The organism is Phenylobacterium sp., assembly GCF_028290885.1.
In the GTDB taxonomy this organism is placed as follows: Bacteria; Pseudomonadota; Alphaproteobacteria; order Caulobacterales; family Caulobacteraceae; genus Phenylobacterium.
The window spans coordinates 1-41458 of the sequence record NZ_JAQGIZ010000250.1; the positions used below are offsets into that span (position 1 = coordinate 1).

Below are 41458 nucleotides of genomic sequence, written 5' to 3' on the forward strand. Positions count from 1 at the left end.
TGGGCGGGCCGCCACGGCTGCCGCCGCGGCCGCCGCGTTCGGCGCCGCGCGCACGGGGCTCGTCCTTGATGTTCGCCCAGTCGAGGTCGAGCGTGATCTCCTCGGGCGCCTTGCCGATCAGCTTCAGCACCTTGTCGAGGTTGCGGCTGTCGGCCGGGGTGGCGATCATGAACGCTTGGCCGCTGAGGCCGGCGCGGCCGGTGCGGCCGATGCGGTGGACGTAGTCGTCGGCGTGGTGCGGCACGTCGAAATTGAAGACGTGGCTGACCGCCGGGATGTCGAGCCCGCGCGCGGCGACGTCGGAGGCCACCAGCAGCTTCAGCGAGCCGTTGCGGAAGCTCTCCAGGGTCCGCGTGCGGGTGGACTGGTCAAGGTCGCCGTGGATCGGGGCGGCGTCGAGGCCGTGGGTCTTGAGGGACTTGGCGACGATGTCGACTTCGGACTTGCGGTTGCAGAAGACGATGCCGTTCTTCACGTCGTCGCGGGCGATCAGCATCCGCAGCGCCGTACGCTTGGCCTTCTGGTCGGTGGTCGGGATGCGCACCAGGTACTGGGTGATGGTCTCCGCGGTGGTCGCGGGCTTGGAGGCCTCGATGCGGACGGGGTCGCGCAGGAACTGCTTGGTCAGCCGGGTGATCTCCGGCGGCATGGTGGCCGAGAAGAACAGGGTCTGTTTCTTGGCCGGCGTCAGCTTGAAGATGCGCTCGAGGTCGGGAATGAAGCCCATGTCGAGCATGCGGTCGGCCTCGTCGACCACCAGCATCTGCACGCCGGTCATCAAAAGCTTGCCGCGCTCGAAGTGGTCGAGCAGGCGGCCGGGCGTTGCGATCAACACGTCGACGCCTCGGTCGAGCTTCAGCTCCTGGTCGGAGAAGGAGACCCCGCCGATCAGCAGCGCCCAGGACAGCCTCTGCCCCTTGGCGTAGCGCTCGAAGGAGGCGGCGACCTGGTCGGCCAGCTCACGGGTGGGCTCGATGACCAGGGCGCGCGGCATCCGCGCCCGGGCCCGGCCGGCCGCCAGGCGGTCGATCATCGGCAGCGTGAAGGCCGCGGTCTTGCCGGTGCCGGTCTGGGCGATGCCCAGCACGTCCTGGCCATGCAGCGCATGCGGGATGGCCTCGGCCTGGATGGGGGTCGCGGTGGTGTAGCCGGTGTCGGCGACGGCCTGCAGCGTGGCGGACGACAGTCCAAGTTCGGAAAATTCGGTCATTCGTTACGAGTGAGGCGGAGGTCCGCTCACCCCCAAGGATCTGGGGCTGGGCCGGCGTACCGCGGCGGCGCGGACGGAGATCGTCGCACGCGGCGGAACATACGGGCGGCTCCAGCCAAGTCAACGCGCTGGCTGAGGCAGAAGTTCAAGGAACCTCGCGGCGCCCTGTACGAGGCGTCAATGCGCACGGATCAGGTTGATCTGGATAAAGCCGCGGAAACTGCGGTCGCGGGGTCCGGAAAGGGCCGCGTCGCGGGATCAAGCCGGGGTGATGTCCAGGGGCGGTTCGTGTTTTTTGGCGTCCACCGCGCCGGCCTCCGCCCGGGCCGCCGCGCGCGAGGACGGAGCGCGGCCGTCCGATCGATCGCGCAGGGCGTCGGAAAAGGACCGCACCGCCTCGCCGAGCGCGTAGGTGAGGGTGGCCCTCGTGGCGCCGACGTCGTGGCCGGCATGATCGCGGGCCTTGAGCACCTTGTCCTTGGCGCTCGCCAGCGCGCCGCGCACCTTAGGGCTGTCCTTGGCTTTCGCGGCCGCCAGGGCGCCGACGGCCATCACCGCCTCGGCGATCAGGGCCTGGCCGGTCTTCGAGGCCAGGACCTCGCCGACCTGCCCCTTGCGGACCTTCTTCGGGACCTTCACCCCGGCGATCCGCTTCGGCAGCAGGCGCTTGCTCTTCTTCGACATCGAGACCTCCATCGGTCGCACGCTCAACGTTCGACCCCAGGCGGTGTTCCGGTCGGCTACCTTCCGTCTACGGAGTAGGCCAGCAGCACGTTGACGCCATTGCCGCCGGTGCCCGCCGCGCCGTTGAAGCCGCTCATCACGAACACCCGCCCGCCGGCGATGGCGGCGCCCATGCCGTCGAGGCTGCCGCCGGGCTGGCCCTTGACTTGGTTGACGGTGTCGTAGGTCCGCGCGGTGGTGGAGTCGGCCCAGAGGATCTTGCCGCTCGCCGCGTCATAGGCGCGGAACCAGCCGTCCATGGTGCCGGAGAACACCACGCCCGGAATCGCCGACGGCGCGGCCGACTGGGCGCGGACGCAGGCGCCGCCGGTGCGGTCGCGGGAGCGATCGGCGGCGTAGCGGCAGGGCGCGACCGGGGCGGGCGTCTTCCAGAGCACCTTGCCGGTGGCCGGATCGAGCGCGTAGAGGCCGGGCGTCGCCGGCGGCTGCTGTTGGGCGAGCGGCGACTTGCCCTTGGGCCGCAGCTCCTCGTCGATCAGGTTGATGGTGTCGGCGTTGGCCACATAGAGCCGCTGGCCGTCGGCGGCCATGCCCCACTCGATGCCGCCCAGCGCCGAGCCGCCGCCGACCTTGGTGGTCCACAGCGTGCGGCCGGTGTCGGGGTCCATGCCGTAGACCACGCCCGACTTCTGGCCGGCGAGCAGCACCTCCTTGCCGCCCTTCTCGCCTTTCTTCGGGGGCAGCTTGAACAGGATCGGCGAGGCGCCGAAGTCATAGTCCGGGCCGTCGGGGCTTGGGCAGTTGGCGGGCTTCACCGCGTCGGTGCAGCCGACGATGAAGTTGTCCTTGTCGGTGACCTGGTTCGACCAGCGGATCTTGCCGGTGCGCACGTCCATGGCGACGATGGCGTCGGCGCCCTTGGTGTCAACCTCGGTGTAGCTGTCGCCGGTGGCGACGTAGACCAGGCCGCGCCTGGCGTTGATCGTCGGCGCCGACCAGATCGCCCCGCCGGCCGGCCCCTGCATCATGGTCCCGGCGGAGTTCTTGTGCGTCGGATGCAGCGGCTCGGCGATGACGTAGGTCTGCCAGAGCGTCTTGCCGGTCTTCAGGTCGAGGGCGGCCAGCGAGCCGCGGAAGCTGCAGCAACTATAGGTGGGCTGGTGCGCCGCGCCTTCTTCGCTGGAGGTCAGGGGTACGAAGAGCCGGTCGCCGAAGACCAGCGGCGTGCCGGTGATGCCGGCGACGGGGTTGGATTCCAGCTCGGCCGAGCGCCAGAGTGCCTTGCCGGTCTGGGCGTCGAAGGCGCGGACGGTGCGGTTGCGCTCGCCGATGAAGGTGGCCCAGCCGCTGGGCGAGATGTCCGACTTCACGATCATCGGCGTGGTGCGCGAGACCGCGCCCTCCACCACCCAGCGGACGCAGCCGCTGGCGGGGTCGAGGGCGTAGAACTTGCCCGATCGGTTGGTGATGAACAGCCAGTCGCCGATCACCGTCGGCATGGAGCCGCCGGCCATGGCGAAGGCCCACTTGACCTTCAGCTTCGGGACGTCGGCGGCCTTGAGGCCGGGGCTGGCCTGGAAGCGGTGGGCGGTCTCCAGGCCGACGCTGGCCCAGTCCGAGCCGGTGGGGCGGATCGGCGGATTGACCTGGCACTTCACGTCGACGCCAACGGCGGCGGCGGCAGGCGCGCGGCCCTGGGCGGCCTGGGCCGGCCGTGCGGCGGCGGTGAGGTAGTCAGCGACGGCCTGCTTGTCCGCGGGCGACAGGCCCTCGGCCATGGGCTTCATGACGCCGTTGGTCAGCGCCTCGACGATGGTGGCCGGCGGCAGGGTGGCGAGCGTCGCCCGGTTCGGCGCGCGCTCGATGGCCGGCTCGTGGCAGGCCTTGCAGCGGGTGTTGAACACGCCTTCGCCGGGCGAGGCGGCCTGGGCGCGAGCCGCCAACGGGAGAGCGAGCGCGCAGGCGAGGGCGGCCAGCGCCGCCAGCTTGGACTTGAAACTCATTCCCCCGAACCTTCTTTGTGTCGCCCAAGCTTGCAGGCGCGTTCTTGCGGCGAGATTGCAGGGATGACGTCGGGCGCTCAAGGGCGAGGCCATCGGCTCCGAGTCATCGACTTCCCCCGGTACGGGGGAAATGTCGCCTATGGCCGAAGGCTGGGCGACAATGGGGGAGGTGTTGTCTGCGGTTCGACTTCCCCCATCGACCCGCGACGCAAGAGCGTCTTGGGCCACTTCCCCCGTACCGGGGGAAGACTTGGCGGCGCCTTCGCAGCTTGGCTCACGCGCTTGGCACGCTACTGCGTAGCGAAACGCGGGTGTTGGGCGGATAGCTTGCGGGTGGCCCCGCCTCCATGGCAGCTTCGGCGGTCGGTTGCGTTCCTTTCCACTGCGGGCCGGTGTCAGGAGCAAGCGATGGGGGCTGCTAAGGAATCCAACGAGGCAATCAAGATTGTCCTCTTCTCGATGGGGGCGGCGGTCGCCTATGGACTTATCCACGATCAGGTCACTGCGCATCTTTGCGTCGAATATTTCTCAATCGCCCATCCGCCTGTATTCGCGACCAGCTCACCATTTCTGCTTGCGCTGGGCTGGGGGGTCATCGCGACTTGGTGGGTCGGCCTGCCGCTTGGACTTGGCCTGGCGGCCGCCGCCAGAATCGGGCCAGCGCCCAGATTAGGCTTCCTCGAACTGCGATCGGCGGTCGTGAAGCTCATGATAGCCAGCGCCATTGCCGCTATCATCAGCGGCCTCCTCGGCGCGTTCCTCGTCGCCACCGGCCGTGCTCAAGTGCCGGGCGGCTGGGGGACGATCATTCCGCCGGCCAAGCAGGTCGCGTTCTCCGCCGACGCTTGGGCTCACTTGGCAAGTTACGGCTTCGGCATTTTGGGAGGCCTCTTCCTGATCGGCCACACGATCTGGCGGCGCGTCGGCAGGCCGTCCAGGCGTCTGAGGACGGACGCTCCTTTCGGCTAGGGTCTCCGGCTCTCGAACCGGCCTAGACGTCCAGATCCGCCACCGCGAACTCGGCGTTTTCCTGGATGAACTGGAAGCGCAACTCGGGCTTGCGGCCCATCAGCTGTTCGACCAGGGCCTCGACCACCTCCTCGGCGCGGGGCAGGGTGACGCGGGCGAGCGTGCGCTTGGAAGGATCCATGGTGGTCTCCTTCAGCTGGGCCGGCATCATTTCGCCGAGGCCCTTGAAGCGGCTGATCTCCGGCTTCTTGCCCTTGAACTCGCCAGCCAGCAGTTCGTCGCGGTGGGCGTCGTCGCGGGCGTAGACGATCTTGGTCCCGTGGCTCAGCCGATAGAGCGGCGGCAGGGCCAGGTAGAGGCGGCCCGAGCGGATCATGTCGGGCATGGTGCGGTAGAAGAAGGTGATCAGCAGGCTTGCGATGTGGGCGCCGTCGACGTCGGCGTCGGTCATGATCACCACGCGGTCGTAGCGCAGGTCCTCTTCCCTGAATTTCGAGCCGCCATGGACGCCGAGCGCCAGGAGCAGGTCGGAGAGCTCCTTGTTGGCGCCCAGCTTGTCGAGGGTCGCCGATGCCACGTTCAGGATCTTCCCGCGCAGAGGCAGGATCGCCTGGCTCTTGCGGTCGCGGGCCTGCTTGGCTGAGCCGCCGGCTGAGTCGCCCTCGACCAGGAAGATCTCGGTGCCGTCGATGGCGTTGCCCGAACAGTCGGCGAGCTTGCCGGGCAGGCGAAGCTTGCGGGTGGCCGAGGCGCGGGCGACCTCCTTGTCCTTGCGGCGCTTCAGACGCTCCTCGGCGCGCTCGATGACGAATTCGAGCAGGGCGGAGGCGGACTTGGGCTGGGCGGTCAGCCAGTGGTCGAAGGGGTCGCGAAGCGCGGTCTCCACCAGGCGCTGGGCGTCGGCGGAGGACAGCCGCTCCTTGGTCTGGCCCTGGAACTCGGGGTCGCGGATGAAGACGCTGACCAGGGCGCCGGCCTGGGCGATGACGTCGTCGGCGGTGAGGATCGCGCCGCGCTTCTCGCCGGTCAGCTCGGCATAGGCCTTGAGCCCCCGCGTCAGCGCCGCCCGCAGGCCCGCCTCGTGCGTGCCGCCTTCCGGGGTCGGGACCGTGTTGCAGTAGGACTGCAGGAAGCCGTCGGCCTCGCCGAAGCCGGCGGGCGTCCAGGCGATGGCCCACTCGACCTTGCCGGTCTCGCCAGGACGCGAATAGCGGCCGGCGAAGGGCTCGGGGGTGACGGTCTCGATGTCCTTGACCCGCTCGGCCAGGAAGTCGGCGAGGCCGTTCGGGAAGCGGAAGGTCCCCTCCGCCGGAGTCTGGTCGTGGATGCGGGACGGATCGCAGGACCAGCGGATCTCGACGCCGCCGAACAGGTAGGCCTTGGAGCGGGCCATGCGGTAGAGCCGCGCCGGCTTGAACGCCACCCCCTCGCCGAAGATCACTGGGTCGGGGGAGAAGGCGATGGCCGTGCCGTGCTTGCGCGTGGGCCCGAGCTTCTCGATGTCGCCCAGCGGCTTGCCGCGGGTGAAGGCTTGGCGCCACTCGAAGCCGTCCTTCCAGGCCGTGACCTCGACCCGTTCGGAGAGCGCGTTGACCACCGAGACGCCGACGCCATGCAGGCCGCCGGAGGTCTCGTAGGCCTTGCCGGAGAATTTCCCGCCGGAGTGCAGGACGGTCATGATGACCTCCAGCGCCGACTTGCCCGGATGCTTGGGGTGCGGGTCGACGGGGATGCCGCGGCCATCGTCGGTGACGGTGAGCTGGCCGTCGGCGTCGAGGCGCACCGAGATGACCTTGGCGTGGCCGGCCACCGCCTCGTCCATGGCGTTGTCCAGCACCTCGGCGAACAGGTGGTGCAGCGCGCGCTCGTCGGTGCCGCCGATGTACATGCCCGGCCGCTTGCGGACCGGCTCCAGGCCCTCGAGGACCTCGATGTCCTTGGCGGAGTAGCCGGAGGGCTTCACCCCGCCCACGGCCGGATCCGGCCTGGGCTCATGGCTCTCGGCCAGCGGCGACGCCGGCGCTGGGTTCAGCGCGTCGTCGAACAGGGAGGCCTGGGGCTGAGCGGCGGATTTGGCGGGGGGTGGGGACATGGACCGGTAAGCGTGCGGCGATTCTGACTGCGCCCGATATGAATCGGCGGGCGCGGGAAGGCAATGCGGCGCGTGGGGCGATGCGGCGCGGCTTGCGGGCATCAACCGGGGCTATCGCGCCCACCGATTTCGCCCTTAGATTGTTGGCGTCGGACCTCGGGGGTGTCGCATGATTGGCAAGTTCGTTCTTCTGGCCGCTTCGGCCCTCGCTCTGGCCGGCGCAGGGCAGGCATCGGCGGCTGGCTGCCAGCTTCAAAAGATTGCCGAGCTGCCGGTCACCATGGCGGGCCTGAGGCCGCTGATTCCAGCTAAGCTGAACGGCAAGGATGCGCTCTTCCTGGTGGACACGGGCGCATTCTTTTCCGTCCTCACGCCGGAAGCGGTGGCGGCCTACGGCGTCAGGACCTACGCCCCGCCCATGGGGCTCACCATTCGGGGCGTCGGCGGCGGCGAGGCGCAGGTCCGCGTCGGCAAGGTCGCCGAATTCACCTATGCAGGCGTGCCGCTGAAGGGCGTCGAATTCCTGGTGACCGCGGGAACCTTCGCGCCGGAGGCGGCCGGTTTGATCGGCCAGAACGTGCTCGGCGTCACGGACGTGGAATTCGATCTAGCCAATGGCGTGATCCGACTATTCCTGGCCAACGGCGGCTGCGGCGACAAGAACCTCGCCTACTGGTCCGCAGGCAAGGCGTCGTCCATCCTTACTATCGAGGACCAGACGCCGGTGCAGCCGCACGTTGTGGCGCGGGCGAAGATCGACGGCCATTCGATCAGGGTGATGTTCGATACGGGTTCGCCCGTCTCCTACCTCAGCAACCCGGCCGCGGCGCGCGCCGGCGTCAAGCCATCCTCCGAGGGCGTGGTTTCCGGCGGAATCACCTCGGGCTTCGGCAACCGGATGCTGGAAAGTTCGATCGCCCCCTTCGACAGCTTCGCTATCGGCGATGAAGAAGTCCAACACACTCGGCTGCGAACGGCGGACATCGAACTCGGCCAAGCCGACATGCTGATCGGCAGCGACTTCTTCCTGTCCCACCGCGTGATGATCGCCAAGAGCCAGCGGCGCGTCTATTTCACCTACAACGGCGGGCCGGTGTTCCGCCTGGATGGCCAGGACACTCAGCTCGCCAAGGCAGACACTGCGCCGGCCTCTGGACCTGCGGCTGGGCCGACGGGCGGGACCGCCGTGACGGCGACGAGCGACGGGCCGAAGGATGCCGAGGAGTTCAGCCGTCGCGGCGCGGCTTCCGCGGCGCGACGTGACTTCCCAGCCGCCATCGCCGACTTCAGCCGCGCAATCGAGCTGGAGCCGACGAAGGGCCGCCCCTACCACGACAGAGCCTTGGCGCGGTGGAACAACGGCCAGCCGGTGTTGGCCATGGCGGACCTGGACCAGGCGCTGAAATATGAGCCCCACGATCTGCAGGCGCTGACTTTACGAGGCGAACTCTATCTGGCGACGAACGATCCTACGCGCGCGCAGGCGGACTTTGAGTCCGCCACGAAACTTGCGCCGCAGGATAGTGGCCTGCAGTTGCAGATCGCCGGCGCCTATTCCCGTGCGCGCCGTTTTGACGACGCCATCCGGCGGTTCGACAGCTGGATCGCCGCCCATCCGAACGATCCGGACCTCGGCTCTGTGCTGAATTCCCGCTGCTGGACGAGGGCGTTATGGGGCAAGGGCCTCGACATCGCGCTGGCAGACTGCGACGCGGCCATGAAGCGGGGGTTGAGGATTTCCGCCGTCATGGACAGCCGCGGCCTGGTGCTGTTGCGCCTGGGCCGTGTCGATGACGCAATCGCCCAGTACGACAGCTCGATCCGCCTGCAGCCCAAGAACCCCTGGTCGCTCTATGGACGCGGCCTCGCCAAGGTGAAAAAAGGCGCCAAGGCGGAAGGTGAGGCCGATATCCAGGCGGCGCTCGCCCTTCAGCCGAACCTGGCCCAGCAGGCGAAGAGCTATGGCATCGAACCGGAGGATCCCTCCGCAGGGGAGGCAACGAGGGCGGCGGGCTAATAGGTCAGGTTCGCCACCGGCGGGCCGAAGTTCATGGGGATGTTGACGCCGTAGACGACCGGCTTTCCGGCCACCAGCGCCGGCTTGAGCTTCAGGTAGGGGGCAAAGCGCAGCAGCATGGTTCCAAAGCCCTTTCCCGGCGGATTCTGATAGACCACGACGCACTGATGGGTTGTCCCGAGCTTGCCCAGGAGGCAGTTCATCACGGCGCGCCCCGCCAGGTGACCGTGGGAGATCGCCGGGGTGGCGGTGGTCGCGAAGTCGCCGGGCTTGGGCTGTACGCGCCAGTCCGGTGGGGTGTCGGCTGCGGGCCAGCTGGCGGAGATCACGACCTCGGTCCCGGCGGGGCGGTCCGCCTCGGCGGCCGGCTTCATCCGGTACTTGGGCGCCAGGGCGAGCAGGGCCTCGCCGAAGCCCGCGCCCTCGGGACGCTGCAGCATCACCTGACAGTCTGAGAGCACGCCGGAGGGGGCGGCCGTGCAACGGGCGACGGCGCTGCCTTCGGTCCGGCGGGCCGCCGCCTTGGCCGGCCAGGCGGCCATGACCTCATCGTTGCTGGGCGCCGCGGCGACGTCGGCCTTCGACGGACCGTAGAGGCTCGCAGCGGCGGCCTCGCCGACTTCCTGCGCCTGCGCTGCGCCGCCGGCCAGTACGACGGCGGCCAGCGAGAGCCAGATCTCCCCGCGCATGCCGCTACTTCCTCGGCGCGTAGATGGCCGAGAGCAGATCCGGCGCGCCCTCGATGCGCTCCAGGCGCGGGTAGCGCAGGCCGCCGTGGTAGTCGACCTCGACGGTGCGGTAGTGGTCGCCGGCCTTGATCAACAGGCTGAGCGGCGGGCCGCCCTTCTTTCCCGCGGTGATCGCTTCCTTCAGGCGGTCGGCGTCGTAGGCGATGCCGTTGACGGCCAGCAGCTTGGCGCCGACGGTCAGGCCGGCCTTGAAGGCCGGGCCGTCCCACTGCACCGCGGTGATGGTGGCCTCATGGTCGAGCGTCAGGCCGATCGAATAGGTGAGGTCGGTCGTCTTGCGGCGCGCCTCCGCTGACTTGAAATACTCGGTGGGCGTCTCGGTGTAGGCCAGCTTCCAGCCGCCGCGGGCGAGGCCGTCGAGCGGCGGCTTGGGCGCCACCTGGTTGATCCGCTCGTTCAGGAACTTCGCCCAGTCGTAGGGCTCGACCTTGTTCAGCGCGGCGACCACGTCGTCGAAGGTGTAGGTGACCGGCGTCCAGCTGCCGTTTTCGATGCCGAAGAAGGCCTTGGCGAAGTCGTCCAGCGAGCGTTTGCCCCCCGAGCGCTCGCGGATCAGGGTGTCGGCGTCGAGCCAGATCAGCTGACCTTCCGAATAGTAGTCCTCGCTGCGCTGGAAGCTGAGCCAGGGGATTGGCCGGCGCGAGGCGATGATCGGATCATTGGTGGTGTCCCCGACCGGGCGCCATTCGCGGCCGACGCGGTTGGCGTAGGTGGCGGCGGTGGCGGCGAGCGCATCCAGCGACTCCTGCCTGGTCAGCAGGCCCGAGCGGCCGGAGAGCACGAAGCCCCAGTACTGCGTCTGGCCCTCGTAGACCCACAGCAGGGAGTCGCGCATCGGCACGTTGAAGTTGGGCGTCCACAGGTCGGCCGGCCGGCGGAACTTGCCGTTCCAGGAGTGGGTGTACTCGTGCGGAAGCAGGTCGCGGGACGCCTGGTTCTTCGCCCAGCCGGTGAAGTAGTCCGGGACCGTGCCGTCCTCGCTGGAGCGATGGTGCTCCAGGCCCGCGCCGCCCATCCGGTCCGACAGCGAGAACAGGAAGTCGTAGTGGTCGTAGTGGTGCGAGCCGTAGAGCTTGTAGGCCTGCTGCACGAGCGCCTTGTGCTTTTCGACCTGGTCGGGCGTGGCCTCCAAGAGCTCGGGGCGGTCGGCGATGACGTCGAGGCGCACGGGGGCCGGGCCGCCGGGATCGAGCTCGATCTGGCGGGCATAGCGGCCGGCGATCATCGGCGAGTCGGCCAGGGTGTCGAAGTCGACGGGCTTGAAGCGGGTGAGGCCGTCCTTGGTCTCGACCGTCTCCAGCGCCGAGAAATTGGCCCAGCCTCCCGGAAAGCGGACGCTGGGTTCGATCTCGATGCGGCGCGCGAAGTGACCGGCGGGGTAGAGCGCCAGGTTGATCCACTCCAGGCTCAGCATCTCCGGGGTCATGACGATCCGGCCCTCGTCGCCGGTGACCGCGGAGAGGAAGTCGAAATCCACGTCGATGCTGGCCGCGCCCGCCGGCACGTCGACGTGGAAGGCGAACACGTCCACCGGATCACGCGTCCAGGGAATCACCTTGCCGTTGGCGCGGAAGACGATGCCGCCGACGTTCTTCATCGGCCCGCTGGGCCCATGGTTGCCCGGCAGCCATTGCGGATAGAGCAGGGTCAGGGGCCCCGGCTTGGCGACAGGAATGGTCTCATGGACACGGAAGATGTGGCGGTCGGTGTCGGTGGCGTCGACCTGCACCTTCAGCAGGCCCGGATAGGGGATGTCCTGCGGAGCCTCGGTCCTGGGCGGCATCGGATAGGGCTGCGGCCCGGCGGCGGTCTGGGCGGCGGCGGAGCTGGCAAGGCAAAGAACAGCGGCGCAGGCAAAGAGGGTCGGCTTCAACGGGACATGACCTTGAGGGGGAAGGAGTTTCCCGTTGTAGGGCCTCACCGGCGCAAAGCTCAACCGTCAGATGGTCGCGCAAAGAAAAAGGGCCGCGGGTTGCGCCGCGGCCCTGGAGTTCAGCTTTCGGGGAGGACCGTCAGCATTTGAAATACATGTCGAATTCGACCGGGTGAGGATGGAGGGCCAGGCGCATCACCTCCTCCATCTTCAGCTCGATGTAGGCGTCGATGAAGTCGTCATCCATGACGCCGCCCTTCTTCAGGAAGGCCCGGTCCTTGTCGAGGTTGTCGAGCGCTTCCTTCAGCGATCCGCAGACCTCCGGGACCTTCTTCTGCTCGCGCGGCGGCAGGTCGTAGAGGTTCTTGTCCATGGCCGGACCCGGATCGATCTTGTTCTCGATGCCGTCGAGGCCGGCCATCAGCAGCGCCACGAAGGTCAGGTAGGGGTTGCCCATCGGGTCGGGGAAGCGCGCCTCGATGCGCTTGCCCTTGGGGCTGTCGACGTGAGGGATGCGGATCGAGGCCGAGCGGTTGCGGGCCGAGTAAGCCAGCTTCACCGGGGCTTCGTAGCCGGGCACCAGGCGCTTGTAGGAGTTGGTGGTCGAGTTCGAGAAGGCGTTGATCGCCTTGGCGTGCTTGATGATGCCGCCGATGTACCAGAGGCAGGTATCGGAAAGACCAGCGTACTTGTCGCCGGCGAACATCGGCTTGCCGGCCTTCCAGATCGACTGGTGGACGTGCATGCCGGAGCCATTGTCGGCGAACATCGGCTTGGCCATGAAGGTCGCCGTCTTGCCGTAGGCGTGGGCGACGTTCTTGATCACGTACTTATAGAGCTGCAGCCGGTCGGCCATGGTCAGCAGGTCGGAGAATTTCAGGCCGAGCTCGTGCTGGGCGGGCGCCACCTCGTGGTGGTGCTTTTCCGGCATCATGCCGAGCTCGCCCATCACCGCCAGCATCTCGCCGCGCAGATCCTGGGCGGAGTCGGTCGGATTGACCGGGAAATACCCGCCCTTGGGGCCGGGCCTGTGCCCCATGTTGCCTTCCGGATAGGATTTCGCCGCGCTGACCGGCAGCTCCATGGAGTCGTAGGCGTAGAAGGTGTGGTCGGGCGCCGTGCCCCAGCGGACGTCGTCGAAGATGAAGAACTCGGCTTCCGGACCGAAGTAGACGGTGTCGCCGACGCCGGCCGACTTCACGTAGTTCAGCGCGCTCTTGGCGATCGAGCGCGGGTCACGGTTGTAGGGTGTGTTGGTGTCCGGGTTCACCACGTCGCAGAAGAGCACGAGCGTCGTCTGCTGGTAGAACGGGTCGATGTGCGCCGACGCCAGGTCCGGCCGCAGCTTCATGTCGCTCTCGTTGATCGCCTTCCAGCCGGCGATCGACGAGCCGTCGAACATGGTGCCGTCGGTCAGGAAGTCGTCGTCGACAAGGTCGATGTCGAAGGTCACGTGCTGCATCTGGCCGCGGATGTCGGTGAAGCGCACGTCGACGTATTTGACGTCCTTTTCCTTGATCTGGGCCAGGATGTCTTTGGCTGTGGCCATGATTGTAATCCCCTTTGAGTGGTCTCGGATGTTGGCGGGCTAGACGGCGTCGGCTCCGGTTTCTCCCGTCCGGATGCGCATGACGTCGAGGATGTCGGAAACGAAGATCTTGCCGTCGCCGATGCGGCCCGTACGGGCGGCGGCGGCGATGGCTTCCAGGGCGCGGGCGAGCTGGTCGTCGGCGATGACCACCTCGATCTTGATCTTGGGGAGGAAATCCACGACGTACTCCGCGCCGCGGTAGAGCTCGGTCTGGCCCTTTTGCCGGCCGTAGCCCTTGGCCTCGATGACCGTCATGCCCTGGACGCCGAGCTCCTGCAGGGCCTCCTTCACCTCGTCGAGTTTGAACGGCTTGATGATGGCTTCGATCTTTTTCATAGGTCCTCGGACGGCGCCGCCCCCTCTTTTTTGTAGGACTCGCGCGGTCGAGGCGACCCAGCACGGCGGGGCGGGGCCTCACAAGCACGCTCGCGGGTGCGGCTGCGCGCCAGGCGCGGCAAAGCCGCCGGCGCCTAGAATTCAGGCGCCGGGAGATCAAAAACCGTTCAACGCCGAAATGCCTTCAAGCGCCCGGTTTCGGCCCCTAGGATCGTGGGCTTGAGTAGTCGGAAGGCGGGCGAACTATGGTCGGGACCACCCCAGTTCTCATCGGAGCGGGCCAATTCACCTATCGGGGCGATCCGGCCGCCTCGCCGTCTCCGGTCGCCCTGCTGAAGATTGCGGCGGAACGGGCGGCGGCGGACGCCGGGATCGGGGTCGAGGGCCTGGCGGCGATCGACGGCCTCGCGGTGGCGGGGTTCACCATCGATGCGCCGGGCTCGACCCGGGCCGTGCCGCATTCGTCGAACCCGCCGGCCAGTCTCGCAAAGGAGCTTGGAGCCGCGCCGGGCTGGGCGGTCTATTCGCACATGGGCGGCAACACGCCCCAGCAGCTGGTCAACGTCATCGCCGAACGGATCGCCCGCGGTGAGACGGAGCTGGCCCTGGCGGTGGGCTGCGAGTTCCTGGGTTCGGCGGTCAAGCGGCTGACCAAGGGCCTGGGCTTCGAGGGCTGGCATGAGGACCAGGACCTGCCGGAGCCCGAGCGGATCGGCGATCCGCGCTCCGGCGTCAGCCCCTACGAGGCGCGGCACGGACTGAACCGGCCGATCAACACCTATCCCCTGTTCGAGAACGCGCTGCGGGCGCGTGACCGTCGCTCGATCGCCGACCACCAGGCGCGGCTGGGGCGGCTGTTCGCGCCCTTCACCAAGGTGGCGGCGGGGAACCCCGAGGCCTGGTTCCCGGTGGAGCGGACGGCCGAGGAGCTGGTCGCCGTCTCCGACAAGAACCGGATGGTGGGCTTTCCCTATCCGAAGCTGCTCAACGCCATCATGGAGGTCGACCAGTCGGCCGGCGTCATCGTCGCCAGCGAGAAGAAGGCCCGCGAGCTGGGCGTGCCGGAGGACAAGTGGGTCTACCTGCACGGCTGCGCCGACGCCGCCGACTTGTGGTTCCCGCTCGACCGGCAGAACTTCCACTCGAGCCCGGCCATGCGGCTGACCGGCCAGCGGGCGCTGGAGATGGCCGGCGTCGGGCTTGGGGACATCAGCTTCATTGACCTCTATTCCTGCTTCCCGGTGGCGGTGGAGGTCGGGGCCGAGGAGCTGGGGCTGGCGCTGGACGATCCGCGCGGGCTGACGGTGACCGGCGGGCTGCCCTACGCCGGCGGGCCTGGGAACAACTACGCCATGCACTCCATCGTCGTGATGGCGCAGAAGCTGCGGGCCAGGCGGGGGGCCTATGGACTGGTGACCGCGAACGGCTGGTATCTGACCAAGCAGTCGACGGGGATCTATTCGACGACCCGGCCGAAGGCGCCGTTCGAGCGGCAGGATCCCAGCGTCCTGCAGCGCCAGATCGACGCCCTGCCGCATCCCGCCGTCACCGAAACGCCGCAAGGGGCCGCCAGGATCGAAACCTACACCGTCGTCCATCGCCGCGAGGGGCCGTTCATGGGGATCGTCATCGGGCGCGACGAGGCTGACCGCCGGTTCGTGGCCCACACGCCGAACGATCCCGCGACGCTGGCGGGCCTCGAGCAGGGCGAGCAGGTGGGCCGCACCGGCCGCGTGGGCTCGGCGCAGGACGGCCAGACCAACCTTTTCGTTCCGGATTGATGGCCATGGCCCGCCTCTACCTGATCCGCCACGGCAAGCCCGCCGCTGCCTGGGGCGGGGACGATGACGATCCGGGGCTGGACGAGACCGGCCAGGCGCAGGCGCGGGCCGCGCGGGACTGGCTGCTGGCCCTGCCGCCGGCCGAGCGGCCCACCAAGGTGGTGAGCTCGCCGCTGCGGCGCTGCCGCGAGACGGCCGAGCCGACCGCGCAGGCCCTCGGCGTCACCCTGGAGATCGACGAGCGGGTAGGGGAGATCCCGACGCCCGTGGCGCTGGCGGCGGCTGAGCGCGGGCCGTGGCTGCGCAAGTCCTTCGCCGGAACCTGGGCCGAGATCGAGGGCGACCTCGACTACGACGCCTGGCGCCATTCGATCACCGCGTCGCTGGCGGCGCGGGGGAACACCGCGGTGTTCTCGCACTATGTGGCGACCAATGCGGTGGTCTCGCAGTTGACAGGCGATCCCGCGGTGGTGGTCTTCCGCCCCGACCATGCCTCGATCACCGTGCTGGAGACCGACGGGACGGACCTGGTTCTGGTGGCAAAAGGCCGCGAAGCGACGACGGGTGTGCTTTAGGATGAGGCAGTAAGGCTTTGATACGCCAGGTTCTCACCGTCGCCGAGATGGCGCGGGCCGACGCTGCGGCGATCGCCGCGGGCACGCCGGGGCTGACCCTGATGGAGCGGGCCGGCGCCGCCGTGGCCGATGCGGTCTGCGCGCGGTTCGCGCGGCAGACGACGCTGGTGCTCTGCGGGCCGGGCAACAACGGCGGCGACGGCTATGTGGCCGCGCGCGTGCTCAAGGACCGCGGCTGGCCGGTGGAGGTGCGATCGTTGGGCGAGCCGGCGACGCAGGACGCCCAGGCCGCGAGCGCCCGCTGGGAGGGCGCGACCAAGCCGCTGAACGGCGCGCTGGAGCCCGGCGTCTGGATCGACGCCCTGTTCGGCGCAGGCCTCTCACGGCCGCTGGACGGGCCCGCAGCGGCCGCGGCCCTGCGCATGGCCGAGGCGCCGGAGCGGGTGGTGGCGGTCGACGTGCCGAGCGGCGTCCCCGGCGACACCGGCAAGCCCATCGGGCCCGCGGCCTGCGCGGCGCTCACCGTCACCTTCCACGCCAAGAAGCCGGCGCACCTGCTGGAGCCCGGCCACAGCCGCTGCGGCGTGGTGATCGTGGCCGACATCGGCCTGGCCGCGGCGCCCGGCAAGACGGTCGAGAACGGCCCGGAGCTCTGGCTGCCACGCTTCCCGTGGCCGACGGCGGCCTCGCACAAGCATGCGCGCGGCCGCCTGGTGGTGGTGAGCGGCGAGGCGTGGAGCACCGGCGCGGCGCGGCTTGCGGCGCGGGCGGCCCTGCGGATCGGCGCCGGGCTGGTGACGGTGCTGTCGCCGCCCGAGGCCCTGGCGGTCAACGCCGCGCACCTGGAAGCCGTCATGCTGAAGGGCTTCGAGACGGACCTCGAGCTGGAGCAGGCGGCCAGGGACGTGGACGCCGCCGTGATCGGTCCAGCGGCCGGCGTGGGCGAGCCGACGCTGCTGAACGTGCTGGCCCTGGCGCGCACGGGGGCCGCCCTGGTGCTGGACGCCGACGCGATCACCGTCTTCCGCGACGATCCCGAGGAGCTGTTCTCGCTGCTGGACCGCGACGACGTGCTGACCCCGCACCCCGGAGAGTTCGAGCGGCTGTTCCCGGGCCTGCTGGCCGCCTCCCCCGAGCGGATCACCGCCGCGCGGCGGGCGGCGGAGAAGGCCGGCGCGGTGGTGCTTCTGAAAGGCTCGGACACCGTGATCGCCGCCCCGGACGGACGCTGCGCGATCAACGGCAACGGCTCGCCGTGGCTGGCCACCGCCGGTTCCGGCGACGTGTTGGCGGGCTTCATCGGCGGGCTGGTGGCGCAGGGGATGGAAAGCTTCGAGGCCGCCTGCGCCGGGGCCTGGATCCACGCCGAGGCCGCCGAGCTGCACGGGCCGGGCCTGATCTCCGAGGACCTGCCGGGGCTCGCGCCCGCGGTCCTGCGCCGGCTGTTCGACGAGCCATAGCAAAGGGGCGGCGGATCGCTCCGCCGCCCCGTCGATTCTCCAGGCTAGAAGTTAGCCGTGAAGGCTACGAAAATCTGACGACCCAGGAAGTCGTAGGTCGGATAGGCGTTCGGCAGACCGGTCCCCACGATCGCTGCGTTGAGGATCTGAGGATCCTGGTCGAGGATGTTGTTGACGCCGGCGCGGATGGTCAAGCCGTTCCGCACAGTCCATATCCCGGACAGGTCGAAATAGTTGACCGACTTCAACTTGGCGTCGAAGGCGTCGAACGCGCCATTGCTCAGGGTTTGGTCGTTGGTGTTGGTTTCAAGCTTGGTGGCCCCAATATAGCGCCATTGGGCCGAGAGCAGCAGCGGCCAGGGCGTCTGCCAGCTAACTCGCAGGTTGTGACGCCAATTGGGGTTCACCGTTTGGCAGGTCGGGCCGAACAGCCCGGCGCAATCATAGGTGTGCGCGCCCGGCGTCGGCGTGGATTTGGACTCGATCAGCTCCGAACCGACGAAGTTGAAAGTCAAGCTGCCATAGTCGTCCGAAAGGCCGATCATGCCGAGCGGCAGCCTGTAGGCGGCCTGGAAGTCGATGCCGCTCACACGGTTGGCCCCAATGTTCACGCTGGTGCCGTTGATGAAACCCCCGCCGGCCACGGAGGTCCCGAACAGCAGGCCGGCGGGATTGCGGACGACGTTCGCGCAGAAGATCGGATTTCCCGTCGTCAGGCATTGGTTGAGGGTGAACGCCAGCGGGATCTTGCTGATCGTATTGAGCAGCTTGATGTTCCAATAGTCGACGCTGCCGGTGAAGCCCGACAGGAAGCTCGGCTGCACCGTGAAGCCCACCGTGTAGGTGCTGGCCCGCTCCGGTGACAGGTTCCTGTTGCCGCCGTTAAGGACGGCGCACTGCCCCGCCGGGCATTGGACGATCTTGTTCGTGCTGCCGCCGTTGCCGTACTGAGCTGCGGTGACGCCGGTGTTCATGCACTGGGCCAGGGTGGCCGTCGCCGGCCCTGTCGAGGTTGGAGCGCAAGGGTCGACCGAGACCTCGCTGGTGTTGGTCACGGCCTGCGGGTTGAAGAGTTCGAGGATGTTGGGGGCGCGGATCGCGCGGTTGAACGAGGCGCGGAAACGAATATCCGGGATAGGCGCGTACTGCAGGCCCACCTTCCAGGTGTCAGCGTCCACATCGGTCGAATAGTGCGAGAACCGGTAACCGGCATCGAAGGTGAGCTCCTCGACGAACGGACGCTTCTGAACCAGCGGCGCCCGGAACTCGCCATAGGCCTCGGTCACGCCCAGGCTGGCGTTGACTGCCGTCGACGCGCCGCCAAATCCGGACAGGTCGTTCGACAATTCATTCTCGTCGGGCGCGTAAGTGTACTTCTGGCGGCGATCCTGCGCCCCCACGGAAACGCCCACCCCGTCGTCGGCCCAAGGCGACTTGACGCCATAGCGGCCTAGGTCACCAGTGATGTCGGCTTCGACGATCGTCTCGGTGATCTTGCCGTAGGATGTGCCTCTCGAGTTCAGATACTTGATCTGGTCTGGAGTCACGCCGCCCTCGGTGAAGATGTTGTAGGGCACGCAGGCCTTGTCCGTCCCATTGACCACGGAAGTGCAGGTCGGCACGCCGTTCACGCTCACCGCCTGCAATGCGTTCTGGACGCGGCGATTGCTCAGGTAGTTGTCGTTCGATTGAAAGAGGGTCGTATAGTAATACGAGCCATAAACATCGTACTTCCATCCTTCGAGTTCCGGGATCTCGCCACGGGCGCCCAAAACGGCGCGGTAGTTGTTGTGATCGTAGGAGCTGGACCGGGGGCCGCCCTCGATGCTGCGGCGGCCGTAGATCAGGTCGACGCTGGAGCCGCTGGCGATTTCAGCCGGCGAGCAGAGGGTATTTGCCTCCTGCGAGCTGAGCAGCGGGTTGTTGCAATTCACCAGATAGCCGCCGTTCGGCGACGGCCCGCTGCCCTGGAAGAGGCCCGACGGCGCGATCTTCGTGACGGAGCGGTCGTTCATGAAAGAGAAATCCGCGTACACGTCGAGGTTCGTCGAGACTTCATAGTGCGAGAAGAAGCCGGCCATATAGCGCGTGTCGTCGTGGATAAGATATTGGAAGGGATTGGAGTTGAAGACCAGCGGCGGGACGCCCGTATTGGGTGCGGTCGCATAGTCGAGGAACTGATTACCGATGACCGTGAAACCGGTGTTGTTGTTGATTCCAGGTCCCTGTCCCGTAGCCTGGAAGAATTGATTGGAGTTCGTGGAGCCGCTGCAGAACGGCGTTGTGCCGCCGGTGACGCGGAGCAGACAGGCCCCGTAGTCACGGGCGGCTTGCGTGACGGGGCGCTGGGTATGGTAGACGAAGTAGGCTGAAACGTTCAGCTTATCGTCCATGCCGTTGGCGCCCACCACGATCGACAGATCGTGCGAGCTGCCATCCCAGACATCGCTTTTCGGGACTAGGTCGCCCGCCGCTCTGAGCAGGCCCTGGATTCCCATCCGATCGTTCTGGCTGTGCTGGTTGACGCCGATCTGGCCATCGATCTGGATGCCCTGGAAATTGTGCTTCATGATGAAGTTGATCACGCCGGCCACCGCGTCCGAGCCGTAGGTCGCAGACGCGCCGCCGGTAAGCACCTCCACATGGTCAATCAGCGGAGTGGGGATCTGGTTGAGGTCCGGCGCCGGGTTCGGGTTGCCTGTATTCGCATCGCCGATCCCGAGCCTGCGGCCATCCACCAACACCAACGTCCGTTGGGGCCCTAGCCCGCGCAGGTCGGCGGTGGAGATGCCGCCAGGGCTGGAAAGGGGATTCGAGGTGGCTGAGAAGTCCGCCGCCGAGTTCTGGAAATTCTGCGGCAAGGTGTTGATTAGGGCGATGGCGTCGGTCGCGCCCTGCAGTTTGAACTCCTGGCCGGTGACGACGTCGATCGGGCTGATACTGGTCAGGTTTGGCTGCGGGATGCGGGAGCCGGTGACCACGACCTCGGAGACTTCAGCCGGAGCCGGGGCCGCGGCCGCTTGGGCGCGGGCTTGGGTCGCACAGAGCGCCAGGAACGCCGCGCCGCATATCGTCGAGGAAGCCAGCAGGCGCCCCCGGATGTTTTGAGTCTTCAAGATCGCCTCCTCCGGCGGCCAATCCGGGAAGGGCAGGCCGCACTTCGCAAAGCCTCAGGGCTCCGACTCCCCCAGCCGGGGGTCCGGTTACCGTGAAGTTGCTGAGACTGATCGCGGAGGGTCAATCAAAGGGTGTGTATATCGAGATTATTATTTCAAAATGTCGCACCATAGTCACAATATTACAAATATTCGAATTCACCTATATTGTAATCATCCATGAGTTCATCTTAGGGAAGTCAAAGCGGGATGGCCGTGGTGAACTTGGCCCGCCTCTTCACGAAGCTGGCCTCGTAGCGGCGCACGGCCGGATGGCCGGCGATGTTGGCGTCGGTAAAGTCGTTGAACTCCTCCATGTTGCGGAAGATGGCGATGCAGGTGATGTCGTAGGCTCCTGAGATCTCCAGGCAGACCTGGACGTGCGGCGAGCGGCACAGGTGTGCGCGGAACTCGGCGACCGTGGCTGGCGAATGGCGCTCAAGCTGCACCATCAGGATCACCGAGATGCGCTCGCCCACCTGGCCGGGTTCGATGATCGAGACGTCGGCGGCGATCACGCCTCCGTCGCGGTACTGGCGGATGCGGCGCAGGATGGCGGAGGGCGAGAGGGGGACGCGGTCGGCCAGAGCTTGGGCGGTGGCCTGGTTGTTCACCTGCAAGGCAGCGAGGATCTGAACGTCCAGCCTGTCGAGTGCGTAGGTCATGATGGTTTCCCAAGCCTCAGCAGTGAACCACAAAAACCGAAGTATTGACAGTTAACTTGCGTTCATCTGAGGCGTCGGGAGATCAACGGGTATTGGAAGACGCGTTTGTTGCGTCTCTGCACGTATTCTAATGGTGAGAGAAATTCTCTACTTAAGCTTGTAATCGATGGGGGCGGCCCGCCGGATCAGGGCGTCCAGCCGGTCGCGCAGCTCGCGTCCCTGCTCGGTCAGGTGGATCACGTGGCTGCGCCCGTCGGTCGGGTTGAGGAAGGCGTCCACCAGGCCGAGGGCCGGGGCATGGGCCCAGTCGGAGCCCAGTCGTCCGAGCGAGCGCAGGCTGCGCGAGGCGGTGGACTGCGTCAGGCCCGCCACATAGGCGAGTTCCTGCACCGAGAGGCCCTCGTTTTCGCAGGTGTAAAGGAAGGCCACGATCTCGTTGACACTGATGCGCGGGTCGAGCGCCTTCAGGGCGAGCATGGCCTCGAGCAGGGAGTCCCTCGGCCGCATCCGGGTCTAGTTGTCGGTATAGCGATTCAGGGCCCCGGTGGCCGCCGAGCGCCGTGCGGCCCGGGTCAAGGCCAGCGCCTTGCGCGGCCGCCGCTCGCGCATGGCCAGGGTGGCGTCCGGATAGGCGTCGCGCACCTGCTTGAGGATACCCTCCAGCCGCTTCTGGTGGTCGGCGGCTTCGATGTAGTCGCCGACGTTGAGTTCGACCGAGATCTGACCGCAAAGCCTCATAGCCGTCCTCGATAGGAGATTTGTCAGGCCGGTGGAAAGCGTAAGCCGGTGCGAATGCGGTTTTGTCGCTTTGAGAGGCTGCGTCGCGCAAAAGCGCAGCGTTCAGCGACCATTGTTCGTTAAAATGTGCGCGACCGCCATTCCTGAAGAAACCGTAATCTATCCAAGGCGTTCGCCCGCGGTGAGCGCCAGGAGGGCGAAGGAGGCCAGCCAATGCTCGCCCATGTAGTCGCCGGCCACGTGCGGCAGGCTGGCGGCCAGGTGCTCGCGCGCGGCGGTTTCGGCGACGGCGGCCAGCGGGTCGCCCGGCGGCAGGGTGGCGGCGAGCTCGCGCCAGCACCAGGCGCGGGAGAAGTTCAGGCCGTCGAGGTGGGCGATCTTGCCGTCCGACCGGTCGGAGACCACGGCCGGGGTGAACAGACTCGCCGGCTGGCGCTGGGCGGCGCGGGGCAGGAAGGCCTTCAGCCAGGGGGCGAACTCGCCGGGCGGCAGCAGCCTGCGCAGGCACTCGGCCTCCATCAGGGTGGCGGAGAGGAACTCGTCGCCGGAGGGCTCCCAGGCCGGGGCGTCACGGTCGGCGAGATACCAGGCGCGGACCTTGTCGGTGAACAGCGCCGTCAGCGCGAAGTCGCCGGCTGCCGCCGCGTAGTCCTGGGCGAGCGCGAGGGCGAAGGCGGTGGAGGAATGGACGCCGGTGCGGATCGGGTAGAGCGCCTTGGGCAGGAAGTCGACGAACCGCTCGGCGAACACCGTGGCCAGCGGCTGCAGGCTTGTCGCCCAGCGCGGGTCGTCATGCGCCAGCAGTTCGGCCTGCAGCTTCAGGAGCCAGCCCCAGCCGTAAGGACGCTCGAAACCGCGGGTGGATGGGCGCGCGAGGTAGTCGACCTCGCCGGCGACCTTCTCCGCCGTGAAGGCCTGATCGAACAGGGCGCGGATGGCCGGCGCCTCCGCGATGCCGGGCTCGCGGCGCAGCAGGCTCGCCAGCAGCCAGTAGCCGTGCACGCAGGTGTGCCAGTCGAAGCTGCCGTAGAAGATCGGGTGCAGGTCGCGCGGCCCTCGGGCGTCGGCGGGCCCATCGAGGACGTGGTCGAGCTTGTTGGGGTATTCGCGCGCGACATGGCCCAGCGCGATGCGGGCGAAGCTCGACGCGATTTCGGGCGTCACGCGATCAGCTTGCCGGCTATTTGGGGAAAGCGAGGACATACATCAGCACCGTGTTGAGGATCAGCATCGGCAGCGCCGTCGGGATCTGCGCCTTGATCACCGCATAGCGGTCGGGGATCTCAAGCAGGGCCGGCGGGACCAGGTTGAAGTTGGCGGCGAGCGGGGTCATCAGCGTGCCGCAGAAGCCCGACAGCATGCCGATCGCGGCGATCACCGCCGGGTTGCCGCCGAAATGGACCATCAGGATCGGGATGGCGACGCCTCCGGTCAACACCGGGAAGGCCGCGAAGGCGTTGCCCATCAGCATGGTGAAGGCGGCCATGCCGAAGCAGTAGACGGCGACGGCGGCCAGGCGGGTGTCCACCGGCAGCCAGGTCGTCACGAGGTGACCGATTTGGTTACCAACACCGGCCAGCGCGAAGACCGCGCCGAGCGCCGCCAGGAACTGCGGCAATAGCGCAGCCCAGCCGACGGTGTCCGCGAGCCGGCGGCCTTCCTGCAGGGGGCTGGCCAACGGCTGGCGCAGCAGGGTCAGCGCCAGGGAAAGGCCGACGATCACGGCCAGCGCCAGGGAGATCAGCGTGGCCTGCTTGGGATCCATCAGCGGAACGCCGCTAAGCCGGACCGGCTTGAGCAGCAGGATGCCTAGCGCGACCACCAGCGGCAGCATCAGGGCGGGCAGGAACAGCCGGTTCCCGAACCGCTCCGAAAGGGCGGCGCGTTCGGCGGGCGAGGTGGTTGCGGGCTGGCTGCGGCCGAGTTGCCCAAGGCCGGCGAGGAGCGCCAGACCCAGCACGAGAATGCCGTTGCCGAGATCGCCCAGGCGGTCGCCGGCCAGGAAGCTCACGGCTGCCAGCGCCCAGAAGGCGGCGTTCCCCCACCGCTTGCGGTTGCTGCGGTCGAGCGCGCTGAAGGCCGCGAAGCCCGCGAACATCAGGCCCGCGAGGACATAGACGGCGCCGAGCTTGATCACCGCTGGGCCTGGCGGGCGAGGCGGCGATCGAAGAGCACCAGGCGTGTGGCGTGGATGGCGAAGGACCCCAGCGCGGTCGGGATCGCCCAGACCGACAGGTGGATAGGGTCGAGCACGATCTTGCTGCTCGACAGGAAGCCCACCATCAGCAGCACCGAGCCCATGGCCACGAAGATGTCCTCGCTGAAGAACACCGCGACGTTGTCGGTGGCCGCGGCCATGGCGCGGATCGCGTAGCGGGTCTCCGGCTCAAGCGGGCCATCGCGGACTTCGGCGGCGGCCTCGGCCATCGGCGCGACCAGGGGGCGGATGGTCTGGGCCTGGCCCGCGATCGGCATCAGGCCGACGGCCGTGGTCGCCTGGCGGAAGACCATGTAGCCGATCAGCAGCCGGCCCACGGAGACGCCGCGCAGGCCGGCGATGATCTTCGCGGCGCGCTCACGCAGGCCGGCGCGTTCGAGGACGCCGACCAATGGCAGAACCAGATAGGCCGTGCTGACGAAACGGTTGTCGTTGAAGGCCTTGCCGAAGGCGGCGATCACCTGGAGCGGGGAGAGGCCGGCGAACCACCCGCTGGTCAAGGCGGCCAGCACCACCACGAGCAGCGGATTGAGGCGGATGGCGAAGCCGACGACGATGACGGCGACGCCCAGAAGGATCAGCATTCAGTCCCCTTACGCGAACGGCGCGGCCATAGGATCGTCTGGAGCGCGCCGAGGCAACGGGGTAGGTTCGCCGGCCTGTGGAGGACGCGTGATGAGCGAACCGCCGGAGCCGCAATCCGAAGATCTGGACCCCGTGCAGGAGGCCGGCGAGGAGTCCTTCCCGGCCAGCGATCCGCCCGCGTGGGCCGCGCCCCGGCGCGACGAGCCGAAGGGGGATGGACCGTCTACTGACCGCGCTGCGCCAGCCACGCGTCCGCCAGACGCAGGAACCCGTTCACATCCACGGTCTCGGCGCGAGCCCGGGGGTCGAGGCCGGCCGCTTCGATAAGCGGCTCGCCGCCCAGGGGCTTGAGGCTGGCGCGCAGCATCTTGCGGCGCTGGCCGAAGGCGGCGGCGGTGAGCTTCTGCAGGGCGTCGAGACGTTGGGCCGAGGGCCGGTCGGGCCGGGGCGTCAGCCGGACGACGGCGGACTCCACCTTGGGCGGCGGGGTGAAGGCGCGGGCCGGGACCTCCATGACGGTGCGCGCCTCGCTGGTGGCCTGGGCGATCACCGCCAGCCGGCCATAGGCGGGGGCGTCGACGGGGGCCGCGATCCGCTGGGCGACCTCTTTCTGGAACATCAGGGTCATGGAAGCGGGCCGCCAGGGGCCGGTGAGCCACTTGATGAGCAGGGCCGTGCCGACGTTGTAGGGCAGGTTGGAGACCACGTGCCCCGCATCGCCGGCCGTCAGCGCGGCCTCGTCGGCGATGAGCGCGTCGGCGAACTCCAGCGCCAGGGCGCCGGGCGCGGCCGCCTGGGCCAGGTCCTCCAGCAGCGGGCGAAAACGCTGGTCCTTCTCGACGGCGATGACGCGGGCGCCGGTCTCCAGCAGGGCGCGGGTGAGGCCACCAGGTCCGGGGCCCACCTCGATCACCCGGTCGCCTGGTCCGATCTCGGCCAGCCGGGCGATCTTGCGGGTGATGTTGAGGTCGAGGAGGAAGTGCTGGCCGAAGGCCTTCTTCGCCAGCAGCCCGTGCTCGGCCAGCGCCTCGCGGAGGGGCGGTAAGTCCTCTAGCCCCATCCTAGATCCGCTCGGGGTTTTCTAACCTCACCCGGCGCGGGCCTCCTTGGCCCGGGCTTGGGCCAACCGGTCGGCGAGGCGGATAGCCGCGATCAGGCTGTCGGGGCGGGCGAGGCCGCGCCCGGCGATGTCGAAGGCTGTGCCGTGGTCCGGCGAAGTGCGCACGATCGGCAGGCCCAGCGTCACGTTCACCCCGCCCCAGAAGTCGAGCATCTTCACCGGGATCAGCGCCTGGTCGTGGTAGAGGCAGATGACGGCGTCGTAGCGGCTGCGCATCGTCTCGGGGAATAGGGTGTCGGCCGGATGCGGGCCGGTGACATCGACGCCCAGGTCCTCCAGCGCCCGCACCGCCGGCGCGATGATCTCGCCCTCTTCGCGGCCGAGGGCGCCGCCTTCGCCGGCGTGCGGGTTGAGGGCGGCCACCGCCAGCCTCGGCTCGGCGATCCCGAAGTCGCGTCGCAGGGCCTCGGCGGTGACCAGGCCCGCGTTGACGATCGCCTCGATGCTCAGCAGGCCGGGGACCTTCGCCAGAGGTTCATGCACGGTCACCAGGGCCACGCGCAGGTCGCCGGCGATCAGCATCATCACCGGTCCCCGCGCCCCCTCGTAGCTCTCCGAGGCGGTGAGCTCGCCAAGGAACTCGGTGTGGCCCGGGAACTTGAAGCCGGCGTCGTAGAGCGGCGCCTTGGCGATAGGGGCGGTGACCACGCCGGCCACGGCGCCGGACAGCGCCAGTCCGACGGCGGTCTCTATCCATTTGATGATGGCCGGGGCGGCCGCCGCCGACGGCTGGCCGGCGACCACCCGCGCGCGCAGCGGCAGGTCGAGCACGGGCAGGGCGTCCGGAAAGGCGCTCATCGCCTCGGCGGGCGCGATGACCTTTTTCAGGATCGAAGCCCCGCCGGCCGAGGCCGAGGCCAGCGCCTGGAAGTCGCCGACCACCAGGAACGGCGGGCCCCCATGGCGCAGCTCGCTCCAGGCCTTGACGGCGATCTCCGGACCGACGCCGGCCGGGTCGCCGAGGGTCAGGGCGAGCGGGGCTGGCTTCACCCTTTCACGGCCTTCTTCACCTAGTCTCTATGGTCGCGGAGGTGCGCAGGTCGCGCATGTAGCGCCGCGAGATCATGCTGAGTTGCTGGCCGGTGAGGCGGCTCTCGATCTGGTCGTGATCCGCCTGGGCGGCGCCGGCGGAGCGCTTGCCGCAGACGGCCAGCACGTGCAGGCCGACCTTGGTGCGGATCGGGGACGAGAGCTGGCCCACCTTCAGCGTCTGGGCGGCGTCTTTGAACTCCGGCGAGAGGTCGCTGATCTCCGCCTCGCCCAGGTCGCCGGCCACCACGCCCGGCGTCTTGCCGGCGGTGGCCTCGAGCGTCTGGCAATCCTTGATGGAGGCCTTCACGCCCTCCAGCTTCACGCGGGCGGCCTCGACGTCGGCGTCGGTGGCGGTGGCGGGGAGCGCGATGGCGGCTTGCTTGAGGTTGACCAGGGTCTGGCCGGAGCCCGACCGCTTGTCGCGCAGGTAGATGATGTAGACGCCGTCCTTCACCGGAATCGGCTGGGACAGCTGGCCGGGCCGCAGTTGATCGAGCACGGCGTCCACCTGGGCCGGCATCTCGCCCTGGCTGATCCAGCCCGCCTCGCCGCCGGCGGCGGCGGTCGAGGCGGCGGAGAATTGCCGGGCGACGGCGGCGAACGGCGCGCCCTGCTGGATCTGGGCGACGAGTTGGGTCGCACCCTTCACGGCCGCGTCCATGCCGCCGGCGCGGCCGGCGTCGAGGAACACCTCGCTGACCTCGTATTGCGGCTTGGAGGCCGCCGCGATCAGGCGGGCCTGGGTGGCCTTGATCTGGTCCTCGCCGATCCGCAGGCGCGTGCCGTAACGGCCGCGGATCCAGCGCTGCCAGCTCATCTGGGCGCGGATCTGCTCATAGAGGGTATCCGAAGCGATGCCCTGGGACTTCAGGGCCGCCAGGAAACCCTCGGGCTTGAGATTATTCTGCTGCGCCATGCCGGTGAGTTCCTCCTGGATCTCGTCGTCAGTGGCGATGATGGTGATCTTCTGGTCCTTCTGGACGCGCTTCAGCTCCTGGATCTGCAGGCGCTCATCGACCAGCGAGCGCAGGGCCTCCTGCTGGAACTCCGGCAGGGTGTCCTGGGTGGGCTGCACGCCGGATGTGGCGATCAAGAGGCGCATACGCTGGGCGAGGTCGTAGGTGGAGATGATGTCGTCGTTGACGATCGCCGCCACCGATTCCGTCATCGGCCGCATGGGCGTGAACTGGGGCGCCGCAGCCGCCGGCGCAGCGGCTGGCAGGGAAGCCTGAACTGCGGCGGCCGGGGCGCCTTGGGCTTGCACGGTAAAGGGCAGGGCGACAGCAACCAGCGCCGTAGCGATTACAGCGCCCCGCGCCCCTCGGCCCGTGACGTTACGCGCGCGCATCATGGATGAGATAATTCCCTGGTTCGGCCGCGTCCGGCCGTAATTCTTACCTGCCATAGATTGGTCCGCCCAATGTGGCGAGCGTTAGGCGAACGGACACTTCGTCGCTGGGGGCCAGCCGACCGATGATGGCGTCTTCGTGCCGATAGAAGACGTCCACGCGGATGCACTCATCCTTGTAGAAGACTCCGACGTCGCGGACCACCCAGGCGTGCTGGATGAGGTCGCGGTTGCCGTTGGCGCTGACGCCCCAGTGCTGGGTCAGGTTGATGTCGCCGCCGATGTCGGCGTTCTTGAGTGGTGTTCCGTTGATGCCCTGGTCGTCGGACAAGTAGCGAACGTAGCCCGAAGCCCACTTGCTGCTGATGTTGGCGCCGGCCTCGAGGCGGTGGACCGCCAGCGTGTCGGTGTCGAGCCGGGTGCGCGCGAAGACCGAGAAGCCCTTCCAGGGCTGGATGTCGCCCGCCAGGATCCAGTCCGACGCGCGGGTGGTGAGGCCGGAGCCCGCCGAGAACACCGTGTTCGGGCTGTCGCGGAAGCTGCGGCCGACCAGCAGGCTCGCGCGCCGGCCGTCATCCCACAGCACCGAGGCGCGGCCCCCCGCGTTGAGGCGCACACCGTCTTCATAGAGGTCATAGCCCGGGAACTTGTCGGCGCGGAACAGGGTGGTCTCGTCGAATTCGAAGGCGATGCTGTCCTCGTCCAGGTAGACCGGCTTGCCGGTCGTGGGGTCGTGACTGACCACGATCTGGTCCGCCTTGGGGGAGGCCGCCAGCTGCAGCAGGGGCTCCAGCACCACGGTGGCGTCACGCCAGCGGCGATAGACCGGATAGGAGACGTCGGCGCCGGCGACGGCGAGCGCGCGGGACTGAAAACTGGAGCTGCTGGTGTTCCCGGTCCCCGTCCCGGTCGGCAGGTCGCTCAGGCTGTAGCCGTCGACACGCAGGTTCACGAAGGGCACGACCCGCAGCCCTGCCGTCGAGGTGAAGGTGCGCTGCCAGTCGGTCTCCGCGGTGACCCGACGGCTGTCGACGCCCGGCAGGTTCAGCGCCTGAGTGTCGGGCGACTGGGAGCGGGTCAGGGCCACGGCGCTGCCATTCACGCGCAGCCGGCCGCCGAACAGGTCGTCTGGGACCTCGAAGCGGGTGTCCACCAGCGGGGCCACCAGCGGGAAGGTGCGATTATTGTCGCCGGGCCTGAGGCCCTGGACGCTGAAGGCTGCGACGGAGGCGTAGGACTGCTGGTCCTGGCGGATTGCGTAGACCTGGCTGATCAGCCGGCGGTCGTCGGCCACATAGGGCCCGCGCGCCTCGTAGACGCGGCCGATGTCATACTTGTCGAAGAGCAGCGTGTCGGAGGTCCGCTCTGCGGTAAAGCCTGCGCTCCAGTGGTCGTCGAGCTGGAAGGCGCCGCGGCCCAGGATGTAGCTGCGGCTGGTGTCGTCGCCGATAGGGTTGCCGTTTCCGTCCACATCGCGTTCGTGGGTGTAGCCGAAGCGCAGGTCGATAATGCCGGAGTTGAAGCGCTGCCGGTACTCGCCGTTGAGGAACGGATTGACCTTGCTATTGATCTGCGGACTCAGGGTCAGGTCGGCCGAAGGGCTGATCACCAGCAGGTAGGGCTGCTCGTAGGAAAAGCCGCGACGAGTCGAGACCCCGATCCTGGGCGCCAGCAGGCCGGACTGGCGCTCGGCCGACGGGTCGGCATGCCAGAACACCGGCAGGTAGAGGATCGGCACGCCCAGTATGTGGACCTTGGCGTGGCGGTAGTAGATCACGTGGCGGATCTTGTCCTCGACCACGCGGTCGGCGGTGATCGACCAGGTCGGGGTCTTGGGCGTGTCGCCGACGCAGATCGGGCAGGGCGTGTAGATCGCCTTGTTCAACTCCTGGATGTCGTCGGACCGGCGCACGGCGCTGGCGCCGGCGATCTCGATGTTCTGGTTCAGGCGCCGGTCGTGCATGCGCGCGGAGAAGGCCAGGGCCACGCCGGCCTGCATCTTGTCGTCCAGGACCATCTGCTCGGCGTATTCGACCGTGCCGTCGTCGTGGATCACCTGGACGTGGCCGTAGGCGCGGATCACCCCCTGCGCCGGGGATTCCCTGTCCTGCGGCGGGCGGGACTGGCCGGCCGGTGGCGGCGGAGCCTCCTTGTAGACCAGACGGTCGGCGCGAAGCGTGCGGTCCTCGTAGCGCACCTCGACGGAGCCTTCGGCGGTGGTGACGCCGTTTTTCTCGTCGCGGACGATCCGGTCGGCCTCCAGGTAGAGTTCGCCGGGCTTCAGGCCGTCGGTGTGGACCGGCGCCGTGGCGCTGGGCCGCTGGGATGGCCGGAGGGGATTCTCGTTGAGGACCTGGCCACGCTCCTGCCGACCCTCGGGGCCTGAGCCTGGCGGACCGACGTCGGCCGGCTGCGCCAGGACCGCGGCCGGCCAGAAGGCCGCGATCGCCGCGCCCGCGAGGAGCCCGCGCTTGACCGCACGACTTCGAGCGGTTGCGGACAGCGTGCCCCGACGCGAACTCATTTTCCCCTTCCGATCCTCTTCCCAACGCGCCTTGCCGCTTGCATAGCCGGGCAGGCGGAGGATTCAACCGTCTTCGGTGTAGCAGAGCAGGGTCAGGCCAGACAGCAGCGCCACAACAGCCGGGGCCCAGGCCGCTGCGAACAGCGGGATGATGTCGGCCCGGCCGAGCGCTCCGGCGAACTTGTCGAAGAAAAACACCACGAAACCCATGGCGACGCCGGCCCCGGCGAGCCCGGCCAGGCCGCCCAGCCTGGCCAGTCTGAGCGAAAAGGCCGCGGCCAGGACGGCCATGGCGGTGAACAGCACCGGGGTCGCCAGCATCTGCTGGAATTTGAGTCGGTAGCCGGACGCCGAGAAACCCGCCTGCTCGGTGAGCCGGATGGCCGCCGGCAGCCGCCAGAAGGCGATGGTGTCGGGCGAGGCGAACCGCTCCACCGCAGCCTCCGAATCCAGCGTCGAGCGCAGCGACAGGCTGTCGGAGCGCACCGAGCTTTCGCCGGCCGAGGCCTCGCGGACGTCCTTGAGCTGCCAGAAGCCCGGTCTGAGCACCGCCTCGGCGGCCTCGAGCCGGCGCTTGAACTCCGGCTGGCCGGCCTTGTTCTTCTGGTAGATGAACAGCGAGACGCCGCGCAGCCGCACCTCGCCCTGCACCGTCTCGCGGGACTTGGCGTGGATCACCATCTGGGTGTGCTCGTCGCCTTGCCGCAGCCAGATGTCCTTCGGCCTGTCGCCCAGGTAGTTGGACATGATCTTGGCCCTGTCGGCCTCGAAGCGGGCGCTGAGCGCCGCCGAGACCGGGTTGATGGCGGTGACCGCCAGCAGGCCCGCGATGAAGGCCGCGGCGGCCGCGGGGCTGATGAATCGCCAGGCCGAGACGCCGGCCGCCCGCATCGCGACCAGCTCGCTGCGGCGGTTGAGGCCCACGAAAGCGCTCATCCCCCCGAACAGGAACACGAAGGGCAGCAGGATCTCGATGACCGAGGGCGACTTGAGCAGCGTCAGGCCGAAGAGGTCCCCGGCGTTGACCTCGGCGCGCACGCCGATCGAGCGGGAGAGGTCGACGAACTGCACGAGCAGGATCACCGCGGAGATCACCGCCAGCGCCGCGCCGACCCCGCCGAGCGTGCGCGCCAGGACGTAGCGTTCGAGACGCGAAGCGCTCATGCCGGCACGGCTGCGATGCGCGCCGGGCGGCGGCGGATGTCGATGAAGCGGCTGACCCGCTGGCGGAAGATGCCGCGCAGCGCAACCGCCGTGGTCGCCAGCGGGATCGCGTACTGCAGAATGTTCAGCCCGGCGTTGGCTTCGCTGGCGGACTGGGCCACGAAGCCCAGGATGCGGACCACCGCGGCGATCGCGCAGAAGATCGCGATCCGCCGGGCGTAACCCAGGCGCGAGAAGCCGCCGCCGATGATCGCCGACAGCGCCATGGCCATGAAGGCGATGTTGTAGAGCGGGGTGGCGATGCGCGCGTGGCCCTCGGCCAGCAGGCTCTTGCGGTTGCGCTGTTCCCAGCCCTGCTGCAGGTCGGGGAACAGGAGCTCGTGCAGGTAGCGGTCCGAGGGCTTGTAATGGATCATCTCTTCGGGGTTGCTCAGCGAGCCGAGCTCGAAATCATATTGGAGGAACGTCAGGTAGTTCAGCACGCCGCGCGGCGAGAACTCCTGGGTCGAGCCGTCGCGCAGGACCAGCACCGAGTCGCCATGGCGGCTGGCCATGCGGCCGGAGTTGGCGATGTAGGTGGTGGCCGTGCCGTCCGGCTTCGTCTGGTGCATGAAAAGGTTGTGCATATCTCCATTTCCGTCAACGCTTTGGGCGTAGACGGTCAAGCCGGGAACCGGCTCGGTGAACTCGCCCTCGCGCACCAGGGTGGCGGCCAGGTCGCTGCGCACCTTGAACAGCTCCTCCCGCAACGCGCGGTAGGCCAGGGGCTGCACCCAGAGGTTCATCACCAGCGCCAGGACGGCGATGGTGGCCGCCAGCCGCAAGGCCGGCGAGATCACCCGCCAGCGGCTCATCCCGCCGGCGAAGCAGACCACGATCTCCTGCTCGGTGTGCAGGCGGTTCAGCGCCACCAGCGTGGCCACGAAGACGGCGATCGGCAGGATCATGTTGATCAACTGCGGCATGTAGAGGAGCGTGATCTTCAGGAAGACCAGCGCGCTTTGCCGCTGGTTGACGATCAGGTCGAGGCCCGAAAGGCTCTGACTCAGCAGGGCGAGCGCCGTCAGCGCCAGGGTGGCGAGCAGCATGGGGCCGAGCAGTTGGCGGAGCAGGTATCGGTCGATCAGGCGCATCGGTAAGAAATAGGGCTCGCTCGGAGTTTTTGCCGCGCCCCCGCCGCGGAGCTGATCTAAACCATGCGTCGCCGTGTCAGACAACCGCCGGGGCCGCTCCGGACGGGGCGGTAGGATGCCGCGACCCCTTTTTCGCTATGAGAGACTTCGCATGGATATCGAGTTCGTCGCCGCCGCCCAGGCCTTGCCGGCGAAGACCGCGCTGGCCCGCATCGTGTTCGAGGGCGCGGCCCTGGACGGACCACTGGGCCAGGCGGCCGCGGCCAGCCGGTTCACCGGCGGCAAGGGCCAGACCCTGGACGTGCTGGCGCCGGCCGGGACCGAGGCGGCGCGGCTGGTGCTGGTGGGCGTCGGCAAGCCGGACGGTTTCGACGCGCTCGGTGTCGAGCACGCGGCGGCCAGCGCCTACGGCGCGGTGAAGGCCTCGGGCCTCACGACGCTGCGCATCGAGCTGCCGGACGCCGGCCCGGAACTGGCGGCGCGGGCGGCGCTGGGCGTGCGGCTGGCGAGCTACCGGTTCGACAAGTACCGGACCAAGGAGCCGGCGGAGAAGAAGCCCTCCATCGTCAAGACCGAGGTCGTGGCCGGCGACAGCACGGCCGCGCTCGCCGCCTTCGCGCCGCTGGCGGCGCTGGCCGATGCGCTGAGCTTCACCCGCGACCTGGTCTCCGAGCCGGCCAACGTCCTCTATCCGGCCGAGTTCGCCCGCCGGGTGAAGGCCCTGGAGACCCTGGGCCTGGAGGTCGAGATCCTCGGCGAACCGGAGATGATGAAGCTCGGCATGGGGTCCTTGCTCGGCGTCGGCCAGGGCTCGATCCGCGAAAGCCAGCTGGCGATCCTGCGCTGGAACGGGGCGGCCGACAAAAAGGCCCAGCCGATCGCCTTCGTCGGCAAGGGCGTCTGCTTCGACACCGGCGGCATCTCGATCAAGCCGGCCGACGGCATGGAAGACATGAAGTGGGACATGGCCGGGGCGGCCGCGGTGGCCGGCCTGATGCACGTGCTTGCCGGCCGCAAGGCCAAGGTCAACGCCGTGGGCATCCTGGGCCTGGTGGAGAACATGCCCGACGGCAACGCGCAGCGGCCCGGCGACGTGGTCACCTCCATGTCCGGCCAGACCATCGAGATCATCAACACCGACGCTGAGGGCCGCCTCGTGCTGGCCGACGCCGTCTGGTACTGCCAGGACCGCTTCAAGCCGAAGTTCATGGTCGACCTGGCGACGCTGACCGGAGCGATCATCGTCGCGCTGGGGAACGACCTGGCCGGCTGCTACGCCAACGACGAGACGCTGGCGGCCAACCTGATCGCCGCCTCCAATACCGAGGGCGAGCCGCTGTGGCGGATGCCGCTGCCGGCGCAGTACGACAAGAACATCGACTCGATGATCGCCGATATGAAGAACACCGGTGGCCGGCCCGGCGGCTCGATCACCGCGGCCATGTTCATCCAGCGCTTCACCAACGGCGTGCCCTGGGCGCACCTCGACATCGCCTCCACCGCCTGGAAGAAGCCCTCGTCGGTCCCCACCATCCCGGACGGCGCCACCGGCTACGGCGTGCGCCTGCTGAACCGCATGGTGGCGGAGAAGTACGAGGGCTGACGTGGCGGAGGCGGCGACCGAAGTCTGGTTCTACCACCTGGAGCGGACGGGGCTCGATCAGGCCCTGCCGGAACTGCTGGAGAAGACCCTGCAGCGCGGCTGGAAGGCGCTGGTCCGGGTGCGCGAGGCCGAGCAGCTGCAGCATCTCGACAGCTGGCTCTGGGCCTATCGCGACGAGAGCTTCCTGCCGCATGCGCCGGACGACGAGCCGGGCGCGGCGCGCCAGCCGATCCTGCTGACCACCGGGTTCGAGAACGCCAACGGCGCGGACGCCCTCTTCCTGGTGGACGGGGCCGAGCCGGGGGAGCTTTCCGACTATGCGCGCTGCGTCGTGCTGTTCGACGGCGCGGACGCGGCGCAGCTGGCGGTGGCGCGGGCGCAATGGAGCGCGGCGAAGGCTACCGGCGTTTCGGTTTCCTACTGGAAGCAGCAGGCGCGCGGATGGGAGAAGCAGGCGTGATGAGGAAAGCCTGGCTTGGCGTGGCCCTGCTGCTGGCGGCCTGCGCGCCGAACTATCCAACGCGGGCGCCCCCGACTGCGGCTCCGACCCCGGCCCCGGTTCCGGCGCCGCCGCAAACCCCGCAACCGCCGCGCAGCCGCGCGCCCACGCCGCCGCCACGGGTGACGGTGAAGGACCAGTGCGGGGCGTCGGAGCTGCAGGGCCTGGTCGGCCGGCCACGGACTGAGATCCCGGTCCCCGTCGATCCGAATCGCCAGCGGGTGGCCTGCACGACCTGTCCGGTGACCCTCGACTACAGCCCCCAGCGCTTGAACTTCTTCTTCGATGCCGGGACGGGGATCATCAGGGAGATCCGCTGCGGTTAGGCCGCTGGGATCTCCAGTCCGAATTCCTGAAGCAGCGCGAGCCAGGCGGCGCGGCCGTCGCGGCTGGCGAACTTCGCCACCGCCGTGGCGCGGGCGGCGGCGCGCAGCGGGGCCGAGGCCTCCGGGTCGCGACAGGCGGCGATCAGCGTGTCCGACAGCGCCGTGACGTCGAAGAACGGCAGCAGCCGGCCGTTGACCCCGTCCTCGATGGCGTCGTGCAGCGGAGGGGTGTCGGAGGCCACGACATAGCAGCCGCTGGCCATGGCCTCGACCAGCGACCAGGAGAGCACGAAGGGATAGGTGTAGTAGACGTGGGCCGTGGAGAGCCTGAGCGCCTGCAGCATGCGGGCGTGCGGCGTCTTGCCGAGGAAATGCAGCCGCGCCGGATCGAGGTCGAGCCCTTCGAAGGCGACCTCGCGCCAGGTGCGGCCGTCGGGCGCCGAGCCGCCGTAGGGGCGGGCGGTGTCCTGCCCGATCACCAGCACCTGGGCGTCCGGAACCTCCGCCATCAGCCGGGGCAGGGCGCGCGCGAAGATGTGCAGGCCCCTGAGCGGCTCCAGGTGGTTGTTGACGTGGGTGATCACCGGCGCCCCGGGAGCGATGACGCGGCCGTCGGCCAGGGCGAGGGGCTCGGCGGGGCCGGGCCGGATCGCGTCCACGTCGACGCCTTCATGGATCACCCGCACGCGCGGCCGAAAGACCGGCGGCAGGACGGAGGCCTGGAACTCGGTGGGGGAGACGATCACGTCGGCGTCGGTGAAGGCGAGGGTCATGACCGCGTTCTTGGCCTTGCCCCGCAGGACCGCCTCCTCGGTGGTCTCGAAGAATTCGTTGTCGAAGTCGATGTCGAGGCCACGCCCGCGGTAGAAGAACTCCGCGAACATCACCCTGCGCGCGTCCGGCCACACCTCGTCGAGGAAGATGGTCTCGCCCCAGCCCGGGTGGCCGACGATCACCGCCGGATCGAATCCTTCCGCCTTCAGGGCCTTGGCCATGCGCAGGGCCGCGGCCCCGCGGATCAGGTCGGCCTCGGCGCGGATAGCGAAGGGAAAGATGTCGGGCGTCGTGCCGCGGTCGAGGCCATAGCGGCCGATCGGCATGTTCGGCACGCCCGGCGCGCGGGACGCGCCGATGGCGGCGCAGGGCACGCCGCGGGCCATCAGCGTCTGGGCGAGGTCCCGGAACTGCGCCGGAAAGTTGTTGTGGACGAAGAGGACCCCTGCAGGCATGGCCGCCTTCTGCCTGCGCGCGGCGCGGCTGTCACCTGCCGCGCCGCGGGGATCGGTGCTTGGCCGGCGCCGGCTTCCCGGCTAATGGAGCCGTCGTTGCGGATGTGGCGGAACTGGTAGACGCACTGGATTTAGGTTCCAGCGCCGCAAGGCGTGGAGGTTCGAGTCCTCTCATCCGCACCATCCTGCTTCGCCCTCTCGGGATTCGCAGGACGGGTCCCAGCGTTGGGTGCGAAGCCGGATGTCCTTCGAAGCCTTGGCGAAGAAGGACCGGCATGACATAACCCCCGCCCTCCGCCGAAGGCTCGGCGGCGTTTGTTTTCAATCCTGAAAGTGGCCGGGACGCGCCCGACGGCGCAGTGGCTGGAAGTTGAAGAATGTCGATGCAGATCGTTGAAAAGTCTGGTGAAGGCCTGAGCCGCGTGTTCGGCGTCACGGTGCCCGCCGCGGATCTGACGCAGGCGCTGGAAGCGCGCATCGCCGAGATCACGCCGACCCTGAACATCAAGGGCTTCCGCCCGGGCAAGGTGCCAACCGCCCACGTGCGCCGCCTCTACGGCAAGGCGCTGATGAGCGAGGTGGTGGAAAAGACCCTCACCGAGACCACCCAGAAGGTGCTCACGGACAACAAGCTGCGCCCCGCCGGCGACCCGGACCTGAAGCCGGAAGGCGACATGAACGCGGTGATCGATGGCAAGGCGGACCTCGCCTACGAGATCGCCGTCGACGTGATGCCGGACTTCGAACCCGTGGATCCCGCGACCCTGTCGCTGAAGCGTCCGGTCTACGAGCCCACCGACAAGGAAGTCGACGAGGCGCTGGCCGACCTCGCCAAGCAGAACCGCACCTACGAGACCAGGACCGGCAAGGCCGTGAAGGCCAAGGACGGCGACATGCTCGTTATTGATTTCGTGGGCAAGCTGGACGGCGTGCCCTTCGAAGGCGGCGCGGCCGAGGGCGCCGAACTGGTCCTGGGCTCGGGCCAGTTCATCCCGGGCTTCGAGGAGCAGCTGGTCGGCGCCAAGCCCGACAGCGACGTCGAGGTCAAGGTGACCTTCCCGGAGAACTACCAGTCCGAAAACCTCAAGGGCAAAGAGGCGGTGTTCGAGGTCAAGGTGAAGGAGGTGAAGGCGCCGGTGAATGCGCCCGCCGACGACGCGCTCGCCACCCGCCTGGGGATCGAGAGCCTCGAGAAGCTGCGCGAGCTGCTGAAGGGCAACCTGGAGAAGGAATATGCCGGCGCGAGCCGCTTCAAGCTGAAGCGCGCCCTGCTGGACCAGCTCGACACCAAGCACGACTTCCCGCTGCCGCCGAAGATGGTGGAGGCCGAATTCGCCTCGATCTGGCAGCAGGTCGAGCAGGACAAGGCGGCCGGCGAGCTGCCGCCCGAGGACCTCAAGAAGTCCGACAAGAAGCTCAAGGACGAATACCATAAGATCGCTGAGCGCCGCGTGCGCCTGGGCCTGGTGCTGGCCGAGATCGGCCGGGCCAACAACGTCCAGGTCACCGAGCAGGAGCTGGGCGAGGCCATGCGCCAGGAGGCCATGAAGTACGGCCCGCAGGCCCAGCAGGTGTTCGACCTCTTCCGCCAGAACGCCAACGCCCAGGCCCAGCTGCGCGCGCCGATCTTCGAGGACAAGGTCGTCGACCTGATCGTGGGCAAGGCCAAGGTGAAGGACCAGAAGGTCTCCAAGGAAGACCTGATGAAGGACGACGACCTGCCGGCGGGCTACGGGGACTAAGCACCCCACCCGGTGTCATCCCGGAAGCCGCGGCAGCGGCTGTCCGGGACCTATACGCGTCATAGGTTCCGGATGACGCGCGGCGTCGCGGCCGCAATCTGTCCTGATGAACTCGTGTCTATAGGTCCCGGTCTTTCGCTGGCGCGAAAACCGGGATGACAAGCTGTGAGCGGACTTAGAGCCCCCGGAGGTGCTGCAACAGTTCGGCGTTCTCCACGCGGGCGCGGCGTTCGTTGATTTCCTGGAACAGGCTGAGCGGGCCCAGGTCCTCGTCGAGCGGCTCGGCCAGCGGCGCTGTGGAATAGGGCGAGGACTCAGAAACAGGGACGACGTCGCGCGGCGTGGTCATCGGGCGTTTCTCCAGGCCCTCGCGGCAGAGGGGTCTCGGGTCTTAAGCTATCATTAGGATTTGTCGCCGCTCACGACAAATGCTGGAAGGACCGTCACGTTCGCTTGATGTGACCTCAGGGCGGGATTTAACGCGTTTTCGGCCGCTTGGGACGCGAAATCACCGACCAACGCTCAGGAATCGGCTTGGCTTGACCGCCGAACGGGGCCTAACCTGACGAACAACGCCGCGTCGTGACGGCTTAAAGACCCACTCAGCCAGCTCTGGTACGCCAGCCGAGTTCGCCTTTGCCGCCGCGGGAGTAGAGCGTCGCGGAAGGGATCAGGGTTTTGCAACGTACCAGTACGTGGACTCCCGACTACTTTCATAAGGTCGTGGATTGTCAGTGGGCCTGTCCCGCACACACACCGGTCCCGGAGTACATCCGCCTCATCGCGGACGGCCGCTACTCCGACGCCTACATGGTCAACTGGACGTCGAACGTCTTCCCGGGGATCCTGGGCCGGACCTGCGACCGTCCCTGTGAACCCGCCTGCCGGCGCGGACGCGTCGAGGAGGAGCCGGTCGCCATCTGCCGGCTGAAGAGGGTCGCGGCCGACAACAAGGACGACATCACCGCCAGGCTGCCCGCGCCGGCGGCGAGTTCGAACGGCAAGCGGGTGGCGATGGTGGGGGCCGGTCCCGCCTCGCTGACCGTGGCCCGCGACCTGGCGCCGCTGGGCTACGAGGTCACCATCTTCGACGGCGACGCCAAGGCGGGCGGCATGATCCGCAGCCAGATCCCGCGCTTCCGCCTGCCCGAGGAAGTGATCGACGAGGAGGTGGGCTATATCACCGGGCTCGGCATGACGCTTCGCCTGGGCGAGCGGATCGATAGCCTGAAGGGCCTGCTGGCCCAGGGCTACGACGCAATCTTCGTGGGCTCCGGCGCGCCGCGCGGCCGCGACCTCGACCTGCCGGGGCGCGAGGCGGCGCGGGCCAACATCCACATCGGCATCGACTGGCTGTCCTCCGTCTCCTTCGGCCACATCGACAAGATCGGAAGGCGGGTGATCGTGCTGGGCGGCGGCAACACCGCCATGGACTGCTGCCGCACCTCGCGCCGCCTGGGCGGGGAGGACGTCAAGGTGATCGTCCGCTCCGGCTTCGAGGAGATGAAGGCCTCGCCATGGGAAAAGGAAGACGCGATCCACGAGGACATCCCGATCCTCAACTACCGCGTGCCCAAGGAATTCACTCACAAGGACGGCCGGCTGACTGGCGTCACCTTCGAGGTGGTCAAGGCCGAGCTCGACGAGAAAGGTCGCCGCAAGCTGGTCCCCTCGGGCGAGCCCGACGAGCACTACGAATGCGACGACGTGCTGGTGGCGGTCGGCCAGGAGAACGCCTTCCCCTGGATGGAGCGCGGCATCGGCATGGAGTTCGACGAGTGGGACATGCCCAAGGTCGATCCGATCACCATGCAGTCGACGATCCCCGAAGTGTTCTTCGGTGGCGACGCGGCGTTCGGCCCGAAGAACATCATCTGGGCGGTGGCGCACGGCCATGACGCTGCGATCTCCATCGACAAGTTCTGCCGCAGCGAGGACGTTAGCGAGCGGCCGCCGCCCGACTTCTCCCTCGTCAGCCAGAAGATGGGCATCCACGAGTGGAGCTATGACAACGACATCGCCAACGACCGCCGCTACCGCGTGCCGCTGCGTGACAAGGCCGTGGCGCTGAAGAACGTGAAGATGGAGGTCGAGCTCGGCTTCGACCGCGAGATCGGCTACCGCGAGGCCGAGCGGTGCCTGAACTGCGACGTCCAGACCGTGTTCGCCGACAACCTGTGCATCGAGTGCGACGCCTGCGTCGACATCTGCCCGGTGGACTGCATCACCTTCACCGTCGAGAGCGAGGAGGCGGATCTGCGCACCCGGCTGAAGGCGCCGGCGCTCAACGTCGACCAGCCGCTCTATGTCTCCGGCTCGCTGCCGACCGGGCGGGTGATGGTCAAGGACGAGGACGTCTGCCTGCATTGCGGGCTTTGCGCCGAGCGCTGCCCGACCGGGGCCTGGGACATGCAGCGCTTCACCCTCGAGATGACCCAAGCGGGGGCGGCATGTCAGTCCCGGTGAAATCTGGCCCGGCGAAATCTGGCGCGGTGAAATCCGGGCCGGCGACCGTCAACGACTTCGTGGTGAAGTTCGCTAATGTGAACGGCTCGGGCTCGGCCAGCGCCAACGGCATGTTCGCCAAGTCGATCCTGCGGATGGGCGTGCCGGTGGCGGCGCGCAACATCTTCCCGTCCAACATCCAGGGCCTGCCCACCTGGTACGAGGTGCGGATCACCGAGGCCGGCCACCTGGGCCGCCGGGGCGGCGTGGACCTGATGGTGGCCATGAACCCGCAGACCTGGGACCGCGACCTGGCCGAGATCGAGCCCGGCGGCTACCTGTTCTACGACTCGACGAAGCCGCTGCCGCCGGGCAAGTTCCGCGACGACATCACCGTCATCGGCGTGCCGCTGACGGCCATGTGCAACGAGGCCTATGCGCTGCCGCGCGAACGCCAGCTGTTCAAGAACATCATCTATGTGGGGGCGCTCTCGGCCCTGCTGGGCATCGACGCGGAGGTGTTCGAGACCCTGCTGGCCGAACAGTTCGCCGCCAAGCCCAAGCTGATCTCAGCCAATGTCGAGGCCCTGCA

The 41458-nt window shown here is 68.3% G+C and carries 34 protein-coding genes and 1 tRNA gene; 12 read left to right on the forward strand and 23 right to left on the reverse strand.

Annotation, left to right across the window (positions count from 1 at the left end):
• The 3 genes from JWP28_RS16860 to JWP28_RS16870 form a co-directional block, all read right to left on the reverse strand.
• Nucleotides 1-1210, reverse strand: a 1210-nt coding sequence (locus tag JWP28_RS16860; RefSeq protein WP_299544730.1) for a DEAD/DEAH box helicase, incomplete at its 3' end; no start/stop codon positions are given.
• A gap of 258 nt (nucleotides 1211-1468) precedes the next feature.
• The gene (locus tag JWP28_RS16865) at nucleotides 1469-1894 is read right to left on the reverse strand and encodes a hypothetical protein (RefSeq protein WP_299544731.1); all 426 of its coding nucleotides are present in this window, start codon (nucleotides 1892-1894) and stop codon (nucleotides 1469-1471) included.
• Between the two features lie 56 nt (nucleotides 1895-1950).
• Nucleotides 1951-3897 (reverse strand): PQQ-binding-like beta-propeller repeat protein, encoded by a 1947-nt coding sequence (locus tag JWP28_RS16870; protein WP_299544733.1) that lies wholly within the window; start codon nucleotides 3895-3897, stop codon nucleotides 1951-1953.
• A 408-nt stretch (nucleotides 3898-4305) separates the two neighbouring features.
• Here JWP28_RS16870 and JWP28_RS16875 point away from each other — a divergent pair, with 408 nt between their 5' ends.
• Nucleotides 4306-4866, forward strand: a complete 561-nt coding sequence (locus JWP28_RS16875) for a hypothetical protein (protein WP_299544734.1) — start codon at nucleotides 4306-4308, stop codon at nucleotides 4864-4866.
• A gap of 22 nt (nucleotides 4867-4888) precedes the next feature.
• Here the strand turns inward: JWP28_RS16875 and parE are convergent, their stop codons facing one another.
• Nucleotides 4889-6958, reverse strand: coding sequence for a DNA topoisomerase IV subunit B (parE, locus tag JWP28_RS16880; protein WP_299544736.1), 2070 nt, complete (start codon nucleotides 6956-6958; stop codon nucleotides 4889-4891).
• Between the two features lie 169 nt (nucleotides 6959-7127).
• On the opposite strand from parE, the gene JWP28_RS16885 reads away from it, so the two are divergent.
• Entirely contained in the window at nucleotides 7128-8975 is a 1848-nt protein-coding gene (locus JWP28_RS16885; RefSeq protein WP_299544738.1) for an aspartyl protease family protein, read from the forward strand.
• On the opposite strand, the gene JWP28_RS16890 is transcribed toward JWP28_RS16885, so the two are convergent.
• The 4 genes from JWP28_RS16890 to JWP28_RS16905 all read right to left on the reverse strand — a co-directional run bounded on the left by JWP28_RS16890 (nucleotide 8972) and on the right by JWP28_RS16905 (nucleotide 13524).
• Entirely contained in the window at nucleotides 8972-9664 is a 693-nt protein-coding gene (locus tag JWP28_RS16890) for an energy transducer TonB (protein WP_299544740.1), read from the reverse strand. The two genes, JWP28_RS16885 and JWP28_RS16890, sit on opposite strands and share 4 nt — an antisense overlap.
• Before the next feature lie 4 nt (nucleotides 9665-9668).
• Nucleotides 9669-11597 carry a peptidase M61 gene (locus JWP28_RS16895; RefSeq protein WP_299544741.1) on the reverse strand — a complete coding sequence of 643 codons (1929 nt, stop codon included), beginning with the start codon at nucleotides 11595-11597 and terminating at the stop codon, nucleotides 9669-9671.
• Nucleotides 11598-11736: 139 nt separating this feature from the next.
• Nucleotides 11737-13146: a type I glutamate--ammonia ligase gene (gene glnA / locus JWP28_RS16900; RefSeq protein ID WP_299544743.1), complete on the reverse strand. Its 1410-nt coding sequence runs from the start codon at nucleotides 13144-13146 to the stop codon at nucleotides 11737-11739.
• A gap of 39 nt (nucleotides 13147-13185) precedes the next feature.
• A complete protein-coding gene (locus tag JWP28_RS16905) occupies nucleotides 13186-13524 on the reverse strand; it encodes a P-II family nitrogen regulator (protein ID WP_299544744.1) in 339 nt (112 codons plus the stop codon).
• 245 nt (nucleotides 13525-13769) lie between these two features.
• Between JWP28_RS16905 and JWP28_RS16910 the strand changes: the two genes are divergently transcribed.
• From JWP28_RS16910 to JWP28_RS16920, 3 genes are read left to right on the forward strand one after another with little or no spacing between them, the layout of a single operon-like run.
• Nucleotides 13770-15305, forward strand: a complete 1536-nt coding sequence (locus tag JWP28_RS16910; RefSeq protein WP_299544745.1) for an acetyl-CoA acetyltransferase — start codon at nucleotides 13770-13772, stop codon at nucleotides 15303-15305.
• Between the two features lie 5 nt (nucleotides 15306-15310).
• Nucleotides 15311-15880 (forward strand): histidine phosphatase family protein, encoded by a 570-nt coding sequence (locus tag JWP28_RS16915; protein WP_299544747.1) that lies wholly within the window; start codon nucleotides 15311-15313, stop codon nucleotides 15878-15880.
• 17 nt (nucleotides 15881-15897) lie between these two features.
• Nucleotides 15898-17340, forward strand: coding sequence for an NAD(P)H-hydrate dehydratase (locus tag JWP28_RS16920; protein WP_299544748.1), 1443 nt, complete (start codon nucleotides 15898-15900; stop codon nucleotides 17338-17340).
• Between the two features lie 44 nt (nucleotides 17341-17384).
• Here the strand turns inward: JWP28_RS16920 and JWP28_RS16925 are convergent, their stop codons facing one another.
• From JWP28_RS16925 to lptF, 13 genes are all read right to left on the reverse strand, one after another.
• Nucleotides 17385-20456, reverse strand: a complete 3072-nt coding sequence (locus tag JWP28_RS16925) for a TonB-dependent receptor (RefSeq protein WP_299544749.1) — start codon at nucleotides 20454-20456, stop codon at nucleotides 17385-17387.
• 239 nt (nucleotides 20457-20695) lie between these two features.
• Nucleotides 20696-21160 carry an Lrp/AsnC family transcriptional regulator gene (locus JWP28_RS16930; protein ID WP_299544750.1) on the reverse strand — a complete coding sequence of 155 codons (465 nt, stop codon included), beginning with the start codon at nucleotides 21158-21160 and terminating at the stop codon, nucleotides 20696-20698.
• Nucleotides 21161-21307: 147 nt separating this feature from the next.
• Entirely contained in the window at nucleotides 21308-21667 is a 360-nt protein-coding gene (locus tag JWP28_RS16935; protein WP_299544751.1) for a helix-turn-helix domain-containing protein, read from the reverse strand.
• Between the two features lie 6 nt (nucleotides 21668-21673).
• The gene (locus JWP28_RS16940; protein WP_299544753.1) at nucleotides 21674-21898 is read right to left on the reverse strand and encodes a hypothetical protein; all 225 of its coding nucleotides are present in this window, start codon (nucleotides 21896-21898) and stop codon (nucleotides 21674-21676) included.
• Nucleotides 21899-22057: 159 nt separating this feature from the next.
• A complete protein-coding gene (locus JWP28_RS16945) occupies nucleotides 22058-23062 on the reverse strand; it encodes a DUF2891 domain-containing protein (protein ID WP_299544755.1) in 1005 nt (334 codons plus the stop codon).
• Between the two features lie 16 nt (nucleotides 23063-23078).
• The gene (locus tag JWP28_RS16950) at nucleotides 23079-24035 is read right to left on the reverse strand and encodes a DUF979 domain-containing protein (protein WP_299544756.1); all 957 of its coding nucleotides are present in this window, start codon (nucleotides 24033-24035) and stop codon (nucleotides 23079-23081) included.
• A complete protein-coding gene (locus JWP28_RS16955) occupies nucleotides 24032-24700 on the reverse strand; it encodes a DUF969 domain-containing protein (RefSeq protein WP_299544758.1) in 669 nt (222 codons plus the stop codon). The genes JWP28_RS16950 and JWP28_RS16955 overlap by 4 nt, the downstream gene beginning before the upstream one ends.
• A 224-nt stretch (nucleotides 24701-24924) precedes the next feature.
• Nucleotides 24925-25761, reverse strand: a complete 837-nt coding sequence (gene rsmA / locus JWP28_RS16960) for a 16S rRNA (adenine(1518)-N(6)/adenine(1519)-N(6))-dimethyltransferase RsmA (RefSeq protein WP_299544760.1) — start codon at nucleotides 25759-25761, stop codon at nucleotides 24925-24927.
• Nucleotides 25762-25788: 27 nt separating this feature from the next.
• Nucleotides 25789-26811, reverse strand: coding sequence for a 4-hydroxythreonine-4-phosphate dehydrogenase PdxA (pdxA, locus tag JWP28_RS16965; RefSeq protein WP_299544762.1), 1023 nt, complete (start codon nucleotides 26809-26811; stop codon nucleotides 25789-25791).
• 16 nt (nucleotides 26812-26827) lie between these two features.
• A complete protein-coding gene (locus JWP28_RS16970; protein WP_299544763.1) occupies nucleotides 26828-28030 on the reverse strand; it encodes a peptidylprolyl isomerase in 1203 nt (400 codons plus the stop codon).
• Nucleotides 28031-28247: 217 nt separating this feature from the next.
• A complete protein-coding gene (gene lptD, locus JWP28_RS16975; RefSeq protein ID WP_299544764.1) occupies nucleotides 28248-30725 on the reverse strand; it encodes an LPS assembly protein LptD in 2478 nt (825 codons plus the stop codon).
• 63 nt (nucleotides 30726-30788) lie between these two features.
• A complete protein-coding gene (lptG, locus tag JWP28_RS16980) occupies nucleotides 30789-31889 on the reverse strand; it encodes an LPS export ABC transporter permease LptG (protein WP_299544766.1) in 1101 nt (366 codons plus the stop codon).
• A complete protein-coding gene (lptF, locus tag JWP28_RS16985; RefSeq protein WP_299544767.1) occupies nucleotides 31886-33022 on the reverse strand; it encodes an LPS export ABC transporter permease LptF in 1137 nt (378 codons plus the stop codon). The genes lptG and lptF overlap by 4 nt, the downstream gene beginning before the upstream one ends.
• Nucleotides 33023-33173: 151 nt before the next feature.
• On the opposite strand from lptF, the gene JWP28_RS16990 reads away from it, so the two are divergent.
• From JWP28_RS16990 to JWP28_RS17000, 3 genes are read left to right on the forward strand one after another with little or no spacing between them, the layout of a single operon-like run.
• On the forward strand, nucleotides 33174-34625 hold the full coding sequence (locus tag JWP28_RS16990) for a leucyl aminopeptidase (protein WP_299544769.1): 1452 nt from the start codon (nucleotides 33174-33176) through the stop codon (nucleotides 34623-34625).
• Nucleotide 34626: 1 nt separating this feature from the next.
• On the forward strand, nucleotides 34627-35085 hold the full coding sequence (locus JWP28_RS16995; protein ID WP_299544771.1) for a DNA polymerase III subunit chi: 459 nt from the start codon (nucleotides 34627-34629) through the stop codon (nucleotides 35083-35085).
• A complete protein-coding gene (locus tag JWP28_RS17000; RefSeq protein WP_299544773.1) occupies nucleotides 35085-35450 on the forward strand; it encodes an I78 family peptidase inhibitor in 366 nt (121 codons plus the stop codon). Before JWP28_RS16995 ends, JWP28_RS17000 begins: the two co-directional genes overlap by 1 nt.
• On the opposite strand, the gene JWP28_RS17005 is transcribed toward JWP28_RS17000, so the two are convergent.
• The gene (locus JWP28_RS17005; RefSeq protein WP_299544774.1) at nucleotides 35447-36679 is read right to left on the reverse strand and encodes a glycosyltransferase; all 1233 of its coding nucleotides are present in this window, start codon (nucleotides 36677-36679) and stop codon (nucleotides 35447-35449) included. The two genes, JWP28_RS17000 and JWP28_RS17005, sit on opposite strands and share 4 nt — an antisense overlap.
• Before the next feature lie 98 nt (nucleotides 36680-36777).
• Here JWP28_RS17005 and JWP28_RS17010 point away from each other — a divergent pair.
• A tRNA-Leu gene (locus tag JWP28_RS17010) sits at nucleotides 36778-36862 on the forward strand.
• A gap of 200 nt (nucleotides 36863-37062) precedes the next feature.
• Complete coding sequence (gene tig / locus JWP28_RS17015; protein ID WP_299544776.1) at nucleotides 37063-38421, forward strand: trigger factor; 1359 nt, start codon at nucleotides 37063-37065, stop codon at nucleotides 38419-38421.
• Nucleotides 38422-38596: 175 nt separating this feature from the next.
• On the opposite strand, the gene JWP28_RS17020 is transcribed toward tig, so the two are convergent.
• A complete protein-coding gene (locus tag JWP28_RS17020; RefSeq protein ID WP_299544778.1) occupies nucleotides 38597-38770 on the reverse strand; it encodes a hypothetical protein in 174 nt (57 codons plus the stop codon).
• Nucleotides 38771-39144: 374 nt separating this feature from the next.
• On the opposite strand from JWP28_RS17020, the gene JWP28_RS17025 reads away from it, so the two are divergent.
• Both JWP28_RS17025 and JWP28_RS17030 read left to right on the forward strand, forming a co-directional pair.
• The gene (locus JWP28_RS17025; protein ID WP_299544780.1) at nucleotides 39145-40887 is read left to right on the forward strand and encodes an FAD-dependent oxidoreductase; all 1743 of its coding nucleotides are present in this window, start codon (nucleotides 39145-39147) and stop codon (nucleotides 40885-40887) included.
• The coding region (locus JWP28_RS17030; protein ID WP_299544781.1) for a 2-oxoacid:acceptor oxidoreductase family protein at nucleotides 40872-41458 on the forward strand (587 nt) is incomplete at its 3' end. The genes JWP28_RS17025 and JWP28_RS17030, both read left to right, overlap by 16 nt.

Excerpts from the sequence above, each read along its gene's own strand:
- JWP28_RS16865 (WP_299544731.1), bottom strand. The coding sequence starts at position 1,894 with ATGTCGAAGAAGAGCAAGCGCCTGCTGCCGAAGCGGATCGCCGGGGTG.
- JWP28_RS16870 (WP_299544733.1), bottom strand. The coding sequence starts at position 3,897 with ATGAGTTTCAAGTCCAAGCTGGCGGCGCTGGCCGCCCTCGCCTGCGCG.
- JWP28_RS16875 (WP_299544734.1), top strand. The coding sequence starts at position 4,306 with ATGGGGGCTGCTAAGGAATCCAACGAGGCAATCAAGATTGTCCTCTTC.
- parE (WP_299544736.1), bottom strand. The coding sequence starts at position 6,958 with ATGTCCCCACCCCCCGCCAAATCCGCCGCTCAGCCCCAGGCCTCCCTG.
- JWP28_RS16885 (WP_299544738.1), top strand. The coding sequence starts at position 7,128 with ATGATTGGCAAGTTCGTTCTTCTGGCCGCTTCGGCCCTCGCTCTGGCC.
- JWP28_RS16890 (WP_299544740.1), bottom strand. The coding sequence starts at position 9,664 with ATGCGCGGGGAGATCTGGCTCTCGCTGGCCGCCGTCGTACTGGCCGGC.
- glnA (WP_299544743.1), bottom strand. The coding sequence starts at position 13,146 with ATGGCCACAGCCAAAGACATCCTGGCCCAGATCAAGGAAAAGGACGTC.
- JWP28_RS16905 (WP_299544744.1), bottom strand. The coding sequence starts at position 13,524 with ATGAAAAAGATCGAAGCCATCATCAAGCCGTTCAAACTCGACGAGGTG.
- JWP28_RS16910 (WP_299544745.1), top strand. The coding sequence starts at position 13,770 with ATGGTCGGGACCACCCCAGTTCTCATCGGAGCGGGCCAATTCACCTAT.
- JWP28_RS16915 (WP_299544747.1), top strand. The coding sequence starts at position 15,311 with ATGGCCCGCCTCTACCTGATCCGCCACGGCAAGCCCGCCGCTGCCTGG.
- JWP28_RS16930 (WP_299544750.1), bottom strand. The coding sequence starts at position 21,160 with ATGACCTACGCACTCGACAGGCTGGACGTTCAGATCCTCGCTGCCTTG.
- JWP28_RS16935 (WP_299544751.1), bottom strand. The coding sequence starts at position 21,667 with ATGCGGCCGAGGGACTCCCTGCTCGAGGCCATGCTCGCCCTGAAGGCG.
- JWP28_RS16940 (WP_299544753.1), bottom strand. The coding sequence starts at position 21,898 with ATGAGGCTTTGCGGTCAGATCTCGGTCGAACTCAACGTCGGCGACTAC.
- JWP28_RS16955 (WP_299544758.1), bottom strand. The coding sequence starts at position 24,700 with ATGCTGATCCTTCTGGGCGTCGCCGTCATCGTCGTCGGCTTCGCCATC.
- rsmA (WP_299544760.1), bottom strand. The coding sequence starts at position 25,761 with ATGGGGCTAGAGGACTTACCGCCCCTCCGCGAGGCGCTGGCCGAGCAC.
- JWP28_RS16970 (WP_299544763.1), bottom strand. The coding sequence starts at position 28,030 with ATGCGGCCGATGACGGAATCGGTGGCGGCGATCGTCAACGACGACATC.
- lptD (WP_299544764.1), bottom strand. The coding sequence starts at position 30,725 with ATGAGTTCGCGTCGGGGCACGCTGTCCGCAACCGCTCGAAGTCGTGCG.
- lptG (WP_299544766.1), bottom strand. The coding sequence starts at position 31,889 with ATGAGCGCTTCGCGTCTCGAACGCTACGTCCTGGCGCGCACGCTCGGC.
- lptF (WP_299544767.1), bottom strand. The coding sequence starts at position 33,022 with ATGCGCCTGATCGACCGATACCTGCTCCGCCAACTGCTCGGCCCCATG.
- JWP28_RS16990 (WP_299544769.1), top strand. The coding sequence starts at position 33,174 with ATGGATATCGAGTTCGTCGCCGCCGCCCAGGCCTTGCCGGCGAAGACC.
- JWP28_RS17000 (WP_299544773.1), top strand. The coding sequence starts at position 35,085 with ATGAGGAAAGCCTGGCTTGGCGTGGCCCTGCTGCTGGCGGCCTGCGCG.
- JWP28_RS17005 (WP_299544774.1), bottom strand. The coding sequence starts at position 36,679 with ATGCCTGCAGGGGTCCTCTTCGTCCACAACAACTTTCCGGCGCAGTTC.
- tig (WP_299544776.1), top strand. The coding sequence starts at position 37,063 with ATGCAGATCGTTGAAAAGTCTGGTGAAGGCCTGAGCCGCGTGTTCGGC.
- JWP28_RS17020 (WP_299544778.1), bottom strand. The coding sequence starts at position 38,770 with ATGACCACGCCGCGCGACGTCGTCCCTGTTTCTGAGTCCTCGCCCTAT.